Origin of the sequence: Streptomyces sp. NPDC001922, from assembly GCF_042891165.1 — a bacterium.
GTDB lineage: Bacteria > Actinomycetota > Actinomycetes > Streptomycetales > Streptomycetaceae > Streptomyces.
Genome location: NZ_JBIASV010000004.1, coordinates 394,759 through 451,713 on the forward strand (window position 1 = coordinate 394,759; position 56,955 = coordinate 451,713).

Sequence of the window (56,955 nt, forward strand, 5' to 3'; positions counted from 1 at the left end):
AGTGAACATCGCGGACGCCGCCGGGAAGCACCGGAGCATCATCCCCGACGGCAAGCTGTGCAGCGCCGGCCGCGACAAGTACAAGGGGCTCGACCTGCCGCGGGCCGACTGGCCGTCCTCCCGGATATCCGCCGGCAAGCGCACCTTCCATTACAAGGCCACCGCGCCCCACAAGGGTTCGTTCGCGCTCTACCTGACCAGGAGCGGCTACAACCCGAAGAAGCCGCTCAAGTGGTCCGACCTGGAGGCGAAGCCCTTCGCGAAGGTGAGCGACCCCAAGCTGGTGAACGGCGAGTACGTCTTCAGCGGCAAGGTGCCCCAGCGGACCGGACGGCACCTGATCTACAGCGTCTGGCAGCGGTCGGACAGCCCGGAGGCCTTCTACACCTGCTCCGACGTGGTGTTCGGCAAGGGCAGCGGAGTCCGCTCCGCCACCGCGGCGACGGCGAGCGGGCCGAGCGACCGGCAGATCGAGGCCGGCGCCGCCAGGTCCACCGTGGACCACAGCGGCCACGGAGGCGCCGGGCACGGCGGTGACACCGGCCACGGCACCGCGACCGGAACGGACCACGACCACGGCACCCGGCCGGAGAACGGCGCCGAGGACTCCGCATCCGCGCGCAGCGCGGACGCGGCCGGCACCACCGCCACCGGCGAGGGCGCCCCGGCGGGCAACGCCCCCGTGGCGAACGGCGCCATCACCCAGCCGGTCGACGAGGAGCACCTCGCGCAGACCGGTGGGGACAGCAGCACCGCTCCCCTCGCCCTGGGCGGCGCGGCGGTTCTCGCGCTCGGCGCCTCGGTCCTGTTCGCCAACCGCCGCAAGGCCGCACACCGACGCGGCTGATCCGCGCGACCCCGTACCACCGCTCCGGCGCTCCGGGCTGCCGCCCCTCCCCCCCTAGGGGGCGGCAGCACCGTGACGGGGCGGGAAAAGGCCCCCGGCGCACGACGGTTCTCGGAAACCGTCGCGTGCCGGGGGCCGTCGCGCGTGGATCAGCCGAGGACCGCGCGTGGTTCAGCTGAAGACCGACAGGCAGTTCGTCTGCGTGGCGTGGGCCGGGTCGAGGGCGTTGGCGGTCTCGTGGAAGGCGATCCGGTCGAGGAGGCCGATCGCCACATGCTCGGACAGGTCGACGGAACAGAGGTCCTGGAGCACGACGTTGCGCACGTCGGGCCCGGACAGGAAGGCGGACCGGTACGGCGTGACCACTTCGTCGTACTTGGTCGCGATCACCGTGTACCGGACGCCGGGCACCGTGTCACCGCCCTCGTTGAGCCTGGTCAGGAAGTCCGACCCCGCCACCTGGTCGGTGAGGCCGGGGGCCGACCGGCTGATGGCGTCCTTCGCTCCGGGGAACTGGTCCAGGAGCCACGTCAGTCCGTTCAGGGTGGTGCCGTGGTTGTCGGGCGCCAGCCCGATCAGCGCGTTCACCTTCTCCGCGCCGCCGAGGAACTTCAGGTAATGACGCGGCATCATCCCGCCCTGGCTGTGGCCCACCAGATCCGCCTCGGCGGCGCCGGTGGCCGCCAGGACGCGGTCCACATAGGCGGAGAGCTGACGGGCCGACGCCTCGATGGGGCCGAGGCCGTGGAAGAAGGGAACGCCGGGCAGTTGGCCGTAGTCCAGGGAGAAGACGCAGTAACCGCGCTGCACCAGGTAGGGGGCGAGGCCGAGCCAGTTGTCGATGGAGTTGCCGAGCGTGCCGTGCACCAGCACGACCGGACGGGGATGGGCCGCGGACGGCCGGCAGGAGAAGTCGTTCCAGCCGCTGGAGGTGGTACGGGCAGCGGTGGCGTCGTCCGCCGCCGCCGGGGTGGCGGTGAGTGCGGCGGTGAGCAGGAAGGCGGGAAGGAGCTGCAGAGCTCGCTTCCAGGGCAGCTTCATGTGATCTCCTCGCGGGGCGACACGGAGTGGGGTGACCGTGAACCCTGTGATCCGGATCACAAGAAAGCTGTGCTCATGTCAAATTACGGACGAGTAGCAAGTCTGGCCAGTCATGCGGCGGCAAAGAGAATGTCATGCACTCCTCATAATTTGCCTCAGCGGCAGCGCTCCGCCCCACCCGTCGCAGGGCGCGGGGGCAACGGGTATACGAAAGCGGCTGCCGAGCCGCCCACGGCCGGCCCCACAAGCAGGGAGCGGCCCCACGGGCAGCTTCCGCGCCCGCGGCCGGCCCCGCGGGCACAAGGCCGAGGCGACGACGGTCCGGTGCGGAGGTGCCCGGTCACGGGCCCGTGGCTGCACGACGCACAACGGGCCGCAGGAGGCGGAACGTGAGGGCCCACCAGGGAACGTGTGACGGACAACAGCCGGATGCCCTGCCGCGCGCCGGTCGGTTCGCGCCGCCCCGCGCGTTCTACTGTGCAGGGGCCCATCCGATCCGGAACGGGAGAGCCCGTCCGTGCCCCACCACGAGCCCACCCCCGGCCACCGCGAGTCCGTCCCCGGCCGTCATGAGCCCGGTCGCCAGGATCCCGGCCCCGGCAGCCGCGCCGGGGCCGCGCCGTCCGGTACGGCGCCGTCCCATGCCGCGCCGGGCGGGGCGACGCCGGGCGGCGACGCGTCGGCGTTCGCCCTGCTCGCCGAGCGGCACCACCGTGAGCTGCACATCCACTGCTACCGCATGCTCGGCTCGTTCGAGGAGGCCGAGGACCTCGTGCAGGAGACGCTGCTGCGGGCGCGGGGACAGGCGAAGAGCACCGAGGGGGATCCGGCGTCGCGGGAACCGGAGTTCCGGACCCTGCTGTACCGGATCGCGACGGTGGTCTGCCAGGACGCGCTCCGGCACAAGCGGAGGCTGCCGGCGCTGCACTCCATCGCGGACGCGCCCTGGGTTCAGCCCTATCCCGACCGGCTGCTGGACCAGGTCGCGCCCGGCGCGGGCGGACCGGGGCCCGCCGCCGTCACCCGGGAGACGATCGAACTCTCCTTCCTCGCGGCTCTCCAGCTCCTGCCGCCCCGGCAGCGGGCCGCGCTCGTCCTGCGCGATGTGCTCGGACGGCCGGCCGAGGAGACCGCGGCACTGCTCGGTACCACCGCGACGGCGGCCGACAGTGCGCTGCAGCGCGCCCGGGCGACCCTCCGGGAGCACCGGCCGCCGCACCGGGACGCCCCGGGCGCCGCGGTCGGACGCGAGAACGCGGCGGAGGTGAACGCGGAGGCGGAAGCGGAGGCGGAAGCGGAGGCGGAAGCGGAGGCGGAAGCGGAGGCGGAGCTGCTCCGGTGCTACGTCGACGCCCACGAACGGGCCGACACCGCCGCCCTGACGGCGCTGATGCGGGAGGACGTACGGGTCACGACGCTGCCCCGCCCCTGGTCCTACGAGGGCCGGGCAGCGCTCGCCCCGCTCTTCGAGCAGACCTTCGGTCCGCAGGGTCCCGGCGACTGGAAGCTGCTGCCGACCGGGGCCAACCGCTCGCCGGCGGCTGCCGGTTACCTGCGCCCGGAGGGCGAATCCGGCCACCGGGCGTTCAAACTCGACGTACTGCGGGTCGAGGGCGGCGCCATCGCGGAGATCACCACCTTCGACGCCGAACTCTTCCCCGCGTTCGGGCTCGGGCTCACGCTCTGACGGGTCCGCCCGCTGACGGAAGGCGGTGGAGCGTGCCGTACATGAGCGCGAGGTGCTGCCCGCCGGTCACGCGGTGCGGCGGGGCCGGTCCGCCAGGGCCGCCGGCCGGACCGCCCCGGGCCAGCGCATATTGGCGCGGTCGAGGACCGGTTCCAGGAGCCACGCGTTGGCCGCCTGCCGGTCGAAGGTGAGCTGCCGGCCGGAGCGTTCGGGGTCGGTCAGGTCCTCCGCCCGCAGGGAGACCGCCCGGACCCGGGCCCGCTGCAGGCCCAGCGCGTCGTGCAGCGCATAGGCGGTGGCGGCCAGGGCCGGGGTGTGGGCGGTCGGCTCGGGCAGTGCCCGGGTGCGGGTCGTGGTGGAGCGGTCGGCGTAGCGGACGGTGAGGGTGAGCGCGCGGGCCACCCGGCCGTCGGCCCGCATCCGGAAGCCGAGGTCGGCGGCGAGCGCGAGCAGCGCCCGGCGCCTGAGGTCCGCCCCCAGCTCGTCGCGGTCGAAGCGCTGTTCGACACTGACCGAGCGCGTCGGGGAGCCCGCAGGTGCCCCGGCCGCCCCGTGCCCCGGGGCCGAGGAGACGGGGGTGGGATCGATGCCGTGCGCACGGTCGTACACCCGGCGCCCGGCGCTCGCGCCGAGGATGCGCTGGAGGGTGGCCGGCGGGGTGGCGGCGATCCGGCCGATGCTGTCCAGGCCGTACGCGCCGAGGGTGCGGGCGGTGGCCGGGCCGACCCCGTGGAGTGCGGTGACCGGCCGGGGCGCGAGGTAGGCGGCCAGCGCGCCGGGGTCGTCGGGGACGGTACGGATCGCGCCGGCGGGCGCGGGGTCGAGGGCGGCCAGGCGGGCCAGCAGGGGGTTGCCCGCGACCCCGACGGTGCAGTCCACGCCGTGCCGGGCGAGCGCCCGGACCCGCACGAGGCCGGCGATCCCGGCGGCGTCCCGGCCGAAGTAGCGCAGCGCGCCGCGGACGTCGACGAGCGCGGCGTCGGGTGGGAGCGCCTCGATCACGGGGCTGAACTCGGCGAGCAGACCGAGGAGTTCCGCGTACGCCTCCTCGCCGGGGGCCGTCTCCGTCCCCGCGGTCCGGAACCGCACGTACAGCGTCGAAAGCCTGCCCCCGGAAGCCGGGGCCGCGCCCCGGAGAGCCCGGTACGTGTTCCCGGAAGCCGCGGATGTCTTCCGAGGAGTCGCGGATGCCTTCCGAGGAGCCGGGGCTGCCTTCCGAGGAGCCGGGGAAGTCATCGGCCCGCGCTCCCCGGGCTGGAGTGCCACAGTTTGCGGCCGGTGGCGGCCGGGTCGCCCGCGGGGCGGAGATCCGCCCAGGGGTGCATGGCGTAGCCGGTGGACAGGTGGATGCGGCGGCCGTCCCCGGAGTCGGCGGGCGCCCCGGGCTCCGGCTCCGCGCCGGGCCCGCCGTCGGCCCGCTCCCCCGGCCCTCCCGGCTCCCCCGAGTCCTCCGGGGCGCCGGACGTCAGCCGCGCCGCGACCGCGTCCAGACCGCCCTCGCGGCGCAGTTCCGCGAGCTCCGCGAGGTTCCATGCCGCCGAGCCGACCACGCTGAGGCTGCGCGGTCCGCGCCGCTGGACCGTGCCGCGGACGAGGAGCAGCCAGGAGTGGAAGACGGTGTGGGCGCAGGCCGCGTGGCTGTCGTCGAAGAAGGCCAGGTCGACCAGGCCCGTACCGTCGTCGAGGGTGGTGAAGACGACCCTCCGGCCGGAGCGGATCGGCGGGGTCTGGGTGGCGGCCTTGGCACCGGCGACGAGCACCGTCTCGCCGTGCCGGGCGGCGCGCAGCCGCTTGGCCGGAATCACCCCCAACTCCTCCAGAAAGGCGGCGTGGTCGCCCATGAGGTGCCGGGAGGTGTCCATGCCGAGCACGCCCAGTTCGGCGCCGAGGCGTTCGCCCGCGTCGAGGTCGGGCAGTCCGGCCGGTTCCGCGAGGGCGGGCCGGGCGTCCGCGTCCAGCGGGAGCTGTCCGGCGCGGGCGGTGGTGCCGCGCTGGTGCCGGTGGAGTTCGGCGATGTGCAGGAGCAGGTCGCGCCGGTTGTTCCCGAACGCGTCCAGCGCGCCCACCTGGGCGAGCCGTTCGGCGACCGGCCGCCCCGGGCGGGCCCGGTGCCAGAGGTCCTGGAGCGAGGTGTACGGACGGCCGGACGTGATCCGCTCCGTCTCGGCCTCGCTGATGCCGTGCACTTCGGAGAGCGCGAGGCGAATGCCCCACTTTCCACCGGACTCCAGTTCGATTCGATAGTCGGCGGCCGACCGGTTCACCTCCAGGGGCAGGATCGGCACCCCGCGCCGCCGCGCGTCCGCGAGCAGCAGCCGCTTCGGGTACATCCCGGGGTCGTGGGTGAGCAGCCCCGCGTAGAAGGCCGCCGGGTAGTGGGCTTTCAGCCAGGCCGACTGGTAGGTCGGCACGGCGAAGGCCACGGCGTGCGCCTTGCAGAAGCCGTACGAGCCGAACGCCTCGACGATCTCCCAGGTCCGCTCCACCACGTCCGGCGCGTACCCCCGGGCCGCGGCCTCCGCCGCGAACCAGGCCCGCACCCGCCCCTGCCGCTCGGTGTCGGACAGCGCGCGGCGGGCCTCGTCGGCGCGCCCCCGGCCGCAGCCGGTCATGACCGACAGGATCTCGATGATCTGCTCGTGGAAGACGACCACCCCGTAGGTCTCGCGGAGCGCGTCCGCCAGGTCGGGGTGCGGGCACTGCGGCACCCGCCGTCCGTGCCGCGCCTCGATGAAGGGGCGCACCATGTCGGCCGCGACCGGGCCGGGCCGGAAGAGCGAGATGTCGACGACGAGATCGTGGAAGGTGGCGGGCTGAAGCCTCCCGATCAGATCGCGCTGCCCCGGGGACTCGATCTGGAAGCAGCCGAGGGTCTCGGTGGAGCGGATCAGGTCGTAGGTCGCGGGGTCGCCCGGCGGCACCTGCGCGGGGTCGTCCAGATCCGGCCCCCGCCCGGTGGCCCGTGCGATCTCGGCCACCGCGTGCGCCATCGCGGACTGCATCCGCACCCCGAGCACATCCAGTTTGAGCAGCCCCAGGTCCTCGACGTCGTCCTTGTCGAACTGCGCCATCGGGAAACCGTCGCCGCTGGCGACGACGGGGGTGCGGTCGTGCAGCGAGGCGTCGGACAGCAGCACTCCGCAGGGGTGCATGGCGATCCCGCGGGGCAGTCCGTCCAGCGCCTCCACCAGCTCCCACAGCCGTCCGTAGCGCTCCCCCTCCGCGGCGACCGCGCGCAGCTCCGGCAGTTCGGCGAGGGCGGCACGGGCGTCGCGGGCCCGGATGTGCGGGAAAGCCTTGGCGAGCCGGTCGGTCTCGGCCGGGTCCATGCCGAGGGCCGCGCCCACGGCCCGGACGGCGTGCCGCACCCGGTAGGTCTCCGGCATGGCGACGGTGGCGACCCGCTCCGCCCCGAAGCGGTCGAAGATCGCGCGGTAGACGTCGAGGCGCCGGGCGGACTCGACGTCGATGTCGATGTCGGGCAGCACCCGCCGCTCCCGCGACAGGAAGCGCTCCATCAGCAGGTGGTGCTCGACGGGGTCGGCGTGCGCGATGCCGAGGAGGTGGTTGACCAGCGATCCGGCGCCGGAGCCGCGGGCGGCGACGCGGATGCCGAGCGCGCGGGTGTCGTCGACGACCTGGGCGACGGTGAGGAAGTACGAGGCGAAGCCGTGGTGTTCGATGATGGCCAGTTCCTCGTGCAGCCGCTCCCAGCGCCGCCGTTCGCGGTCGTAGCCGCGCAGCACCATCGCGGCGGCGCACCGGCTGCGCAGGACGCGGTCGGCGGTGCGCCGCTCCGCCCCCACCAGGCGCGGCTCGGGGAAGTGCACGGTGCCGATGCCGAGGTCGTCCTCGGGGTCGACGCGGCACGCGGCGGCGGTCCGCCGGGTCTCCTCCAGGAGGCGGTGCGCCGCGTCCCGGCGGAAGCCCGCGGCCTCCGCGATCCGCTCGGCCGCGCGCGCCATGTCCCGTTCGTCCTTGAGCCAGCGTTCGCCGCTGTCGAGCCGGTCCGGCCGGCGCGGGTCGACGGGGACGAGGAGCCGGGCGGCGTCCAGCACGTCGGCGACCGGGCCCTGCCCGGGGTCGGCGTAGCGGACGGCGTTGCTCAGGACGGCCGGTACGCCCTGGTCGGCGGCGAAGCCGACGGTGCGGGCGGCGAGCCGCAGCGACCCCGGCCCGGTGCCCCCGCGCCCGTGGTGCACGGCCTCCAGCCGGAGCGCGTCGCCGTACAGATCCCGCCAGGGGGCGAGCAGCCGCGCGGCCCGGTCGGGGCGGCCCTCGGCGAGGGCCCGGCCGACGTCGGAGCCGGGGCCGAGCAGGACGGTCAGCCCGCTGTCCGCGGACTTCTCCAGGTCGGACCGGTCCAGCAGGGGCTGTCCGGCGTCGCCCGCGTGGGCGGCCGAGACCAGGCGGCACAGTCCGGCCCAGCCGGCGGCGCCGTCCCGGGCGAGGAAGACCGCCCGGGGCGCGGACTCGTCGAGGAAGGCGCCGCCGCGCACCGGGTTCCGCCGCCCCGGGGGCGTACGACCGGGTGCGGGCCCGGCACCGTCCGGCACCGGCCCCCGTACGGCCAGTCCGGCGCCGAACAGCGGCCGCACACCGGCCCGGGCGCACGCCTTGGCGAACCGGACCACGCCGGCGAGGGTGTCCCGGTCCGTCAGCGCGAGGGCGTCCATGCCCCGCTCCGCGGCGCACGCGGCGAGCCGCTCCGGGTGGGTGGCTCCGTACCGCATGGAGAAGCCGGAGACGGTGTGCAGATGCGTGAACCCGGACACCCGCGCCTCCTGCAGCTCGTACACCCCCTGGCTGGAACTTTTCTGTCTCCCCGGCCTCCACCATAGACCAAGCATCGAACATTCGTACGATCGATGTGGACGGCCCGCCGGGCGCCGCCCGGCCGGCCGGTGAACACCGCCCGCCCCCTTGATGAACAGGGCGGGACGGCGCGATCCGCACCCACCGCCCCGCATCCGGCACCCCCGAGCCACCCCGGAGACCGGCCCGATTGCGGACATATGCCCGGGGCGAGTCGAGTCACTTCCCCGGGCGCCCGGCGACACGCCGAGGCCGAACGGCACTTTCCGGCCGAGGTGGCACGACAAGCCAGGAACGTTGCACAGCGTTTGCGCAGGTCAGACGGAAGTTTTTGCTTGAAGCGGGAATTTTCGTCCACATGCCGGACACATCTTCGACGCCTCCACACCCACTCCGACCTGCCCGAATATACATTCGGGCACAGTGTGTTCCAGTGCGGCGACCAGAAGTGACCGCTCGGTGTGCGTTCACCGTTCGCATGAGCAAGACTCCCGTCCGGCATCTGCACCCGCGAACAGAAGGAGCCTGCGAAATGCGCTACACCATTGGGGCGTTGGGGGCGGCCGCCGCCCTGGCCGTCGGCTGCCTGGCGAGCACGACCGCCGTGGCACACGCCGACAGCCAGGGTCAGAGCAGCCTCTACGCACCGTCGGCTCTGGTACTCACCATCGGCAAGGGCGAGGACGCGGCGACCGCGGCCGTGCAGCGGGCCGTCGTGCTGCGCTGCGCCCCCAGGCCCGGCGGGGACCACCCGGCCGCGGCCCAGGCGTGCTCCCAGCTCCGCGCCGTGAACGGCGAGTTCTCCGCGCTGACCCAGCCCCCGGCGCCGGGCACCGTGTGCACCAGGATCTACGACCCGGTCACGGTCACCGCGGACGGGGTCTGGAACGGCCGTCGCGTCTCCTGGTCGCAGACCTTCGCCAACCAGTGCGTGATGGAGGGGATGACCCAGGGGAACGTCTTCGCCTTCTGACCAGGAGGGAGTGATTCCCTGCCCGCCCGGGAGAGCGCATCCTCCCCGCCGGGAGGGAAACCCTCCTGCAGGACCCGGAGAACATCCGGGGGGCCGCTGAGCCGCACCGGTGCTGTGGGGGCGCCGGCCGGCAGCGACCGGGGCCGTGGGGGGCCCGGACGCAACAGCGCAGGCCCCGGGTACGTCGGACGTACCCGGGGCCTGCGGCCCGCAACACCTGCGGGGCGGATCCGCTCGGCGTCAGCCGATCTCGGCGCCGAACTCCTCCAGCGCCTCCGGCACCGGCTGGAAGAACGTGGTGCCACCGGCGGAGCAGTCACCGCTTCCGCCCGAGGTCAGACCGACCGCCGACGAACCGGCGAACAGCGCGCCGCCGCTGTCGCCCGGCTCGGCGCAGACATTGGTCTTGATGAGGCCCTCGACGGTGCCCTCCGAGTAGTTGACGGTCTCGTTGAGGCCGGTCACCTCGCCGCCGTGCACCTGGGTGGTGGAGCCGCTGCGCTTCACCTTCTGACCGACGGTCGCCTCGGCGGCCTTGGTGATCTCCTGAGTGCTGCCGTTGTAGAGGTTCACCGCACTGGGGTGCTCGACGTCGCCCGAGTACTTCACAAGTGCGAAGTCGTTGCCCGGGAACTGCGAGTCCTCCATGGTGCCGATCGCGGCACCGTCGGCCGACCACTCGCTGCCCTTCTTGCCGCAGTGCCCCGCGGTGATGAAGGCGGGCTCGCCGCCGACCGTCACGTTGAAGCCGAGCGAGCAGCGACCGCCGCCGCTGGTGATCGCGTCGCCGCCGGCGACGAAGGGCCGGTACTCACCGGAGGTCCGCTGCAGCGTGACCTTGCTGCCCAGGCTGTCCAGCACCGTGTCGAGCTTGCGGAGCTTGCCGCCCTTGACGGTCCGGTCCGCGGTGACGACGATCTTGTTCTTCCGCGGGTCGACGGACCACGACGTACCGGGAATGGTCGCCTTGTCGGACAGTGTCGTCCGCGCCTCCTTGAGCTCGGCCAGCGTGTGCTGGACGACCTTCGCGACCGCGCCCTTCGCCCGGACCTTGTCCGCGGCGGCCTTGTCCACGACGTTGACCACGAGCTTCCTGGTCTCGGTGTCGTAGTACGCACCCGCGGTGTCGCCCCGCAGATCGGACGAGACGGAGGAGGCCAGCTTCGCGGCGGCCGGCGCCGACAGCAGGTCCGCGGCCCGGGGCGGAGCGGGAGTGGCGGTGGCGCTCTGCAGCGTGAACGCCGCGCCGACGACGGCTGCCGCCGCCGCGCCCGCAATCGCGGTGCGCCGCTTGGTGATCCGTCGGTGCTTCAAGTCAAGACCTCCAGTGGGGGGTTGGGCCTGCCGTGGGGAGCATTCGGCCCGGAGGGTGCACATCACGCACACCTGGCACATACGTACAGATGAGGACGGGACCACCGAAAAGGAGTCGCGTCCATGCCAATTGGCGCGCCGAGTATGCCCAGGTCCCCCACTGACACACAAGGTCGGGTTCCGGTCGTGTGTACGAAGCCACAAGGGCGGCGTCCGCCCGGGGAGGCATTGCGACGCTATGTCCGTCGTGGAGACGACGGACGGCGGCCGCAGCACATCGGCCGACGCACCGCACCGGTCCGACGGCGGACCGCTGCGGGGTGAGAGCTGCGGGGTGAGAGCTGTGGGAAACCGCTACCGGTACCCGGCTGACGGCGACCTCGCGGACCCGCGGACGCACGGAACGGAGGGCGGCACACGGAGAGGAAGCCTGAACGGCCCGCCGAACCGGAACGTGATCAGCGTGCGGAACCCCATGCCCATGCCCATGCCCATGCCCATGCCCATGCCCCCGGATCATCGACCGGACCGCAGGTCACCGGCCGTAACACCCCGTCGCACGCATGACCGGGGCGGACCGTCCGCCCCGGTCAGGACCTCACCGCCTCACACCTGTGGCGTCACCGGACCCCGGCCGCGGGCGGTCCGGCCGCCGAACCGTCGCCGTCGGCACGGGCGTCCGGCCGGCCGCCGGAGCGGGGATCGTCGGCGGCGAGTGCGGCCGCGTCGGCCGGCGAGTCGGACGCCCCGGCGGCCTCCCGCCCGGCTCGGGCCGCCGCCGGAGAAGCCGCCCCGGACTCGGCAGCGGCGGCAGCACCGGCTTCGGCACCGGCAGCTGCGGTCGGCGCGGCAGCAGCCGCCTCCTCGGACGCGGCGCCGGCAGCCGGACCCGTCGCGGCACCGGAAGCGGATCCGGAAGCACCGTCGGGAACCGGGCCGGACGCGGCCACCGGAGTCCGCGGCGCCGTCTCGACCTCCTGCTGCGGGGCGTACGGCCCCTGCTGGGCCCGCTCCAGGAACCTCAGCAGCTCCACGGGGAAGGGCAGCACCAGCGTGGAGTTCTTCTCCGCGGCGACCGCCACCACCGTCTGGAGCAGCCGCAGCTGGAGCGCGGACGGAGTGGCCGCCATCTGCTGCGCCGCCTCCGCCAGCTTCTTCGAGGCCTGCAGCTCGGCGTCCGCGTTGATGACCCGGGCCCGCCGCTCACGGTCGGCCTCCGCCTGCCGGGCCATGGACCGCTTCATGGTCTCGGGGAGCGACACATCCTTGATCTCGACCCGGTCCACGGTCACCCCCCAGCCGAGGGCGGGGCTGTCGATCATCAGCTCCAGGCCCTGGTTGAGCTTCTCCCGGTTGGACAGCAGATCGTCCAGCTCGCTCTTGCCGATGATGGAGCGCAGTGAGGTCTGCGCCATCTGGGACACGGCGAAGCGGTAGTCCTCGACCTGGACGACCGCGTCGGCGGCGTCGACGACCTTGAAGTAGACGACGGCGTCGACCCGCACCGTCACGTTGTCCCGGGTGATGCCTTCCTGTCCCGGCACCGGCATGGTGATGATCTGCATGTTCACCTTGTTCAGCCGGTCCACCAGCGGGACGATCATGGTGAATCCCGGCTCCCGCACCTGTGGCAGCAGCCGCCCGAGCCGGAGGACGACCCCGCGCTCGTACTGCTTGACCACGCGCGCCGCGGCCAGGAGGTATACCGCGACACAGCAGAGTGCCACGACTGCCGCTGTCACGAGCTGCTCGACCATCACGGCCACCCGCCCGTCTGGTTTGTGGGTCATGCCCCTTTTGAGGGCCTCTGCTGTCCACGATAATCCCGCGCCGCGGAACCGTGAGCGGGCGGTGAGCAGCCATCGAGCCCCCGCCCGGAACACCGGGCGGGGGCTCGTCCGTCACCGGCCGCGGACTCTCCGGGGTGGGGGTGGGAGACCGGGCCGGGGACGGCTGGAGGGGATGGTGCGATGGGCGCCGGACGGCGCGGAATCAGTAGACGCTCACGCCGTACGCGCTCAGCGCCTCCGTGACCGGCTGGAAGAAGGTCGTCCCGCCGGAGGTGCAGTCGCCGCTGCCTCCCGAGGTCAGACCCACGGCACGGCTGCCGGAGTAGAGCGGACCACCGCTGTCGCCGGGCTCGGCGCAGACATTGGTGCGGATCATGCCGTAGACGATGTCGCCGCCGCCGTAGTTGACGGTGGCGTTCAGTGCGGTGACGGTGCCGCCGTGGGTACCGGTCGTGCTGCCCCGGCGGGTCACGGACATCCCGACGGTGGCGTCGGCGGCGCTGGTGATGTCCTGGCTGCCGACGGTGCCCGGGTGGCTGATCGAGCTGTTGGTGTAGCGCACCAGGCCGTAGTCGTTGCCGGGGAAGCTGGACCCGGCGGTCGGGCCGATGACCGTGGTGCGGGCCGCGCTGGTGTACCAGTTGCCCGCGCCGTCGGTGCAGTGGCCCGCGGTCAGGAAGTAGTAGGTACTGCCGCTGCGCACATTGAAGCCGAGCGAGCAGCGCCAGCCGTCGGCGTAGATGGCGTCGCCGCCCGAGAGCAGCTTGGTGAACTTGCCGGGGGTGCGCTCGATGCTGATCGCACCGGCGTCCCGGCCGGCCTGGCGCTGGATCTTCGCGATCTCGGCGCTGGAGACGGTGCTGTCCGCGGTGACGACGACCCGGCCGGTCTCCTTGTCGACGTGCCAGGCGGTACCGCCGACATCGGCGGTGAGTACGGCGTCGCTCACCTCGGTGAGCTGGGCCGCGCTGTAGGTGGGGGCGGGGGGTTCGGCGTTGGCGGCGGGGACCGCGAACGCCGAGACGGCAACGAGCCCGGAGGCGACGGCGATCAGCCGTGCGCGTCTCGCGATGCCTGAGTGGGGGGTGATGCGCTTGATCCTCACTTCTTCCTCCAGTGGGGAATCGGGGGTCCGCTTGGGTGGGCAGGCCCGTGAGGCGCAGTCGGAGAGCACTCCGGAGTCATTTTGGACGTGCTCCTGACAAGCGCTGGGGGGAGTATTCGGCCGCCGCGCCCCGGGCCGCAAGAGCGCCTTTCAGCCGTGGTCCGCGCAGGCAGCGGGGCCTCGGCGACCGGTGGCCACCGGGGTCCCGCGGCCCCCGGCCCGCGCGCGGACGGGCCGGTGGGTCAGCAGGCTCCGCTCCCCCGCCGCGACAGCAAAGGGAGCGGTGTTCACAGAGGGCGGGAGGGGGCGCCGCACGGCCCCGGCAACGGGGCACGACGGCGGCCGGGGACGCCCGGCGGCCGAGGCCACCGCGATGGCGGTGGCCGGGAGCAGCCCGGACCGGCGGCAGCGGCGACTCCCGCTGCCACTGATCGCATCGGCGAAGACGATCCACTGCGTCCCATCCGTCTCGGCTGCCGCCCGAAGGGTGTTCTCGGCTCGTCCGGGGCGGAGTCCGGCGTCGCGCCCGGGCCCGGTCCGCTCCTCGAGGGCCGTCGGCGGCGGGCACCCGGGCCGTGCGCCGTCCGCCGTACGGCCGGGCTATGGCGGACGGCGGACGGCGCGGGCCGGAGGGCGGGGCCGCGGGCGCCGCACCGCTGGGTCCTGTCGTCGAACTCCCGTCCGCTCCGCGACGACAGGGGACGACCAGCCACGGGGCGCCGCCGCCGAGGGGCGAACCCGCGAGCGCGGCACGCTCCTCGGTCACCCCGGAGCGCCGGGCGGGCCCACCGGACGGATCTCCGACAGCGGCGGAAGCGCCGGCTGCGGCGGGAGGGGGCACAGCCGGACGGCCGTTGTCCATCCAGCGCGCAGGAGTGTCCGGAATCCGCCCCTCCGATCGGCCGTCCAGCGGCTCCGGCCCACGGATCCGGCCGGTCGGGACGCCACCGGGCAACTCGGGGAGACCGCCCCGTCGTTCCGGCACGCGGCACTCCGCGACGGGGCGGCGCAGCCCGGTGCGGAGGCGATGCCGGGCCGGGCGATGGCGGTCGGGAAGACGTGTGGCGGGGCGCGGCACCGCGGGACGTCCCACGGCCCGACGCTCCGTGACCCGATGCTCCGTGACTCGGCGCTCCATGACCCGATGCTCCGTGACTCGGCGCTCCGCGACCCGGCGCTCCGTGACTCGATGCTCCGTGACCCGGCGCTCCGTGGCCCGGCAGTTACCGGCGCCCCGGGGGCCGTTGCGCCGCTCCGGGCGAGCGCGCGGACCGCGCCGCTGCGCCGGAATCGCGGGCACGGCCGGCGCGGTCGGCGCGGACCGAGCAGTCAGCGCGGCCGGCGCGGCCGGGCCCATGGGGACGGCCGGGAACGCCGGAAGAGGCGCGCGTTCCGGCAACGCCCGCACACCCGGGACCGGCACAGCACACGCGGCACCGCGAGCGGGCCACGCCGCCCGCTGCCGCTGCGCGCTCATGCGGCCCCATGCCATGCCGGGGCGGTCCCATTCCATGCCGGGGTGGAGTCCTTCCGTACGGGCCGACGAAGGCCGAGGTGCTTCCGCAGCGTCGCACCTTCGTACGCGGTCCGGAACGCGCCGCGCTCCTGAAGCAGCGGCTCCACCCGGTCGACCATCTCATCCAGCCGCTCGGGCAGGATCTGTGGTATGCGGACGGAACGTCAGCCGTACCGTGGCTCCCCCAGCGCACTCCGCACGGCCACTCCGCGCGCCCGTCCCGCGACGCCGTCCCGGCCGGACTCCGTCGGACCTGGCGGCGGACTTCCGCAGTCGTCCGCAGGCGTCCGCAGGCGCCGCGCCCGGCCACCGCGGCCGGGGTGCCGGTCACCCGCGGCTCCCGGCGCGGGCATCAGCGCCCGGCGACCGGCGCTCCCCCCACCGCCGCACACCGGCCGGCGGGGTATCCGAGCCCCAGGTGCTCCCGCAGGGTGGAGCCCGGATAGAAGCGGCGGAGCAGGCTGCGGTGCTGGAGGACGGGCACGGTGCCGTCGACGATCAGCCCCAGGTCCCGGCGGGTGTCGGCCGGCCGCAGGTGGAAGCCGTCGGCGGCGCCCGCCGCGTACCAGTCCCCGATGAGGTGGGCGAGCCCCACGGCGTCGGCCGGGGTGCGGAGTTCGACGGGCAGCGAGACGAAGACGGCCGGACGGCCCGGCTCCCGGCCGTGGGCACGAGCGCGGTCGCGCAGTTCCTCCCCGACGGCGCGCGCCGTGTCGGGGTCCTCGGCGCGGACCAGGACGAGGTCCGCATGGCGGGCCGCGGTCTCCCGGCCCGGTCCCGTGGTCGCGTCGACGGCGATCACCGGGCGGCCCTGCGGCGACCGGGGCAGCACCGACGGTCCGCGCACGGCACGGAACGCGCTCGGGGAATCGCCCCGCCGCGGCCCGTCATGGCCGACCACGCGCCCGGCCACCGTGTCCCGCACCTCCGCGCCGTCCTCCCCGCTGTCCCACAGCCGCGCGACGGCCCCGGCCGCGTCGTCCGCCTCGGCCCACAGTGCTGCCTCGGCGGCCGGGCGCGCGCCGGCCGGCCGGTTCGCGGCCCGGGGCGCCGCGACGTCGACGGTCCAGCCCGCACGGCCCCGGCTCGCCCGGTCCAGCGCGGCGAGCGACGCGGCGACCCGGGCGGGCTCGGTGCGCTCCGCGGAGACGGTCGGTACGAGGCCGATCCGCTCGGTGGCGGGGGCGACCCGGGCCAGCACGGCGAGGGCGTCGAGACGGCCGGCGGTTTCTCCGGCGGGGGCGGCGCTGTCGTCGAGCGTGACGAAGTCCAGGGCGCCGCGTTCGGCGAGACGGGCCAACTCCACGTAGATATCGGCCTCTTGGCATCCTGCGGTGTCGAGAGCAACGGCCAGATGGAGCGGTCGGGTCGGTCCGGGCATGGTCATCCTTCGGAAGAGGGGGTGGCAAGAAGAGGTTCAGCGAGGGGACACGGCAGCCGGCACGGACCGGAGGGCGCGCGCGGAGCAGAGTGCGCCCGTGCGCGGGCGGCCCCGTACCGACCGCCGCACACCACCGGCCACCGCGCCGCGCCCGTCGTCGGCGCCCGGTGGATCGCCACCGCGGACGGCAGGACACCGCACCGCGGCAGGACCATCCGGACGGGCACGACAGTCCCCCGGAGGCACGGAGAGCCGCGGCGGCCGACTTCCCTTCCGGACCGCGGAGTCGACCGTCGGCGCGGCGAGCGGAATCACGGCAGGGACAGCGGGCCACGGCCCGGTACCGCCACGGATGCCCGACACCCCTGGAACCGGAGCGGGAACAGGGACCGGGACGGCGAAGGCGTTCGATAACACGGTGTCCGGCGACACGGACATGCAAAGGCTCCGTCGGCTACGGATCGAGCACGGGTGGCGGACGCCCTCACAGCAACAGCCCGACCGCGCCCCTCAGCACGGCCGGGCACCGAGGCTATGCGGTGCGCACGGTCCGCTGTCAAGGTTGTCCGCACTGTGAGCCGTTGCGCCGGGGGCAGTTGACGTCACGTGGGACTGCTGTTCCACTTGGCCCATGCAGGCAGGTCACCGGCTCGTCACGCGACACCACATCGACTTCGGTCGGGTGTGGTCGTCGTCCTGTTCGGACTGACTCCGCGCCCGAGCCCCTCCGCACCTGCCGGGCTTCCGCAGCACCGGACTTCGCACATACCGGCCTTCACCCTGCCGGGCCTTCGCACGTCCGGGGCCGGCCTCGGGGAACATCGGTACAGCGGTTATCGGTGAGAACGATCATGGTTCCGAGGTGGAGGTCTCCCCGTTCGGGTGGGGCTGGGTCTGAAGCCGTTGGCGGAGGTCTGCTTCTTCGGCCGTGAGCGGGTCGTCCAGGCGGCGGATGCGGACTCACCGGGGTCGGGGGATGTCGTCGGCGTCCTGGAGGTCGGCGAAGTCGGCGTGCGCCTGGGCGACAGCTTCGGGGTACGCCTCCTGCTTCTCGTGTTCGGCGAGCGCGCGGTAGATGCTCGCGACGCTGGGGGCCTGGCCCTTGCGTTTGCCGGTGGGGATGATCAGGTCGGGCTGGATCTGCTCGACCGACTCGCCGTTCGCACGGCGCCGCAGCACGGTGTGCAGCATGTCCTCGGTGATGACGGGCGGGCGGCCGCCGTGCTTGCCCTTGCGGGCCGCCGCATCCAGCCCTTCGAGGGTCGACTCCCGGATGTTCTCCCGCTCGGTCTCCGCCATCGCGGCGAAGAACGCGAACAGCAGACGGCCCGGCCCGCTCGGGTCGTACATCCCGGGCAGGGGCCCGGCGAGCATCTCCAGGACTAGGCCGTGGGCGGTGAGGTGGTCGGCGAGCGCGGTGAGTTCGGCGGCGTCGCGGCCCAGGCGCTTCATCTCGTACACGGTGAAGATGACCCGGCAGTGCGGGGCATGGGCTTTGATCTGACGGGCCAGCTCGAGCGCGGCCTCGAACTGCGGGCGGACGCGTACCCGGGTGCTGATCTTCTCGGAGAACACCTTGCCGCGTGGGACGCCGTGCTTGGCGAGGGCATCGAGCTGCGACTGGAGTTCCTGGGTGAGCGTCGAGCACCGCGCGTACCCGATGCGGATGTCGGCGGTCGGAGTGTCCGGCGCGAGGGCGAGCGGGACCAGGGTGCCGGGGCGCCACGGCTGGCCGGGACCGCGGTCGGCGGGGGTGGGTACGCGCAGGAGCTTGGCGAGCCGGGGCACCTTGGTGAAGCGGCCGGTGTGGTACGTGCCGGCGACCGCGCCGGAGCGCGAGCGGCACGGCGATCCGGGGTCGGCCTTGCATCGTGGGCAGGGGTGCCGCTCGACGTCGTAGGCGTCGCTCGGGGAAGCCTCTTGAGGGACCGTCATGCCCCCCGCTGCTGTCACAAACGATTCTCAGAAGTGCCCCGAACCCACCTTTGGGTGAAAACGGGTTCTGCGAACCGAACTGGCGTTTCTCGATCTCCGCGCGGCTCTTTTTGATCTTGCTCGGGCAAAGGGTCGATTGTGAGAGGCGCGCGCTGCGCAAGCGCGCCTCTTGCCAGTTCGGCCGCCGCCCGTGGCTGTCTGCCTTGCTGTCCTGCCTGGTCGGGTCAGCGAAGGCGGCCGGCTTCGACTTGGTGCAGGTGGATGAGGATGTCGTAGGACCGGTTGAGAGCGGTGCCCGGGTCGTCGGTCGACCAGTACAGGCCGTAGGAGCGGGTGGGGCGAGCAGTGTCGAGCCAGGTTCGGGCCGCCGCGGGCGCGGTGCGCAGGTCGATGCTGAAGTCGCGGTAGCGGACCTTGTCGAGGGTGTTCTCGTTGTGGCCTTCCGGGGCGGGAGTGACGGTGTAGGTCTTGGGCTGCTGCGCGGTGTAGTCGGGCAGCGCGTTGATGGTGCCCTCGTTGAAGGTCAGGCCGATGTTGACGTAGTCGTCGCCGAGCTGGCGGCGCAGGAACGCGCCGGTGGGCTCGGGGAACTCGGCCGGGTTGTCGCTGGTGTAGGCGATGTGGCCGTTGTTCGAGGCGAGCAGGATCCTGCCGCCTCGGTGGCGCAGCCACCAGGTGGTGTTGGCGGCCATGGCCTGGTCGCGGTAGCGCATCCGCTCGGAGAACTGCTCGTCGGGGAATGCGTAGCCGGTGAAGCTCTGGGCGATGGCGGTGGCGTTCTGCACCGCCCAGGCGTACGCCTCCCGGCTGTGCCTGTCGGCGCCGTGCGGGCGGCCCCGGTCGCGCAGCAGCGCGAGGGCGGAGGCGGCCCCGTCGGCGTCGGCCTTCCGCTCGGTCGCGCTCTTGGCGTAGAGCTGGTGGGCCATCCACGGACCGGCCTCTGTGTCGGCTTCCGGGCGCAGGGAGTCGTACGAAGCCGCGGTGTCGCGGGTCAGGTCCGGGCGGTACTTGGTGAGGTACGCCGAGACCTGATCGAAGGCGGTCTTGCCCGGGAAGCCGAGGTCGTTGCCGACGAAGTGCAGCTGCGGCCGGTCGGGGTGGGCGACGTTGTAGCGACGCATCCAGTGGATCAGGTCGAGGTACTCCTGGGTGTTCCAGAAGACGTACTGGCCCTGGAACTCGTCCCGCATGATCTGGTCGGGGTCGCCGACGCCGCGGGTGACATAGGCGTCCAAGCGCAGTCCGGTGCTCCAACTCGCCTCCAGGGCGAAGGTGGTGAAGCCCTTGGCGGCTACGAGGTGGCGGAAGACGCGCTGCTTGAGGGTGAAGAACTCGTGGCCGCTGTGGCTGGCCTCACCCAGGCCCACGATGCGGGCGCCGCCGACCATGCGAGCGAGGGCGTCCAGGTCGCTGAGGGGGTGCGCGCTGCGGTTCAGGGCGTCCACCGGGCCCGCGGCCGGTGAGGTCTCTGCCGCGGCGGCGCTGGCGCTGAGGGTTCCTGCGGTGAGGGCGGCGGCGGTGGCCAGGCCGAGCAGGCGGCGTCGACTGACGGGGCGGGCGCGGCTCATGGCATCTCCCTTGGCTGGTGGATTCGGCACGACTGTAGAACAGATTTGCGCGAACGCACAAGACGATCGTCTTAGGCTCACGCCTAAGACGATCGATCTAATCATCGGGTAGGGTTCCTGGCATGGGAAATCGCGAGGATCTGCTGGCGGGAGCCAGGCGCTGCCTGGAAGAGAAGGGCTGGGCCCGCACCACGGTGCGCGACATCGCGTCCGCCGCAGGTGGCGTCAGCATGGCCGCCATCGGCTACCACTTCGGCTCCCGTGAGGCGCTGTTGAACGCCGCTCTCATCGAGGCGATCGACGAGTGGGGCACACGGATCGGCCGCACGCTGGCCTCTTTCGGGGAAACCGGGAGCAGCCCGGCCGGGCGCTACGAGGCGATGTGGACCGCGATCATCAAGTCCTTCCAGGACGACCGGACCCTGTGGCTGGCGACGATCGAGGCCCTCCTGCAGGCCGAGCACTCCGAGGATCTGCGCCACTACCTGGCCGGCGGTCAAGCCCAGGGCCGCCGGGGCCTGGCCGCCCTGCTGCTCAGCGCGCCCGAGGACGAGATCGACGACGCTGCCGCCCGCTCCCTGGGCGCCGCGCAGATGGCCCTGTTCACGGGCCTGATGACGCAGTGGCTCACCGACCCCGAGCAGGCCCCCGGCGCGTCCGAGATCGTCACTGGCCTGCAGGCTCTCACCGGCATCGTCAACTCGGACACATAGGAGAGACGTCCCGTCCGACGTGTGACACCCCGCGCTTGAACCCGAAGTATTTCGGCGACGGCGCCGCGTTGATGGTGCGCACGGACACGACGAACCGCAGCCCGTCGACCGAGGCGAGCAGGCCCTCACCCCAGAACTGCACGATCGGCACCTGCGACTGCGCCTCGATCAGCTTCCCGTTCGCCGCGGCGATGGTGTCCGCGCGCAGGTAGTACTGATCGACGTGGACGAGGCGGGCCCGGGTGAGCGCCTCGTAGCTTGGGTTCACGACCGGCGTCAGGCCGATGTTGCACGCCTCCGAGACGAGCAGCGCGATCACCGAGGTGATCAGGTCCTTCATGCGGGTGGTGCCGTCGCCCAGGTGCACGAAGGCGTCGAGGAAGCCGGTCCAGGAGTGGACCTCGAACAGCAGGTCCGGCAGGTCGATCTTCGGGAGCATCTTCTCGACCCGCTTGCGCAGCCAGGTCAGGGACTTCGGTTCGCCGAGCGCGCCGAGCTTGTCCACGTTCAGCTTCACCCGGCCGTTGTCCTGCACCTCGATGCTGATCTTCGCGGCCTGCCCTGCCTCTTCGAGGCGTTCGGCCAGCTGCTTCCATCCCGCGTCCAGAGCGCGCACCAGCTCCGTCAGGTGCTCCTCGACGGGCATGTCTAAGCTCAGCCCGGCCAGCACGTCTTCCTGGACGGCCTCCCACTCCGTGCCGTCCAGGAGCCTCGCGCGCGGGTCGGACCAGCGGTGCGACGGGGAGGCGAAGATGTCCCGGCGTATCAGGGCTCGGTGCAGCTGCTCCAGCACGCACACCACGTACGCGTCCCTATCCACCGCACCCTGCGGCAGCTCGGGGTTGGCGTACACCGCCTTGCGCCAGGCCGGCGGCACGAGTTTGTCGTCGATTTCGCGCGGCAGCAGCGGCTTCACGCTCACCTTCCGCCGGGCCAGCGCGGGGAGCCCTCTGACTCCGGTGAGGATCCGTTTGCCGCCCGTCGCCGCGCTCAGCGCCTTCGACTCACCCAGCAGCGACAGGAACGGCTTCACAGTGTTGTACCGGGTCGCGAGCGCGCTGCGCATGGCGGTCTCGGCCGAGTCCTCGTCCTGCGGCACCAGCGACACGATCGTCGCGGCCGCGTTCAATACGGCGGCCCGGGGGGGCGACTTCTTCCACCGCCGTCCACAGCGCGGCCACATCCACGTCCGTGCCCTGCTCCTCAACCAGCTCCAGCTCCTCGAACAACACCTTCGCCGCCCGCGCGAGGGTGCGCGACGCCTTCTCCAGCTGCGGCAGCGTCGAGAGCCGTTCCTTGTCCGTGGCCCGCTTCGCCGTGCTGATCAGCCGGGTGGCCATGAGCACCTGGAACAGATCCAGGGCCTCGTCGATCGCCTTCGCCTCCAGGTGCCGCATCACCGCGGTGAGCATTGCCGTACGCTTCGGCTCCGCCGCCCGTTCCAGCAACGGCGCCTTCGACCCGAGCGCGTACCTCGCCAGCGCCGCCAGCCGGTTCGGCGGGATCTGCGACAGCTTCAGGCGGCCGAGCTGGAACGCGGAGATCTCATCCACCCGCTCCAGCGCGCGGGCGAACGCGGTGCCCGTCGTCCGCGTCGGCGGCCGGCGCAGCCGCTCCAGCTCCGAAACGCGCCTGCCCTCCGGCGTCTTCAGCGTCGCGACCAGGTCCCCGGGCAGTGCCGGGTCCGCGCGGTGGGCGGCCTTGGCGACCGTGGCGTGCAGCGCTTCTCCGCGACCAGGCGAGCCTCGGAAACCTGCCGGGCCAGCACCGACACCCCAGGCAGCAACACCCGGTGACGGCGCAGCCAGCCCACGGCCTGGTTGAACAGCGTCATCGGTCCCTCCGCGTGCGTCCACGCCCGCCCGTGCAGGAACGTACGGAACCGCCGCGACCACGCGGCGTCTTCGTACGGGTGGTAGCCGTAGGCGTCCCGGATCTCCCACGCGTGGTCGTACAGGGTCTGCCGCCGCTCGGTGTAACGCTTTACCATCGACGCGTCCTCGATGCCGAGCTGAGCGGCCAGGTGCTCGACTACCGGCCACGGCACGTCGAGCGGGTCCTCCAGGAAGAGGCCCACGTACCGCACCGTGCACATTTGCAGGGCGAACCCGAGTTGGTGGTGCGTCGTACGCCGCAGCGCGATCAGATCGCGGTCGACATCGTCCAGGAAGAAGAACCGCTCCAGCTCGGGGCAGGTCGGCTCCTCGGCGAACTTCCCGTACGCCTCGGTCTGCTCATCAGTCAAAAACTCCACCGGCACGGCCGGACCGTAGCCACCGCCCGCCCGCGTCCGACGGCCTTTCGCCGAACCCCGGCGACACCGCCGGGCAGTGTGCTAGCCGACCGTGATCGTTCTCACCGATAACGGCTGTACCGATGTTCCCCGAGGCCGGGGGCCTCGCCCGTACCGGAAGCGGCTCCGCGCAGCGCCTCCCGACTCCGCCCTCACACAGCCGGCGCCGGCCACCACGGCGGGCGCCACCCACGGCCCCCGCCGTGTCCCCTCCGTGGCACCCCCTCGCCCCGGCCGGCGCGCCCAAAGGCCCGCCGGCTCACCGGCTCAGCGCACGGCCACCGATCCCGGCCGCGTCGCCGGTCGAGTCCACGCCCGCACGCACCCGGCGCCGGAACACCCGCACCGGGTACGGGTGCGGGATCGCCCCGCGTCCTGGGAACACACGGGCCGGCGCCCGACGTTCAGCCCTCGCAACACCCGCAGCACTCACAGCATTCGCAGGAGTCACCACAACAGCTGCATCCGTCAACGCAGGAGCAGCCCTCACAACAGTCGCAGCAGTCGCAGAACTTGTGGCACCAGCCCTCGCGCCTCCGCCCGTTCCACGGGTCCTCGTACGGGTCCCGGCAGCACACCTGACAGGTGCAGAAGAGCCCGGTCCACACGGCGCACCCGGCGATCAGCCCGCGCCCCCGGCGGGGCGGCTCGGGCGGCGCGCCTCCCGGACCGCCGTGGCCGGGACCGTACGGCTCCGTGATCCACGGCGAGGGCTGCGGCGGCTCGCCGTGCGGGTGGGAGCCCTGCGGCGCTCCGTGCTGCGCGTGGGAACAGGAGCTGCCGAAGGCCCGGTCGACCGACTGCCGCAGTTCGTGGGCGAGAAGGACATGAGCGAGCCGGCCCGCGCCGTCCCCCGCGAAGGTCACGTCCCGCAGCGCCAGCCGCACCCCGTGCAGGGCGTCGTCGCAGAGCCGCCGCACCTGCGCAAGGTCGGTACCGGTGGCGGTGATCGGGTTCCAGGCGCCGGTCGCGGCGTCGTCCGCCAGGTCCTCCACCGCGTCCAGCAGATGGGCCAGCCGGCCGAAGAGCCGGCCCGCCTCCTCCAGGGGCGCGATGTTGCCGGGCCGTCCGGCGAGTACGGCCGTATGGCCGAAGGCCGCCGCCGTCGCCGTCTCGGTGGGTTCGGTGATCCGCAGCAGCGGGGTCCCCGCGCCCGCGGAGGCCTCGATCCCGGCCTGCCGGTCCACCGCGTCGAGCAGTACGGCCGTGTCGAAGCCCAGGCCGGCTCCGGTGCGGGCGCCGGCCCGGTCCCAGGTCGCGGCCACCTTCCGGGCCGCGAGGGCCACCGGGCGGCGCCGCAGCATCCCGTCCCCGTCGGCTATGTGGTCGCGCATCTTCGCGGAGGCCAGTACAAGGGAGACGGTGGCCGCCAGCCGCGCCCCCTCCCCCTGCGCGACCGAGGCGGTGCGCATCCCGCGCAGCGGACACGGTCCCGCGGTGCGCCGCCAGGCGCCGGACCGCTCCGACTGTGCCTCGGCGAGCACCGAGACGATCAGGCCGTCGTAGTTGGTGGCGATCCTCGCGAACTGGCCCTGCGCGCCACGCAACGCCAGGCAGAGTCCGCAGAGATGGGCCATCCACTGCGTCCGCAACCCCTCGGAGAGACGGTGGCGGCACGGCCTGACTATTCCGAACAAGACTCCCCCTGTACATACGTTTTGCAGCTGAGGGCATGTTAGCGATCGTGCCGATCACCCAGACGCCCCCCACGTCACCCGTCCGGGCGGGTGGTTTTCCACCAGCGCCCCGTCAGCTGCCCTGCGCAGGCGGAACCCTGATTCCTCACCACCCGTTGTGCACCAGTACCGTCACGAAACCCCTGCGCGGGGTCTATTCGCTTGGCGCAACATCCGCATCATGGACGACCATGGAGGGGCGGACAGCAGAGACCGCGTGCAAGGGAGGAGGCGTTCATGGGATCGGTGCGCAAGGCGAGTGCCTGGCTGGGCCTCGTCGATGACAACGATGACGACCGCTACTACGACGACGACTACGCGGAGGGGCCGGAGCCCGTCGACGCCTGGGTGACCGACCCGCGGGTGCAGGTGGCCGACGAGGCGGCGCAGGAGCAGGGCACCCGGATCGCGACGGTGACTCCCGACAGCTTCCGGGACGCGCGGGCGATCGGCGAGCTGTTCCGGGACGGCGTGCCCGTCATCGTCAACCTGACCGGCATGGAGCCGTCGGACGCCAAGCGGGTGGTGGACTTCGCGGCCGGACTGACCTTCGGGCTGCGCGGATCCATCGAGCGGGTCGCCACCCGGGTCTTCCTGCTCACTCCGGCCGACTACCAGGTGGTGAGCGGCGACGCCGGGCGCAGGAGCGACGGCTTCTTCAACCAGAGCTGACAGCTTCGACCAGAGCTGACAGCTTCGACCGGAGCTGACCGCCGGGGCCGCTCACCGCCGTCGCGCCCCCGGCCATCGCCCGACGGCTGCCGCTTCACCGGCCGTGGAAGCGGCAGCATCGGCACAAGCCGTGGCCTCTGGTCCCCGCTAGTCCCCGCGAAAGGCGTCCAGTCCGGTCAGGGCCTTGCCCAGCACCAGTTGGTGCATTTCCACGGTGCCCTCGTAGGTGAGCACCGATTCGAGATTGGTGGCGTGCCGCATCACCGGGTATTCCAGCGAAATCCCGTTGGCGCCCAGGACGGTCCGGGCCGTACGGCAGATCTCGATCGCCTCGCGCACGTTGTTGAGCTTGCCGAAGCTGACCTGTTCCGGCCGCAGCTTCCCGGCGTCCATCCGCCGCCCCAGATGGTGGGCCAGCAGAATACCCTTGTGCAGTTCCACCGCCATGTCGGCGAGTTTGGCCTGGGTCAGCTGGAAGCCGCCGATCGGCCGGCCGAACTGCTCGCGGGTCTTCGCGTAGTCGACCGCCGCCTCGAAGCAGCTGCGCGCCGCGCCCATCGCGCCCCAGACGATGCCGTACCGGGCGTGGCTGAGGCAGCTGAGCGGCCCGCGGAGTCCGGTGACCGAGGGCAGCACGGCGTCGGCGGGCAGCCGGACCTCGTCGAGGACGAGTTCGCTGGTGACCGAGGCGCGCAGGGACCACTTGTGCTTGATCTCGGGGGCGGAGAAGCCGGGGGCGTCGGTCGGTACGGCGAATCCGCGGATGCCGTCCTCGGTCTGTGCCCAGACCACGGCGACGCCCGCCACCGAGCCATTGGTGATCCACATCTTGCGGCCGGTGAGCACCCAGTCCGAGCCGTCGCGCCTGGCGTGGGTGCGCAGGGCGGCCGGGTCGGATCCGACGTCGGGCTCGGTCAGTCCGAAGCACCCGATGATCTCGCCGGCGGCCATGCCGGGCAGCCAGCGCTGCTTCTGCTCCTCGGAGCCGTAGCGGTGGATGGCGTACATGGCCAGCGAGCCCTGCACGGAGACCAGGGAGCGGATGCCCGAGTCTGCCGCCTCCAGTTCGAGGCAGGCGAGGCCGTACTGCACGGCGCTCGCGCCCGCGCAGCCGTAGCCGTCGAGGGACATGCCGAGGGCGCCGACGGAGCCGAGCTCCCGGGCGAGTTCACGGATATCGGGCAGTTCGCCGCGCTCGTACCAGTCGGCGATCTCCGGCAGCACCCGCCGGGCCGCCCACTGCCGTACGGTCCCGCGGACGGCGAGGTCCTCCTCGCCGAGCAGGTCGTCGATCCCGAGCGGGTCATCGGGGTCGAACGGTGGCAGGGTGCGGCTTGCGGACATCGGTCGGCCTCCGGCTCGGTAGGGCGCCGCCACCGGCTCGCGCCGGGCGCTGTGATCATCCCGTTCGGCCCTGACGCTACGGCGCGGTAACCCCCGTCGTCCACCCCTGGCAGGGGCCTTCCCCCACCGGGCGTCACCCGGCTCGCCCCTCCTGGGCCGGACGTAGCGGCCGGCCCCTGCGGGTGAGGCGTCGGGGGCCGACGGGTCCGGCCGCGCGCCGGTGCCCACCCGGGAGGACGGGCCGTCCGGTCCGCCTGGTCAGCCCGAGTGGTTCAGCCCGTTTGGTCGGCGCCGACCCGGGTGCGACCGCGGTTCTGCTGGCCGGGCAGCCCGTCCACGGCACGGCCGGACCCGGTGGCCCCGGGGCGCTCCGCCGCCGGGCCGTCGGTGTCCTCCGGGCCGTCGCCGTACTCCTCCATGGACCGGGGCAGGCGCAGCGCGGCGCAGGCGCCGAGCAGCAGCAGGACGCCGCTCACCACGAGCGTGACGTGCAGGCCGTGGACGAAGGCCTGGCGGGCGGCGGCGCGCAGGGCGGTGCCCGCGGGGCCGCCGAGCCGGTCGGCCACCTCGTACGCCTCGCCGAGCGAGTGCCCCGCGGCCCGCCCGGCCCCGTCAGGCACACCGGTCACGGCGGACACTCCCGGCGCGTAGGCCGCGTTCATGACGCTGCCGAGCAGGGCGATGCCGATACCGGCGCCGAGTTGGTAGGAGGTCTCGCCGATGGCGGCGGCGCCGCCCGCGTCGGCGGCGGGAGCCTCGCTCAGCATCGACTCGTAGGCGCCGAAGAGGGTGGTCTCCAGGCCGAAGCCGAGGAGGATCAGGGCGACGGTCAGCAGCCAGGGCCGGTCGTCCGCTCCCATGAGGGTCAGCGAGAACACGGCGGCGGCGGTGAGCGCGAAGCCCGCGGAGACCATGGCGCGCGGACCGAAGCGCTGGAGCATCCGGGAGCCGAGGAGCCCGGCGGCCATGGCGGCGACGGTCAGCGGGACCATGCGCAGCCCGGTCTCCAGCGGGGAGAACCCGAGGACCAGCTGGAGGTACTGGGTGGCGATGAGCTCCAGGCCGACCAGTGCCAGCATGCCGACGACGATGCAGCCCACGGACGTGCCGAAGGCGGGGCGGGCGAACATCCGCAGGTCCACCAGCGGGTGCTCGCGGCGGCGCTGCCGGCGGACGAAGAGGATGAGCAGCAGGGCTCCGGCGAGCAGCGGAATCAGGGTCAGCGGGTGCAGGACGGCTTCGCCGCCGCCGGCCCGCTTCACCCCCAGCACCACGCCGAACAGGCCGAACGCCGCCATCAGCGCGCCCAGTACGTCCCAGGGGCCGTTGCGGTCGCCGGTGGACTCGGGCAGCAGCCAGCGGCCGACCGGCAGGCAGACGACCATCAGCGGGATGTTGATGAGGAAGACCGAGCCCCACCAGAAGTGCTCCAGCAGGAAGCCTCCGAGCAGCGGTCCGATCGCGGCGCCCACCGCGGCGACGGCGCTCCAGATGCCGATGGCCAGGGCCCGTTCGCGCCGGTCGGGGAAGACCTGCCGGAGGATCGACAGCGTCGCCGGCATGATCATCGCGCCGCCGATGCCCAGCAGGGCGCGGGCGGCGATCAGCACCTGCGCGCTGTCCGCGGCGGCGGCCACGGCGGAGGCGACGCCGAAGAGGCCGTAGCCGAGGAGGAGGACCCGTCTGCGGCCGACCCGGTCGCCGAGGGTGCCGAAGAGGATGAGCAGGGAGGCGGCGACCAGCGGATAGGCGTCGACGATCCAGAGGAGTTCGATGGAGCCCGGCCGCAGGTCCTCGCTGAGCGCGGGGACCGCGACGTGCAGCACGGTCGCGTCGAGGGCGACGAGCAGCAGGCTGACGCAGAGGACGACGAGCACGGCCCAGCGGTTGGCCCCGTGGTCGCTCGTGCCGCGTCGATGCCGAGGAACGTCCGCCGCCCGTTTGTCGCGGGCCGTGGTCGTTCCGGACATGTACGCACCTCCCAGTATTCCGCTCGGTCGGCGGGCCCCGGACGGGACTGCGGCCCGGCGGGCCCGGCTTCGAACGCGAGTGAATCGTCAGGGTACGCGAGTCGCGGCGCCGGGACGGGGCCCCGGCCCACCTCGGCCACCGGGGGCGCGTGGTATCCGTCACGACCCTCCCGAGTCGCCGGTGACTCCGGGGTGACCGATAGTCGACAGGGCGTGACGGGAGCGGGCACCCTCCGGAACGCGGACGGCCGGCCGGACCCGGCACACCTTTCCCGGTCCGGGAACCGCCAGGTCATAACCTTGATCAACGATCACTCCCGAACCTTCCGGAACTTCCGGTTCCGGCCGTTCCGCAACGGTGCGGACAATTCACGGCCACATCGGGGTAAACACACTCGCCTTGCGGGCCGGAGAGCCGGAAAAATGGCCTCGAGGAATTCATCCGGCCTGCGCTCGGGCTTTGCGGAGACGCACTGAATTCGTGTCTCGGTGAGGTCCGGGCCACATCACATCGTCATCACGAACCCTCTGGTTCGAGCCAGGGGCACCGCTCACCCCCTGTAACGTCGATTGGGTGCGTACCAACCAAATCTTCGCCCGACTGGAGCAGGAGCCGGAGCGACCCAGCAACCGCGATGTGCCGCGGATGAGCCGGACACGCACGGTGCTGTTCGGCTCGGCCGTGTGGTTCTACGTGGCCATCGTCGCGGCCGTTTTCGTGAGCGACCACCTCGTCCGGCTGGACTGGCAGGTCATGCTCTTCCGGCCCTACAAGCAGTGGCCGGAGCTGCACGCCTTCCTCGACTACTTCGTGGTGCTGGGCCAGCGCGGCCCGACCGCCGTGCTGGTCGCCGCGTGGCTGGGCTGGAGATCCTGGAGACAACGCACGCTGCGACCGCTCCTCGCGCTCGGTGTCGCCCTGCTCCTGCTCAACATCACCGTCGGCGCGGTGAAGTACGGCCTCGGGCGGCTCGGCCCGCACTACGCCACGACCGTCGGCTCCGCGGAGATGTGGTCCGGCGGCGACATATTCCCCTCCGGGCACACCGCGAACGCCGTGGTGACCTGGGGCATCCTGGCCTATCTGGCGACCACCCCGCGGGCCCGGCGGGTGCTGTCGGTCGTCGCCGCCGTCTTCGCGCTCGGCGTGGGCGCCACCACCGTGTACCTCGGTACGCACTGGGTCAGCGATGTGCTCCTGGGCTGGGCCGCGGGCCTGGTCGTGCTGCTGGCCCTGCCCTGGTTCGAGCCGGCCATCGCCACCGTCGAGGCGTGGATCTTCGAGCTCCGCGCCCGGTACCGCGCGACCGGCAGCCTGGCACCGCGGCCGCTGCCGCCGGTGGGCGCCCGCACCTCTCCCCTGGTCACGACGCGCGCCTCGGCGCCGGAGAAGGTGCCGCACGGCCTGGAGCCGGTCATCGTGAGCAGCGGACACGGCTCCGGCGGCCAGAGCGCCCGGAGCGCGGAGAACCGGCCGCACCACCCCGCCCGCCCGCACACCAGCCGCTCCGAGCGCAGCCCGGTCAGCCCGACCGGCAGCCGCAGGCCACCGCACGCCGACCGGGCGCCGCGGACCGCCCCCCTGGGCCCGGCGACCGGGCGCGGACGGGCGGGCGGCTGACCCCACGCACCTCCGAGCTGCGGGGACGGTACGCACCCCGGCTCCCCGCACCGCACGGCCCCGGCGCTCTGCTCAGCGCCGGGGCCGTCGTCGTGCGTCGGGAGAGCTCGCCGTGATGTCCGGGTCGTCGTGACGGGCCGGGCCGGCGGTTCCGTCGGCTCCCGGCTGCGTCCTTCCCCGGCCCGGCCGGGCCGCTCCGCGCGCCACCCGGCACCGGTTCCGTCTCCGTAGCGGCGGTACCGGGCCCGGTGCCGCCGTACCGGCCCGGCGCCGCCCCCGTGCCGGTCAGCCCTTCCAGCAGCGGACGACCGCGCCGTCCCGGACCGCCAGATTGAGGCGCCCCGTCAGGTACTCCATGGTGATGATCGCGTCCGGCGGGAGGGTGCGGACGGTGGTCCAGCCGCGTTGCCGGGCGCGCTCCTCGGCAGCGGAAGCGTCAAGTCCGACATAGGCCTCGAAGTCGTCGTCCGTCGGCTCGGGTGGGGTCGATGCGTCGCTCATGGTGGCCACCGTAGGCGCCCCCGCAGACGTGACGGAAGGCACGTCCGAGCGACCGGCGGATCCGCGAGTCGTCACGCTTGTGTCACAAGCTGTCGCGTCGACTTCATCACCTCAGCGTCACCCGTACGTGCCCTCCTGGGGGCTCGGGAACTCCGGCCATTCGTCGCCGAATTACGTTTCTGACGCCTTGTCCAATAGCTATCGAAAAACCCGGGAAAACGGCTGACACGGTTCCCGGAAAAGGCCGTTCGAGCTCGCCTGAAACTCGATGTTTGCCGCACGGCAAACGTGGTACCCGATGCAGCGAGGCAACGATGGCTGACACTTCGAAAAACTCAGAGAAGAGTGCGGCGGACGGCCGTCCCCCGGCGTTGGACGTCCTCCGGAGAGCCGGGGCGCAGCTCGCCGAGCTGACCGGCCTCCGGGCAGAGGCGGTGACCCGGCTCGAACACACCGAGAAGGGCTGGATCGTGGAAGTGGAGATCCTCGAGCTGGCCCGGGTGCCGGACACGATGAGCCTGATGGCGTCCTACGAGATCACGACGGACCCGGAGGGCACTCTCACCGGCTACCGCCGACTGAGCCGTTACGAACGCGGCCGTTCCGACCGGAGATGACTCCGGGTCGGGGCCGGAGCCGGCTCCGCCGCACACCCATGCAGAAGCGAGAGAGGAAGGTTCGACATGTCCGTTGTCCCGGCGCAGCAGACCGGGGGTTCAGGCGGCTCCAGCGGCCTGTACGACGTCCTGGAACTGGTCCTCGACCGCGGGTTGGTGATCGACGCGTTCGTGCGGGTCTCACTGATCGGCATCGAGATACTCAAGATCGACATACGCATCGTGGTCGCGAGCGTCGACACGTACCTGCGGTTCGCCGAGGCCTGCAACCGGCTCGACCTGGAGTCGGGCCCGAAGAAGAACCCCGGACTGCCGGACCTCGTCGGTGAGATCACCGAGTCCGGGGCGAAGGGCAAGTCCAAGGGCGCGCTCTCCGGCGCCGCCGAGACGCTCTCCGAGGCGTTCAAGCAGGGCCAGTCGGAGGCGGACGGTGACAAGGAGCCGGCGCGACGGCCCCGGCGCACGACGTCCCGCCGTAAGGAGGAGTCGGAGTGAGCACCTACGTCTACGGCATCGTCCTCGCCGCGCACCCGGGTCTGCCCGAGGGGCTGGCCGGTATCGGCGACCCGCCGAACCCGGTCCGCACCGTGCGGGAGGGCGACCTGGCCGCGGTGGTCAGCGACGCTCCCGCCGAGCTGCGGCCCAAGCGCCGTGACCTGCTGGCGCACCAGCACGTCCTGACCGAGGCGGGCACCTCGGGCGCCGTGCTCCCCCTGCGGTTCGGCAGCCTGTCGGACGACGACGCCGCCGTGCGCGCCGCGCTCGCCGGTCAGGCGGAGCACTACCGGGAGCAGCTCGGCCGGCTCGACGGCCGGGTCGAGTACAACGTGAAGGCCGTGCACCACGAGGAGGCCGTGCTCCGCCTGGTGGTGCACGAGAACAGCGAGGTGCGCGCGCTCACCGAGGCCAACCGGGCGGCGGGCGGCGGTTCGTACCAGGACAAGCTGCGGCTCGGCGAGCTGGTGGCGAACGGCGTCAAGACGCGGGAGGTGCACGACGCCAAGGCCGTGGAGGCGGCGCTGGCGCCGCATGCCGAGCAGCACAGCCACGGTCCGGAGACCTCCGGCTGGCTGGTGAATCTCTCCTTCCTGCTGGACCGCGCCGAGTCGGCGGCGTTCCTCAATGCCGTGGAGGAGTTCCGGCAGGCCAATCCGCAGCTCGACGTGCAGGCGACCGGACCGCTCCCGCCGTACAGCTTCGTCTCCACGGAGCGGGCGACCGCGTAATGGGCCTCCTCGGCGAGATCCTCCTGCTGCCCGCAGCACCCGTCCGCGGTGCGGGCTGGGTGCTGCGGCAGGTGGTGGCGGAAGCGGAACGGCAGTACTACGACCCGGCGGCCGTTCAGCGGGAGCTGAGCAGCCTGGCCGAGCAGCTCGATCAAGGGCTGATCGACGAAGCCGAGTTCGACCGGCGCGAGGACGAGCTGCTGGACCGTCTCGAGGTCGCACAGCAGCGCCGCGCGGCGGCTCCGGGGAGCGGAGTCGTGCCCCCCGCGAACGAGGGAAGGACCCCATGACGAACCGACTGGCAGTGGCACTGGCCGTGACCGCGGGCTATGTGCTCGGACGCACGAAGAAGGCCAAACTGGCCATCGGCGTCGGCAGCATGGTCCTGGGCAAGCGGCTCAACCTCTCCCCGCAGCAGCTCGTGGGGACGCTCACCGAACAGCTCAGGGCGAACCCGCAGCTGGCCGAGGTCCGCGACCAACTGCGCACGGATCTGCAAGGGGTGGGGAAGGCCGCGACGAGCGCCCTGGTCACCCGCCAGCTCAACTCGCTCGCGGACCACCTGCACGGCAGGACCCTCGACGTCCGGGACCGGATCGACACGGGCAAGCTCACCGGCGGCCTGGTGGACGACGACGAGGACACGGCGGACGACAAGCCCGCCGACGACGCGTACGAGGCACGCGGCGGCGACCGCGCCGGGAAGGACGCCTCCGGGGGCTCGGAGGACCCGGAGGCGCCGCGGCGCCGGCGTCCCGCGAAGAAGACCGAGAGGACCGGCGGGAAGAGCGGGACCGGGTCGGACGGGAGCAGGCCGGACGGGAGCGGTTCCCGGAAGACCGCGGCGAAGAAGGCCCCCTCCGGGAAGGCCCCGGCGAAGAAGACCGCCGGGTCGGCCGCGAGGAAGGCGGGGCCGGCCGCGAAGAAGACCGCGGGCACCGCCCGGCGGGCGACCGGCCGGCGCACCGGAGGTGGCGACCGTGACTGACGGACCGAAGGGCACGAGCAACCCCGTCTCCACCCTCAAGGACAGCGTGGTGGGCAACCCCGCCACCGACCGGCTCAAGGAGGAGGCCGCGGCGTTCGCGGCCGCCCAGGCCCAGCGGCTGTTGATATCCGCCGGCCGGAAGCTGGGCGGGGCGACCACGAAGCTCAACGACATCGCCGAGGGCAACAGCCCCGGGCTGTTCCACCTGGCCAAGGAGGGCGGCAAGAAGTTCGCCGAGGGCAAGGGCCCGGTGCGGTCGGCCGTGGAGATCGGCGCGGCGAACCTCAAGGACACCCTCAAGGACAAGGTCAAGGACGCCTTCCAGGGCCTGGGCGGCGGCAAGCGCAAGGGCGGCGGGGGCAAGGGCCGGTTCGTCACCATCGTCGAGGACATCGACGTCGGCGTGCCCGTCCGCGAGGCGTACAACCAGTGGACGCAGTTCCAGGAGTTCAGCACCTTCGCCAAGGGCGTGCAGGGGGTGGAGTCCGCCGACGACACGACGTCCAACTGGCGCGCCAAGATCTTCTGGTCCAGCCGCAGTTGGAAGGCGAACACCACCGAGCAGATCCGGGACCGGCGCATCGCCTGGACCTCGGAGGGCGCCAAGGGCAGCACCAAGGGCGTCGTCACCTTCCACCCGCTGGGCGAGAACCTCACCACGGTGCTGCTGGTCATCGAGTACTACCCCAAGGGGCTGTTCGAGAAGACCGGGAACATCTGGCGCGCCCAGGGCCGTCGCGCCCGGCTCGACCTCAAGCACTTCCGCCGCTTCCTGATGATGCGCGGCGAGGCCACCGGCGAGTGGCGCGGCGAGATCCGGGACGGCGAGGTCGTGCTCAGCCACGAGGACGCCCTGGCCGAGGAGGAGCGCGCGGAGGAGGAACGCGGGGAGGAGCCCGCCGACGCCGGGCACGGACACGGCGCCGAGGACGGCGCCGCCGGGGACGACGGGCCCGGGGACGAGGAGTTCGACGACGGAGCCGAGGACCACGAGGACTCCGAGGAGGCCGGCGCCGAGTACGACGATCCGGAAGGCGAGGACGACGAGGACGACGACGGCGAGCCGTACGACGAGGACGGGCACGACGCCGACGACGAGGCGCCGGAGGACGAGGAGCTCCCCGAGGACGAGTACGAGGCCGACGACGACAACGACGGCGCGTACGAGACCGAGGACGCCCACGAGGACGACGGCGACTACGACGACGAGTACCAGGACGACGATGTGGCCGAGGAGGAGCCGGAGCGCGTCCGCGCCTCCCGCTGACCTCCCGCCGCGGCGGACGAGAAGAGGACCGCGGGAATGACGGGAACCCTGCCCGAGCCGTACGGCTCCTCCGGCAGCAGCGCCAACCTGGCGGACATCCTGGAACGGGTGCTCGACAAGGGCGTCGTGATCGCCGGAGACATCAAGATCAACCTGCTCGACATCGAGCTGCTCACCATCAAACTGCGGCTCATCGTGGCCTCGGTCGACAAGGCCAAGGAGATGGGCATCGACTGGTGGGAGCACGACCCGGCGCTGTCCTCGGGCAGCCGCAGCCGGGAACTCGCCGCGGAGAACCAGGAACTCCGCGACCGGATCGCCGCCCTGGAGCAGCGGGATCCGGAGCGGCAGAAGCCAGAGCTGCCGGATGCGTCCGAACAGCGGAAGAAGCCGGACCGGCGGGAGGAGAGCTCATGACCGCGCTGCTGCAGTACGTCTATGCGGTGACCCGCTCCGCGGACTGCCGGCTGCCCGAGGACCTGCGCGGCATCGGCGGGGCGCCGGTGGCCGTGGTCGAGGAGGACGGGCTCGCGGCGGCGGTGACCGCGGTGCCCGCCGCCGACTTCGAGGAGGCGCCGCTGCGCGCGCGCCTGGAGGACCTCGAGTGGCTGGAACGGACCGCCCGCGCGCATCAGCACGTGGTGGACGCGGTCGCCGCGACCGGCTGCGCCTTGCCGCTGCGGCTGGCCACGGTTTACCGCGACGAGCGGGGCGTACGGCAGCTGCTCACCTCCGGACGGGAGCGCTTCGGGTCGGCGTTCGCCCTGCTGGAAGGGCGGGACGAGTGGGGCGTGAAGATCTACACGGACAGCGGCCCGGCCGCCCCCGCGAACGGTTCCGCCGCCCCGGCGGGCACCCGTGCGCGTCCCGCCTCCGGGCGCGACTACCTGCGGCAACGACAGCAGCAGCGCAAGGCGCAGGAGAGCACCCGGCAGCAGGCCGACGACCGCGCGCGGGAGGCCCACGAGGCGCTCGCCCGACTCGCCGAGCGCTCCCGGCTGCACCGCCCACAGGACTCCCGGCTCTCCGGGGCGAGCGGGCAGAACGTGCTCAACGGCGCCTATCTCGTGGACCGGGAGGAGGCGGCGGCGTTCCGTTCGCTGGTGAGCGAACTGGCCGGCCGGGCCGCCGGGCTGCGGATCGAGCTGACCGGGCCCTGGGCGCCGTACTCGTTCACCTCGGCCGACTCCGACGCGTACGCCGGCACCGGCACCGGCCCGGCGAACAGCAGCGGCCCGACGAACGGCGCCGGTAGCGGTCGTGCCGCCGGGGCGGAAGGGATGGCCCGATGACCATCGAACCGTCCCCGACCCCGACCCCGTCCCCGATCCCGGAGCCGATGGCGGAGCGGCAGATCGCGCTGGTGGACCTGCTCGACCGGCTGCTCGCGGGCGGAGTCGTCCTCGCCGGTGACCTGACGCTGCGGATCGCCGACGTCGATCTGGTCCGGATCGATCTGCACGCACTCATCAGCTCGGTGAACGAGAACGTGCCGTCGCCGTGGGACACCGGAGAGGGGTGACGGCGGCGTGGAACGTCCGCACAACCGGCTGGAACTGGACCGGGACACCGTCGAGCGCGATCTGATGCGCCTGGTGCTGACCCTGATCGAGCTGCTGCGCCAGCTCATGGAACGTCAGGCACTGCGCCGGGTCGACCAGGGGGACCTGACGGAGGACCAGGAGGAGCGGATCGGGCTGACCCTGATGCTGCTCGCCGAGAAGATGGAGGAGCTGCGGGACCAGTTCGGGCTGGAACCGGAGGACCTCAACATCGACCTCGGCCCCCTGGGGCCGCTCCTCCCCCGCGACTGACCGGTGCGGGCCGGGAACCGGTGAACCGGCCCGGCCCGCACCGAGGCCCCGGATGCCGTGCCGCAGGGCAGGGCCGGCCCGGTGGCTCCCGCCCGGTGGACCGGCGTTCCGCTGCGGCGTGCTGCCGGGCGAACCAGGCGAAGGGGGCATAACGTTCCCGTGGAGCGACGGCCGGAGGGCCCGCGCCACGACGGGTGAAGGGGCGTTGATGAGCAGCCGGACCGAGGAGGCGAGCGTCGGCCCCGCACCGGTGCGGACCCCCGGACAGATCGCCGTCGACTGGCTGACCACCACCGACCACAAGAAGATCGGCCACCTCTACCTGATCACGTCGTTCGCCTTCTTCCTGGTGGGCGGCGTGCTGGCGCTGCTGATGCGCGCCGAGCTGGCCCGTCCCGGCCTGCAGATCGTCTCCAGCGAGCAGTTCAACCAGGCGTTCACCCTGCACGGCACGATCATGCTGCTGCTCTTCGCCACCCCGACGTTCGCCGGTTTCGCCAACGAGATCATGCCGCTGCAGATCGGCTCCCCCGATGTGGCCTTCCCCCGGCTGAACATGCTGTCGTACTGGCTGTTCCTGTTCGGCGGACTGATGGTGCTGGGCAGCCTGCTGACGCCGGACGGGGCCGCCGACTTCGGCTGGACGGCCTATGCCCCGCTGAACGGCTCCGCCCGGACGCCCGGCATCGGAGCCGACCTCTGGGTCATGGGACTGGCGCTGGCCGGGTTCGGCACGATCCTGGGGTCGGTCAACTTCATCACCACCATCATCTGCATGCGCGCCCCCGGCCTGACGATGTTCCGGATGTCGATCTTCACCTGGAACACCCTCTTCACCTCGATCCTGGTGCTGATGGCGTTCCCGGTGCTGGCGGCCGCGCTGCTCTGCCTGGAGGCGGACCGCCGCTTCGGGGCGGTGATCTTCCAGCCGGAGAACGGCGGTGCGCTGCTGTGGCAGCACCTCTTCTGGTTCTTCGGCCACCCGGAGGTCTACATCATCGCGCTGCCCTTCTTCGGCATCATCACCGAGATCCTCCCGGTGTTCTCCCGCAAGCCGATCTTCGGGTACGTGACGCTCGTCGCCGCCACCATGGCCATCACCGGTCTCTCGGTGGTGGTGTGGGCGCATCACATGTTCGCGACGGGCGCGGTGCTGCTGCCCTTCTTCTCGCTGCTGTCCTTCCTCATCGCGGTCCCGACCGGCGTCAAGTTCTTCAACTGGTCCGGCACGATGATCCGCGGCTCGCTGTCGTTCGAGACGCCGATGCTGTGGGCGGTCGGCTTCCTGGTGACCTTTCTGTTCGGCGGGCTCACCGGCGTCCTCCTGGCCTCCCCGCCGCTCGACTTCCACGTCACCGACAGCTACTTCGTGGTCGCGCACTTCCACTACACGGTCTTCGGCACGGTGGCCTTCGCGACGTTCGCCGGCTTCTACTTCTGGTGGCCGAAGTTCACCGGCAGGATGCTCGACGAACGGCTCGGGAAGATGCACTTCTGGACGCTGTTCATCGGCTTCCAGACGACCTTCCTGGTCCAGCACTGGCTGGGCGCCGAGGGGATGCCGCGGCGGTACTCCGACTACCTGGCGGCCGACGGCTTCACGGCCCTCAACACCGTCTCGACGATCGGGGCGTTCCTGCTCGGCCTGTCCACCCTGCCGTTCCTCCTCAACGTCTGGCAGACCTCGCGCGAGGGCCGGCCGGTGACGGTGGACGACCCGTGGGGGTACGGCAGGTCGCTGGAGTGGGCGACCGCCTGTCCGCCGCCGCGCCACAACTTCGTGACGCTGCCGCGGATCCGCTCGGAGTCGCCCGCGTTCGATCTGCACCACCCCGAGGTGGCCGAACTGGAGGAGTCCCCGCCGGGCCGGGAGCGCGCGGTGGCCGAGTGGGAGGAGTAGGACCGGCGGGCCACGGAGCGGACCGGCCCCGGCGCGGTCCGGGACGATTGGCTCGCGGCCCGGTGGGTTTCCGCCCTCGGCGCCCGCGGTCCGGGGGCCGGCGCTCGGGGCCCGGTGGGTCCCGGCGCCCGCGGTCCCGGAGCCGGGACCGGGACGGGCCCGGGGCAGCGGTGCATGCCGCCCCGGACGAGGATCACGCAGCGGCGGAGCCGTCCACGGGGCCGATCCGTACGGACAGGTTGTTGTCCGCCGTGTAGTACGGGCCCACTTCGGCCGGGCCGTGCGGGGCGGTCACCGGCTGCGCCGGGTAGGTGAAGATGTGCTTCTTGTCCGGCACGTCGTCGAGGATCCGGGCGATCCGCACCGGCTCGGCGCCGGCGGTGGGGCGCAGCCACAGGTCCCAGCGGTCGGCGCCGCCCTCCCAGGCCTCCGACAGCTCCTTGAAGGGAAGCGTGAAGGCGAGGTGCCGGTCGCCGTCCCCGCCGCGGACGGCGCTCTCCGCGCACGCGTCCGCCGTCCGCACCAGGGAGGGGTCCCGGCGGCAGCGGGCCTCGGCGGTGGCGTCCCGGCCCGCGGTCACGCCGTACAGCCGCACCTGGACGGTCAGCGCCCCGTCCGAGAGCAGGATCTCCCCGGCCTCGGCGTGCGGGGTCCGGTGCCAGCTGCGGACGGAGAGGTTGCCGTGCTTGGTCGCGTACGGGACGCGGACGGCCACCGAGGGCCGGTCCGGGTCGGGGCGCCGGTCGACGAGGGAGCGCAGGTCCAGGATGCCGGGGGCCAGCCGCTCCGGTTCGCCGCCGCCGAGGGCCACGGAGGCGTCCCAGCGCCCCTCGGGCAGCGGAACGGTGCTGGGCAGCACGGCCCGCAGCCGGCTGGCGTTGGCATGGACCAGGGGCAGCCGCACCTCGTCGGCGGCACCGTCGCCGCCGCGCCGCCGCAGGACCAGCGCGGCGTCCCAGCCGTCCGGGGCCGGCGGGCCCGCGGGCGCGGCGATGTCGAAGGTGAGACCGCCCGCGGAGTCCGCGATGCAGTCGGCGTCGGGGGTACCCGTGCCGAGGGTCACGGGAAGGACGGTCACGGCGATGGGCTCCTTCTCGGTACGGAACTGGGTCTCTGCCGACCGGTCGGCGGGGGTGGGGGCGGGCGGTCCGGAGGCGGCGGTCATGCGGGGCTGCCTCTCCGCAGGGCGCCCCGGCTCGCGTCCCGGACGGCGTACGCGCCGCCGAGCAGCGCACCCTGGGTGCGGTGCAGGGAGCCGCGCAGCCGGGTCCGGGCGCTGCCGCGGCCGCACTTGGCGACCAGGTCGCCGAAGAGCGACTCGTAGCGGCCGGCGACCCGGGAGGGGTCGAAGCGCGCCGAGCCGCGCAGGGCGGCGTGGCCCATGCGCTGCCGCTGCTCGTCGTCGTTGATGAGCTTGAGCAGTGCCGCGGCGACGGCGTCGGCGTTCCGCGGCGGCACCAGCAGCCCGTCGACCCCGTTGTCGATGATCTCGCCGGGCCCGTGCGGGCAGTCCGTGGAGACCACCGGCAGCCCGCAGCGCATCGCCTCCACGATGGTCATCCCGAAGGATTCGAGGCTCGAGGTGACCGCGGCGATCGACCCCTTGGCCCACTCGGGCTCGATGGGGTTGGCCGGGCCCATGAGGAACACGTGGTTGTAGAGGCCGAGCTCGTCGATCAGGGCACGCAGCTTGTCCTTCTCGGCCCCGCCGCCGTAGATCCGCAGCCGCCAGTCGGGGCGTTCGGCGGCGACGGTGGCGAAGGCGCGGATGAGCAGGTCGTAGCGCTTGACCTTGGCGAGGCGCCCGGCGGCCACGACCCACTTGTGGGTGCCGTCGGCCGGTTCGACGGCCGGCGCGGGCACGCTGTTGGGCACCGCCTCGATCCGGACCCCGGGCAGCCGCATCCGCCCGCGGTAAGCGGTGGCGTCGGCCTCGGTGACGGTGGTGACGGCGTCGAGCCGCGGGTACAGGCCGCGCAACTCCTTGCGCAGGGCCTCCGAGTGGCTGTCGAGCGTCAGGTGCTCCTGGCCGACGCGGACCGGGCCGCGGCGGGCCTGCCGGGCGATGTGCACATTGATGCCGGGCCGGGTGCCGACGAGCACATCGGCGTCGACCGTCCGCAGATGACGGGCGATGCGCTCGTCGGTGAGCTCGCTGTACTGCTGGTAGCGGCCTTCCGCCTGCGGGAAGACCCTCGCCGGTCGCCGGTGCTCGGGGCAGCCGCCCTCGTAGCCGTCGGTGTCCTTGCGGATGTCGACGAGATGGCTGAGCCGTACCTTCGCCCCCGGGTCGAACACCGGCTCGTCACGGTGCCGGAAGACCGAGACGATCTCCACGTCGTGCTGTTCCGAGAGTGTCTGTGCCAGGTTGAACGTTGTACGGATGGTTCCGCCGATGCCGTACGCATTATGAATCAGGAATGAGATGTGCATCCGTCCCCGTATCCCACGCTTCCCTGCGGACAGCCCGTCTCGTCCGCCTACCGATTGGTAAGACCGCACCTTCCGGCTACGGGTTGGTCTCTATCACCGTCTCGTTCCAGAAGTGATGCGATATCGGTAGTGAACGTCGGGAACCTATTCGATTCCGCCCGCATCAGGGCTTGTACGGAAGCTGTGGAACCGTGAAGCAGTTGTCGGTCATTTCACCACCCTGAGTGGTCCAGCCACCGGCGCCACCCCGGGCGTCGTCACTCCAACGAGCGACGGACAGACAGGCCCGCCGGGTCTTCGGGGGCTCGGCCGACGGCGTGAACGACACCGGCAGCAGCAGCCCGCGCGCCGTGTACGGCTCGTCGCGCGTCATGAAGCGCTCGACGCAGGCGCGGGTGAGCCGGTCCCCGCAGGACCGGGCGGCGTCGGTGAACCACATGGCGGCGGCCCATCCCTCCAGTTGCCATTGCGACAGGGTGTCCCCGCCGGGTTGTCCGCGCATTCCGTCACGAAACATGCGAACAGCGGATTGGCCGGTGTCGTCGTAGTTGCGGCTGGATCCTGTCGCCCAGAGGGCGTTGCGGCAGGCCGGCGCGTCCCGGTAGTCCTCCGGCACGGCATCGGACCAGTTCTGCACGTTGGTCACCTTGGCGGTGACCTCGACACCGGCCCGGTCCATCGCCTGGCAGAGCCGGGAGTTGCCGTGGGTGTCCATGGCGTCGAAGACGAGATCGGCTCCGGCGGCGCGCAGGTCGGCCGCTACCGCCGGGAAGTTGGGGAGCGCGAAGTCGACCTCCTCGGGGACCACCCGGTAGCCCTCGGCCTTCAGCCCGCGCATGACGAGGCGGGCGTAGGCGGCCGACGCCGCCTGGTTGTAGAACACGACGGCGGCGGTGCGGGCACCCTGTTCCCGCTTGAAGTAGCGGTAGACCTCGGTGCCGCCGTAGAGGGTGCCGCCCCACCCCGGCTCGCCGCCCTTGCGGGGTGCCTGGCTGCCGTAGATGCCGTAGAGGTGCGGGTAGGTGTCGTAGGCGGCGCCGATGGGCTGGCCGCCGATGTCGGGGACGCCGGCCCGGCTGACCCGGGGGGCGCCGGCGTAGTCCAGCGCGGTGGTGGCCACCAGGGCGAAGACCTTGTCCTCGTCGATCAGCCGGTGCACACAGTCGTTGTTGCCGACGCCGCTGCCGCCGTCGTCGCAGGGGACGACCTGGACGGGACGGCCGCCGAGCCCCCCGTGCGCGTTGAGCGAGCGGAAGTAGGCCCGCGCGCCGTCCCGGGGGCCGGTGAAGGCGGCGCCGCCGACCGGGCTGGTGGCGCTGGTGATGATGCCGACCTTGACCGGCGCCCGGCCGGCGGGCTCCCGGGACAACGACTCCCCCGGCGTCCCGCGGTCGCGGAAGTCGCTCTCCGGCAGCCGGCTGCCGCAGGCCGCCGTGAAGGCCAGCAGCACCGCCAGCAGACCCGCCGGCAGCACCGCGAGAAGCACTGCCCACCGGCTCCGGTCAGCAGCCGGGCGCCTTGATGTCATTGCCGCTCATCGCCACCAGGGCGCAGAGCGTCTTCACCGAGACCTTCCACACCTGCCCCTGCTCGACGGAGCTGCCGGAGGCGTTCGGCAGCGCGGTGCGGCCCTGCAGGGTGAGGCTGTAGGTGACGTCCGCCGCGGTGGCCGAGGTGAAGCTGACCTTCGTGACCTGCGCCGCCACCTGCCGGCCGCGCTGATCGCCGCTGAAGGCCTGGAGCAGCGGCCGCAGATCCTCGCCGTTCTGCAGCAGCTTCGCCTTCTCGTCGACCGAGGTGGCCGGGTCGAAGAACTTCTCCCAGTTCTGCCTGATCTGCTTCTCGGCTCCCTGGGGGTCGCTCGGCCCGGTGGTCCTCGGGGCGGTGCTGGTCGTCGGGGAGGAATCGCCGTAGCCCCCGCCGCCGTTCCCGCAGCCGACCGCCACGCCGCCCAGGAAGAGGACCCCGGCCGCCGTCCACGCCGCCGCCCGCGCATGTCCGTCGAGCACCATCCGGCTCACCACCAGGTGTCGTCGACCCCTGTCTGTCCGATGCTTTCAGAGTGTGACCCAACGGGGCATAGTGCAACTCATCAGGCAATTCACACCGCCGGTTACCGAGCTGGCGGGTTCGGCCCGGGCCATCGGGCGCTGCGCTCCGGGCCCCTGTGCGCGGGCGCGCGCCCGGAGCGCTGGGCCGGGGCGCCGCCCGGCGCCTCGTGCCTCGTGCCGTAGCCGATGCCCGAGCCCGAAGTTCAGCCACCGGGGACCTCAAGGGGGCCGGATGCGGACCTCACGACAGCGCGGCCGGGCGAGGACCGCGCTGCACTGGGCGGGCTGGCCGGTGCTGGCCGGCGGGGCGGTGCTGTGCGCGGTGGGCTGGTACGGGGTGTCCGGGGAGCGGTTCGCCGAGCGGCAGATTCCGTATCTGGCCTCGTGCACGGTGCCCGGCGCGGCGCTGATCGTGGCAGGCGCGGTCCTGCTGGCCCGGGGCGAACAGGGCCTCGCGGCGGAGCGGGTGGAGGAGCTGTACCGGCTGCTCGTCGCGTCCGAGGAGGCCGGGGGTACGGACACCCGGGGCAAGGACGGGAACGGGACCACGGCCGGCGGCGTCCGGGAGGACGGGCCGGCGGCGTCCGTGCGGGAGGCATCCGGCCCGGCGACAGCGGAGCTGCTCGCGGTGCCGGGCGGCACGCTGGTGCACCGGCCGGACTGTCCACTGGTCGCGGGCAAACCGCAGGCCCTCCCCATCACCGCCACCGCGGCGAGGGAGGACGCCGGGACGACTCCCTGTCCGGTGTGCGAGCCGGAGCTCGCCGTCGGGGGTCCGGGGCCGGAGTCGGCTTCGGCGACGGATGCGGAGGGAAGCCCGGGCGGCACGGAGCCGGAGGGGAGACCGGGGACCGAACCGGGGCCGGCCCCCGGTGAGCCCCGCCGGGGCACCGGCTCCGGTCCGCCGGCCGGCCCGCCGGGAGAGGCCTGACCGTGGGGTCGCTCAGCTACGAGCTCACCCTCGCCGGGATCGCCGTCGGCAGCGCCGCCGCCCTGACCGGCATCGGGCTCATCGTCACCTACCGGGCCACCGGGGTGCTCAACCTCGCGCAGGGCGCGGTCGCCATGGTCACCGCGTACGCGATGCGGCAGTTCGCCGTCGTGTGGCACTGGCCGCTCGCCGTGGCCGCCGCCGTGAGCCTGCTGGTCGTCGCGCCCGTGCTGGGGCTGCTGACCGACCTCGCCGTCTTCCGTCCGCTCGCCCGCTCCCGCGACCTCGGCACCGCCGGCCCCGCCCCGACGCTCGTCGCCTCGCTCGGGGTGTTCGTGCTGCTGGTCGGCGGTGCCACCCTGCTGTGGGGCACGGGTGCCCAGGCGGACGCCCCCGACCTGCTGCCCGCCGACCCGTGGGTACAGCTCGGCACCGCGGTCCTGCTGGCCGCGGCGGTCGGCGCGGTGACCCGCTGGACCCGGTTCGGCAGGGAGCTGCGGGCCGTTGTCGACAACCGGCGGCTCGCGGTCCTCGGCGGCGTCGACGCGGACCGCGTGGCCTCCGCGGGCTGGGCCTTCGGCGCGTTCACCGCGGGGCTGACCGGGGTGCTGCTCGCCCCGTACGTCCGGCTCGACCCGTACGGGCTGCCGCTCCTCGTCATGGAGGTGATGGCGGTGGCCGTCGCCGCGGGGATGCGGAGCCTGCCGGTGGCCGTGGGGGTGGCGCTCGGCATCGGGGTGGCGCAGAGCCAGTTGACCCAGGTGCACCCGGAGGGCTGGACGGCGCCGTTGCTCCAGGCGGTGGGGGCCAATCTGTTCGTCGTCGCGCTGCTGATCGCGGCGCTCGCGGTGCCCGGGATCGGCGGGGCCGTGGGGCAGGGCGGTCCGGAGGACACCGGAGGCGGAGGGCCGTTCCGCCGGGCTCCGGTGGCCCGGCTCACGGGGCGGCACGCCACCACTGCCTGGCTGGTCTGCGGGGTGCTCCTGCTGCTGCCGCTGGGGTTCGCGGGCCGGGACCTGCAGACGGCGATGCAGGTGCCGGGGCTGGCCGTCGTGCTGCTGTCGCTGGTCGTCGTCACCGGGACGGGCGGTCAGATCTCCCTCGGACAGGCCGCCTACGCCGGTCTGGGCGCGCTGTTCACCGCGCTGCTCGCCGCCGGGCGCTTCCCCGGGCTGCCGCTGCTGCCCGAACTGCCCGCCCTGGCGGTGGCCGTCCTCCTGGTGGCCCCGCTCGGACTGCTCACCGGGTGGCCCGCCATCCGCCGACGCGGCCTGGCCCTCGCCCTGGTGACCCTCGCCATCGGCGTGGCGGTCAGCCGCTTCGTCTTCGCGCAGCCGTACGCCACAGCCGGGCTGAGCCTCGGCAGACCGGCCGGCTTCAGCAGCGACCGCGCGTACTACCTGCTGGAACTCGTGCTGCTCGGCGGGGCCCTGGCCGCCGTCGCGGCGCTGCGCCGGGGCCGGGCGGGGCGGGCGCTGGCCGCGATGCGCGACCACGAGCCCGGGGCGGCGGCCGCCGGCGTCCCGGTTCCCGAGCTGAAGCTGGCGGCGTTCGTCGCCGGTGCGGCGCTGGCGGCCCTCGGCGGCGGGATGCTGGGCATGGGGGCGGAGGCGTTCGACCCGGCCTCGTACGACCCGGTGCGCAGCCTGCTCTGGTTCGCGGCCGTGGTGGTGCTCGGCGCGGACAGTCTGCTGGGCGCGATGGCCGCGGCGGTGCTGCTGGTGGGGCTCGACGCCGGAGCGCGGGGCGGGGTCGCGGCCGCGGCCGTCGGGCTGCTCGCGGTCCTGCTGGTCCGCTTCCCGGACGGGCTGCCGGGCGCGGTCCGCTCCACGGCCGCGCGGCTGTTCCACGGCCGGGGCCCGGCGGTGCTGACCCCGCTGGGCGAGCGCGTCGCGGCCCGCCTGCGGGCGGCCGCCCCGGTGCCGGCGACGCCGACAGCGGGGGCCGGCGCCGGCCGCCCGCGGCCCCGCGGTCCCCGCCCGTGGTCCGACGGCTCGCTCCTCCCCCACCGGCCCGGACCGGAGGAACCCGGCCCGCCGCCGGGTCCCGCACCCGGCACCGGATCGGGCACCGGACCGGGCATCACCCCGCGGCGGCCTCGGAGCGGCACCACCGCGGGCCCCCGCCCGGGGCGGCTCACGGCCCGCGGCATCCGCGTGACATATGGCGGATTCACCGCGCTCGACGGCGTCGACCTCACCGTCGCCCCGGGCCGGGTGACGGCGCTCATCGGGCCCAACGGCGCCGGGAAGAGCACCCTGTTCCACTGCCTCTGCGGCACCCTGCGACCCCAGTCGGGGCTGGTGCTGCTCGACGGGCGGGACATCACCCGGCGCCCCGGTCACACCCGCACCCGGCTCGGGGTGGCCCGGACCTTCCAGCAACTCGCCGTCTTCCCCGCCCTCACCGTCCTGGAGAACGTCCGGATCGGCGCGGAGCAGGGCCGGGTGCGCGACCCCGCGGCCGTCGAACCGGCGCTGCGACTGCTCGGCCTGGACGGTCCGGTGCGCGACCGGCCGGCGGCCGGGCTGTCCACCGGCACCCTGCGCCGGGTCGAACTGGCCCGCGCCCTCGCCGGCGGCCCGCGGACCCTGCTCCTCGACGAGCCCGCGGCAGGTCTCGACACCGCCGAAGTCGCCGCGCTGGCCCGGGTGCTGCGGGCGCTGGCCGCCGACGGGACGGCGCTGCTGATCGTCGAGCACGATCTCGACCTGGTGGGGGGTCTCGCCGACACGGTGTACGCCATGGCGGCGGGCCGCATCGTCGCCGCCGGACCGGCGGCCCGGGTCCTCGCGGAGGCCGCACCGTGAACGGAGCAGCCACCAGGAACGGCGCGGCAGCGTGAACGGCGCGGCACCATGAAGGGCTCCGCACCATGACCGAGACCCCACCGCGAACGGACCCGGCGCCCGCGCCCGGACGGCCACGCCCCGACGGCGGGCGCAGCAGGAACGGGGCCGCCCCGTGAGCGTCGACATCGCGCTGTACGGCGCGCGCGTGCGCTACGGCCCGCTGGAGGCCCTGCACGGCGTCGACCTGGCGGTTCCCGCGGCCCGGCTGACCGTGCTCCTCGGCCGCAACGGCGCCGGACGCACCACGGTGCTGCGGGCCCTGGCCGGTACCGTCGCGCTCGCCGCGGGCCGGGTGGAGTGGCGCGGCACCGACGTCACCCGGCTGTCGGCGCACGAACGCGCCCGGCGCGGACTGCTGCTGGTGCCCGACCGGCGCGCCGTGTTCGGCTCCCTCACCGTGGCGGAGAATCTGGCGCTCGTCCTGCCGCCGGGCGCGGACCCGGGCCGCGCCCGGGAGACGTATCCGGCGCTGGCGCCGCTCCTCGGGCGCCGGGCGGGCACCCTGTCCGGCGGTGAGCAGCGGATGCTCGCCGTCGCCCGCGCGCTGCACTCCCCGGCCCGGCTGCTGCTCCTGGACGAGCCCACCCAGGGCATGTCCCCCGCGGCCACGGCCCGGACCTGCGCGCTCCTCGGGGAGGCGACGGCCGCGGGGCGGACCGTCGTGGTGGCCGAACAGTCCCTTCCGCCCGCGCTGCGCGCCGTGACCGGGGTGCTGTACGAGCTGCGCCGCGGCGGGGTGGTCTTCGCGGGCGAGCCCGCGGAGTGGCCGGAAGCGTGGAGCGCCACCGGCCGGCCGTCCGGTCCCTAACCGAGCCCGGCCCGCCGGGAACAGCTCGGCCAGGCACTCCAGCCCCGGTCCCGCACCACGGACTCGGCGACCTTGATCTGCTCGGAGCGGGTGGCGAGGTCGGCGCGCGGGGCGTACGCCCGGCCGCCGTGCGCCTCCCAGGTCTGCCGGCCGAACTGGAGCCCGCCGTAGTAGCCGTTGCCGGTGTTGGCGTCCCAGCGTCCGCTGCTCTCGCACTGCGCCAGCCGGTCCCAGGCCACCGCGGGCGGACCGGTGCGGCTGCGGGGCGGGGCGGACTCGGCCCGGGCGGCCTGCGGCAGCGGCCCCAGGAGCGCGGCGAGCGTGACGACCAGCGGTGCGACACCACGGATGTGCGACATGTCACACGCTACGCACGCCCGGACGCCGGGCCCGTGGAGCCGCGCCGGGCCGGCGGTGCGGGACCGACCCGGTCGGACCATCGGGCGGAGGGGCGATCCGGGGGCGGTCCGCCCTGATTCGCCGTCCCCGCGTGCGTGACCCGGGCGGCAGATCACCCGTTGTCCTCTTATGAGCCGGGAGCTCCTCCCGGCGACCACCACCGAACATCGAGGAGCCCCCCGTGCCGCGCATGCTCGACGTCAGCGATGACGTACGTGCCGAGATCGGCGACGAAGAAGCCGATCGGCTGATCGCGGGCGAGAACGCCCCGGGCAGCTACGACTGCACCTCCTGCCGGACTCCCGGCGACACCGAGCAGGAGCGCACCAGCACGGTGCTGTTCGTCGGTGACGAGACGGCGGTGCTCGCCTTCGCCCACGCCGGCTGCATTCCCTCGCAGGTCGTCCCGGTCTCGGAGGACCAGTTGCAGGGCGCGGTGCGCAGCATCACCGGTGCGGGGGAGCCGGCCGACCACCACGCGCACGGGTACCCGGCGCACGCCGCGCCGTCCCACGCCGCCCAGGCCCCCGCGGCCCATGCGTACCCCCCGCCGTCCCATGCCGCTCCCGCCCACGCCGCTCCGGCCCACGCCGCTCCGGCCCATGCCGCCCCGGCTCCGGCGTACGCCGTTCCGGAGGACCTCCAGGCGGCCCCGCGGCAGGCGGTGATCGGGGTGACCAGCGGACTGATCCTGATCGACGACAGCCTGTACCCGGCGCTGGTGGTGGAGCCGACCACGCCGATCGCCCGCCCCGGCAGCGACGGCCCCGGCGACGACTTCCTGCCGCTCCTCATCGAGCAGGGCTTCATGCCGGTCACGGACGTCGAGCAGATCCCCGAGGTCCTGCCCGGCTGGTCCGTGCTGTTCGCCATGGGGCAGCTGCACGCGATCCTGCAGCCGTCGGCGAACGGCGGACGGCCGACGGCGTGGTGGCAGGCCCACCAGCCGCTGACCGTGACCGACGGCTGGCGGACGGCGGTCAACCGGCTGTCCCGGGTCCTGCTCTTCGCCGCGCCGGTGGGCTCCATCGGCCAGCAGCCCCGCGAGGACCTGATGCGCGACGCCCTGGACCGGGCCGCTGCGGGCGGCGCGCTCGTCTCCGCGGTCATGCCGCTGGCGGGCACATGACCCGGCCCCCCTCGGGCGGTCCGGGGAGTGATGCGGAGTCCGCTCCGCAGGCCGCCGTCCGGCGGACCGGCTGGGGCACCGGCGCGCACTCGGTGCCGCGCACCGGCGGTTTCGCCGCTGCCCCGCATCCGTCCGGCCCCGAGGTCGTTGGCAGCTACGTGCACTCATACGACCCCACCCCACGGCCCCCGTACCAGCACCACATCCCGGGTATGCGTCCGCCGCACGAGACGTCGGCACAGCAGTCGCCGACGCCGATCTACGACGCGCTGTACGCGGAGTACCGCCGGCAGTTCCGCGCGCTGCCCGGTGACCGCACGGGCGAGGAGGACCTGGGGTTCGCGCCGTTCAACACCGGGGGCCGGCGCCCGCCCCAGCACCGTGCGCCCCAGCACCGTGCGCCGGAGCAGCGCGGTTCGTGGGACCGGGTCCGGACCTGGGATCCGCAACGGCAGAACCGCCCGGGGTTCCCCCCTGCGCTGCCGCCGGGGCAGCGCGACAACCGGAGGCACGGGCTGTAGCAGGCCCGGCCCCGGCCGTCGGGCGTCGCGGCCCGGACCGCTCCCCGCGCGGTACCGGCCGTCCCGGCGGCACGGGGTGCGGCCGGCCGCCCAGGACGTGCGCTCCGCGGCCTACTTCTTCCGGCCGCGCTTCTCGCGGACCCGCACCGAGATGTGGATCGGGGTGCCCTCGAAGCCGAACTCCTCGCGCAGCCGCCGCTCGATGAAGCGCCGGTACCCGTGCTCCAGGAAGCCCGAGGCGAAGAGGACGAACCGGGGCGGCTTGGTCCCGGCCTGGGTGCCGAAGAGGATGCGGGGCTGCTTGCCGCCGCGGATCGGGTGCGGGTGGGAGGCGACGATCTCGCCGAGGAAGGCGTTGAGCCGGCCGGTGGGGATCCGGGTCTCCCAGCCGGCCAGGGCGGTCTCGATCGCCGGGACGAGCTTCTCCATGTGCCGCCCGGTGCGCGCCGAGACGTTGACCCGCGGCGCCCACTGGATCTGGACGAACTCGGTCTCGATCTCGCGCTCGAGGTAGTAGCGGCGCTCCTCGTCGAGGGTGTCCCACTTGTTGTACGCGATGACCAGCGCACGGCCCGCCTCGACGGCCATGGTGATGATCCGCTGGTCCTGGACGCTGATGGTCTCGCTCGCGTCGATGAGGACGACCGCGACCTCGGCCTTCTCGACCGCGGCGGCGGTGCGCAGCGAGGCGTAGTAGTCGGCGCCCTCCTGGAGGTGGACGCGGCGGCGGATACCGGCGGTGTCGACGAACTTCCAGGTCACGCCGCCGAGTTCGATCAGCTCGTCGACCGGGTCGCGGGTGGTGCCGGCCAGCTCGTCGACGACCACGCGGTCCTCCCGCGCGACCTTGTTGAGCAGCGAGGACTTGCCGACGTTGGGGCGGCCGATGAGGGCGATCCGGCGGGGGCCGCCGACGCCCGCGCCGAAGGTCTGGGCGGGCGCCTCGGGAAGCGCGTCGAGGGCGGCGTCGAGCATGTCGCCGGTGCCGCGGCCGTGCAGCGCGGAGACCGGGTAGGGCTCGCCGAGTCCGAGGGACCAGAGCATCGCGGCGTCGGCCTCGGCGTTGGGGCCGTCGACCTTGTTGGCGCAGAGCACCACGGGCTTGCCCGCCCGGCGCAGCAGCTTGACGACGGCCTCGTCGGTGTCGGTGGCGCCGACCGTGGAGTCCACCACGAAGACCACCGCGTCGGCGGCCTCGATGGCGAACTCGGCCTGGGCGGCAACGGACGCGTCGATGCCGAGCACGTCCTGCTCCCAGCCGCCGGTGTCGACGACCTTGAAGCGGCGGCCCGCCCACTCGGCCTCGTAGGTGACCCGGTCACGGGTGACGCCGGGGCGGTCCTCGACGACCGCCTCACGGCGGCCGATGATCCGGTTCACCAGGGTCGACTTGCCGACATTGGGGCGGCCGACGACGGCGAGGACGGGCAGCGGGCCGTGGCCCGCGGCGGCGAGTTCGCTCTCGACCTCGTCCGGGTCGAAGCCCTCCTGCGCGGCGAGCTCCATGAACTCCGCGTACTCGGCGTCGCCAAGCTCACCGTGCTCGTCGCCGGCGGGGGTCTGGTCGTTCATGAAGTCTGTTTCCTCGTCGTCCATCGTCCGGGCGGACCGGTCCGGTCCGTCCTCAAGTCTCGTCTAACGCCCGGTGGAAAGCCTGGCGTTTTTCAGGTGGGCGGTCAGCCGCTCCTGAATGCGCACGGTCGCCTCGTCGAGGGCCTTGCGCGTCCGCCTGCCGGTGCCGTCCCCGGCCTGGAACGCGTCACCGAAGACCACGTCCACCCGGCTGCGCAGCGGCGGCAGCCCCGGTATGAGCCGGCCGCGCCGGTCGGTGCTGCCGAGCACGGCCACCGGCACGATCGGTGCGCCGGAGCGCACCGCGAAGTAGGCGAGCCCGGCGCGCAGCGACGCGAAGTCGCCCTCGCCCCGGGTGCCCTCCGGGAAGATGCCCAGCACGCCGCCCCGCTCCAGCACACCCAGCGCGTGGGTGATGGCGGTGCGGTCGGCGGTCGTCCGGTCCACCTCGATCTGCCCGATGCCGCGCAGGAACGGATCGAGCGGGCCGGTGAACGCCTCCTTCTTGATCAGGAAGTGCACCGGCCGGGGCGCGGTGCCCATCAGCATCGGGCCGTCGATGTTGTGGGCGTGGTTGACCGCGAGGATCACCGGGCCCGTGGCGGGGACCCGCCAGGCACCGAGTACCCGCGGCTTCCACAGCCCGTACATCAGGCCGATGCCGATGCGGCGGCCGACCGCCGCGCCCCCGTGACCGGGGGCCCCCGCCCCGGCGGACGGGGAAACGGTGTCCTTGCGGGTCACGCGGTCCGCTTCTCCTCGACGAGCGTCACGACGCACTCGATGACCTGCTCGAGCGTGAGCTCGGTGGTGTCGACCTCGACCGCGTCGTCCGCCTTGGCCAGCGGCGAGGTCTTCCGGCCGGAGTCGGCCGCGTCCCGCTTGACCAGGGCCTCACGGGTGCTCGCCAGGTCGGTGGCGTCCTTGCCCTTGAGCTCGCCGCTGCGGCGGGCGGCACGGGCCTCGGGCGAGGCGGTGAGGAAGATCTTGAGGTCGGCGTCGGGGAGGACGGTGGTGCCGATGTCCCGGCCCTCGACGACGATGCCCCGCTCCGCGGCGGCCGCGGTGCTCCGCTGCAGCTCGGTGAGGCGGGCGCGGACCTCGGGCACCGCGCTGACGGCGCTGACCGCCCCGGTGACCTCCTGGGTGCGGATCGGGCCGGCGGCGTCCGCGCCGTCCACCGCGATGGTGGGGGCGGCCGGGTCGGTACCGGAGACGATCACGGGCTTCTCGGAGGCGGTCGCGACGGCGGCGGCGTCATGAATGTCGACGCCGTTGCTCAGCATCCACCAGGTGATCGCCCGGTACTGGGCGCCGGTGTCGAGGTAGCTCAGGCCGAGCTTGGCCGCGACGGCCTTCGACGTGCTCGACTTGCCCGTGCCGGAGGGGCCGTCGATGGCGACAATCACTGTTGCCGGTGCGGTCCGGGCGGCGGTTTCCACGGTGACGAACACCTTCCTCGTGCACGGGGCTGGATCAGCTGGGGAGCACCTGCCGGCGGTCGCCGGGGGCAGGTGGCCTTCGGACAAGGTTACTGGCTGGCGGCAGCGGCCCGTACCCGGCGTGGTACCGGCGGCCGGGAGCCCGCGGGCCCGCCGGCGAGCGCCGGGCCCGTTCACGGCGGGCCCGGCGGCGGAGCCTACTGCCGGAGCGACCACCCCTGCTCGCGCAGGGTGGCGGTGAGCGCCGGCACCGCGGAGGGCTCGACCATCAGCTGGATCAGACCGGCCTGCTGGCCGGTGGCGTGCTCGATCCGGACGTCCTCGATGTTGACCCCGGCCCGGCCGGCGTCGGCGAAGATCCGGGCCAGCTCGCCCGGCTGGTCGCCGATGAGCACGGTGACGACCTCGTACACGGCCGGGGCGGCGCCGTGCTTGCCCGGCACCCGCTCGCGGCCGGCGTTGCCGCGGCGCAGCACGTCCTCGATGCCGGCGGCGCCCTCGCGCCGCTTGCTCTCGTCGGCCGCCTGGAGGGCGCGCAGCGCCTGCACCGTCTCGTCCAGGTCCGCGGCGACCGCGGCGAGCACGTCGGCGACCGGTCCGGGGTTGGCGGACAGGATGTCGATCCACATCGCCGGGTCGGAGGCCGCGATCCGGGTCACGTCCCGGATGCCCTGGCCACACAGCCGCACCGCGGTCTCGTCGGCGCCCTGGAGGCGGGCGGCGACCATGCTGGAGAGCAGCTGCGGGGTATGGGAGACGAGGGCGACGGCGCGGTCGTGCGCGTCGGCGTCCATGACCACGGGGACGGCCCGGCAGAGGGCGACCAGCTCCAGGGCGAGGTTGAGCACCTCGGTGTCGGTGTCCCGGGTGGGCGTGAGCACCCAGGGCCGGCCCTCGAAGAGGTCGGCGGTGGCGGCGAGCGGCCCGGAGCGCTCCCGGCCGGCCATGGGGTGGGTGCCCAGGTACAGGCGCAGGTCGCCGCCGAGGGACTCCAGCTCGCGGCGCGGCCCGCCCTTGACGCTGGCGACGTCCAGGTAGCCCCGGGCGACCCCGCGGCGCTGCGCGTCGGCGATGGTCGCGGCGATGTGCGCCGGGGGCACGGCGACGATCGCCAGGTCGACGGGGCCGTCGGGCTCCGTGTCGGTGCCGGCGCCGAGCGCGGCGGCGGTACGGGCCTGGGACGGGTCGTGGTCCACGAGGTGGACGTGGACGCCACGGCCGGACAGGGCCAGGGCGGCGGAGGTGCCGATCAGGCCGGTGCCGATGACGACGGCGGTTCTCACTGGGCGATGTCCTTGCGGAGGGCGGCTGCGGCGCCGAGGTAGACGTGGGAGATCTGCGCTTTGGCGAGGCCGGTCTCGACGTGCGCCAGGAGGCGGACGACCCGGGGCATGGCGCCCTCGACGTCCAGTTCCCGGGCGCAGATCAGCGGCACGTCGACGATACCGATCCCGCGGGCGGCGGCGGCCGGGAAGTCGCTGTGCAGGTCGGGGGTGGCGGTGAACCAGATGCTGATCAGGTCCTCGGAGGTCAGGCCGTTGCGCTCCAGGACGGCCGTGAGGAGCTCACCGACCTGTTCGTGCATGTGGGCGGACTCGTCCCGCTCCAGCTGGACCGCCCCCCGGACCGCTCGTACCGCCACGTCCCCTGCTCCTCCGCGCTCGCGCCTGCCGGTTGCTCGGATCACCAGCCTAGTGCCGCGGCGGTGACCGCCCCCCGAGACGCCGGGCCGGTCTCCCGCTCCGAGGCTCGGCCCGATGGACATTCCGGGCAGGCGAGAGCGGGAGACGGCATCCGGTCGGGTAGAACGTTGCGCATGATCTTCCATGTGGTGCCGCTGGACGACTGGCTCGCCGTGCCGGACCGCCCGTACGCCCCTCCGACGCTCGGCGAGGAGGGGTTCATCCACTGCTCCCCCGACGAGGCCACCTCGCTCGCCGTCGCGGACGCCTTCTTCCGGGAGGCCGTCGGCCCGCTGATGGTGCTGCTGATCGACGAGCAGCTGCTGGACGCCCCGGTCCGCTGGGAGCCCGCCACCTTCCCGCCGCCGCCGGGCAGCGGGCCGGGCGTGCTCTTCCCGCACGTGTACGGCCACATCAACCGGACCGCGGTGGCCGGGATGCTGGAGGTCCGGCGGGACGCGGAGGGCCGGGCGACCGGCCTCGCCCTCTGGTCATGACCATGCCCTGACACAATGGGCGGATGCCGCACTCCTCCCCGGCCCCGGAGGTCCTGGTCCGCGACCACACCGTCTACTCCTGTGTGATGGGGTCGCGCGCCTTCGGGCTCGCCACCGAGGGGAGCGACACCGACCGGCGCGGGGTGTTCGTCGCGCCGACGCCCCACTTCTGGGGGTTCGAGAAGCCTCCGGAGCACGTGGACGGTCCGGCGGAGGAGCAGTTCTCCTGGGAGCTGGAGCGGTTCTGCACGCTGGCCCTGCGGGCGAACCCGGGGATCCTGGAGTGCCTGCACTCGCCCCTCGTCGAGCACATCGACGCCACCGGGCGCGAGCTCGTCGCCCTGCGCGGGGCCCTTCTCTCGGCCCAGGTCCACCGGACGTTCGTCCGCTACGCCGACGGCCAGCGCCGGAAGCTGGAGGCGGACCTCCGGCGGCACGGGGCGCCCCGCTGGAAGCACGCCATGCATCTGCTGCGGCTGCTGGCGAGCTGCCGCGATCTGCTCACCACGGGGGAACTGGTCCTGGACGTCGGCGACGAACGGGAGCGGCTGCTGGCGGTCAAGCGCGGCGAGGTGCCCTGGCCGGAGGTCGAGCGGCGGATGCGGCGGCTGGGCGAGGAGGCCGACGCCGCGGCGGCCCGGACCCCGCTGCCGCCCGAGCCCGACCGTGGCCGGGTGGAGGACTTCCTGATCCGGGTGCGCCGCGCTTCGGCCGGCGCCGCCCTTCCGGCGGTCCCCGCCCCGTCCGCTCCGGCCGCCCCGCCCGCAGCGGTCACCGGCGCCGCCGCGGCTCCCGTCCCGGCCCCCTCAGCCCCGGCCCCCTCAGCCCCGGTCGAGTCAGCCCCGGTCGAGTCAGCCCCGGTCGAGCCGGGCCCGCACCACCAGGTCGTGGACGGCCGGGTGGACGGTGGGCGCGTCGGCTAGCCGGGAGGCGGCCTGCGCCTCGTCCAGCACGGCGTGCAGCGCCTCGACGTCCGCCTCGGCGCCGCGGGCCGCATCACCGGCGGCGCCGTGCTCGGCCTCCGCCTTCGCCGCGATGAGCTCACCGAGCCGGGCGGGCGCCTCCGGCACCCCGTCCGCGAGCGTCGGCAGGTGGGCCACGATCTCGCCGCTGCGCATCAGATGGATGCCGGTGAGCAGCGCCCGGAAGGTGTAGAGCAGCGGTTTGAGCTCTCCGGTCCGCCCGAAGAGCCGCCACTGCGTGCCGGCGAACCCCCGGTAGTGGTGGGCGTGATGACGGGTCACGGCCCCGGGCGCGAGGGCGGCGAGTTCGGCGTGCACCGGGGAGGTGCGCACCACCAGCGGCGACAACAGCTGTTCCAGCACGTAGCCGTTGCGGCGCAGCATCAGCCGGGCGAACTTCCGCAGGTCGTGGGTGACCAGATCCAGCTCGGTGCCGTCCCGCACGGCCATCCGCGAACGGGTCTCCTCGGCCTCCTCCAGGCCGATGAGGTCACGGACCGGCAGGAGGTGCGCGCCGCGCAGGTCGACGTCGGAGTCGCGGGAGGGAAAGCCGTAGAGATGGGCGCCCGAGACGGTCGCGAAGACCAGGTGGTGGCCCTGCTCGGCGAGGAGCGGGCCGAGCGCCGCGGTGGAGACTCCGGCCGCCGCCAGCCGGGCGGTGCCGTCCGGCTGCGGGCCCGTCGCGTCCGACGGGCCGCCGGGTCCTGAGGCGTCCGTCATCGTCATGCCTCCCAGGCCGCACCGAGGGCCAGCAGGTCACCGCGGTACTCGATGCGCTCGGCCCACTCCCGGGGCCAGGCGTCCGCCCCCAGGCGGGCCCCCGCGAAGGCGCCCGCCAGGCAGGCGATCGAGTCGGAGTCGCCGGCGGTGCAGGCGGCCCGGCGCAGCGCGGTGAGCGGCTCGTCGGGGAAGAGCAGGAAGCACAGCAGGCCGGTGGCGAGGGCCTCCTCGGCGATCCAGCCCGCCCCGGTGGCGTCGCAGGGGTCGGCCTCCGGGTCGGGGTGCCGCAGCGCCCCGTCCAGCCGGTCGAGGACGGCGAGGCACTCGTCCCAGCCGCGGGAGATGAAAGCCACGGCCGACGGCGCCTGGGCGTGCTGCCAGA

At 73.4% G+C, this 56,955-nt stretch carries 47 protein-coding genes and 3 pseudogenes (2 of these 50 cut by a window edge); 24 read left to right on the forward strand and 26 right to left on the reverse strand.

Annotation, left to right across the window (positions count from 1 at the left end; translation table 11 throughout):
* Nucleotides 1-847, forward strand: the 3' portion of a protein-coding gene (locus tag ACFYYR_RS09530; RefSeq protein WP_388849054.1) for a lytic polysaccharide monooxygenase. 221 nt of this gene lie to the left of the window's left edge; the window shows 847 of its 1,068 coding nt (coding positions 222-1,068); its start codon lies beyond the left edge, outside the window; the stop codon is at nucleotides 845-847.
* A 171-nt stretch (nucleotides 848-1,018) separates the two neighbouring features.
* Here the strand turns inward: ACFYYR_RS09530 and ACFYYR_RS09535 are convergent, their stop codons facing one another.
* Complete coding sequence (locus tag ACFYYR_RS09535) at nucleotides 1,019-1,888, reverse strand: esterase/lipase family protein (protein WP_388849057.1); 870 nt, start codon at nucleotides 1,886-1,888, stop codon at nucleotides 1,019-1,021.
* A 517-nt stretch (nucleotides 1,889-2,405) separates the two neighbouring features.
* Here ACFYYR_RS09535 and ACFYYR_RS09540 point away from each other — a divergent pair.
* Nucleotides 2,406-3,575: an RNA polymerase subunit sigma-70 gene (locus tag ACFYYR_RS09540; RefSeq protein WP_388849060.1), complete on the forward strand. Its 1,170-nt coding sequence runs from the start codon at nucleotides 2,406-2,408 to the stop codon at nucleotides 3,573-3,575.
* Nucleotides 3,576-3,641: 66 nt separating this feature from the next.
* Here the strand turns inward: ACFYYR_RS09540 and ACFYYR_RS09545 are convergent, their stop codons facing one another.
* Nucleotides 3,642-4,664: a hypothetical protein gene (locus tag ACFYYR_RS09545; RefSeq protein WP_388849063.1), complete on the reverse strand. Its 1,023-nt coding sequence runs from the start codon at nucleotides 4,662-4,664 to the stop codon at nucleotides 3,642-3,644.
* A 143-nt stretch (nucleotides 4,665-4,807) separates the two neighbouring features.
* Nucleotides 4,808-8,350 (reverse strand): DNA polymerase III subunit alpha, encoded by a 3,543-nt coding sequence (locus tag ACFYYR_RS09550; protein WP_388849066.1) that lies wholly within the window; start codon nucleotides 8,348-8,350, stop codon nucleotides 4,808-4,810.
* Between the two features lie 572 nt (nucleotides 8,351-8,922).
* On the opposite strand from ACFYYR_RS09550, the gene ACFYYR_RS09555 reads away from it, so the two are divergent.
* Nucleotides 8,923-9,363 (forward strand): subtilase-type protease inhibitor, encoded by a 441-nt coding sequence (locus ACFYYR_RS09555; protein WP_388849069.1) that lies wholly within the window; start codon nucleotides 8,923-8,925, stop codon nucleotides 9,361-9,363.
* 240 nt (nucleotides 9,364-9,603) lie between these two features.
* Here ACFYYR_RS09555 and ACFYYR_RS09560 read toward each other — a convergent pair whose 3' ends face one another.
* The 6 genes from ACFYYR_RS09560 to ACFYYR_RS09585 all read right to left on the reverse strand — a co-directional run bounded on the left by ACFYYR_RS09560 (nucleotide 9,604) and on the right by ACFYYR_RS09585 (nucleotide 19,972).
* Nucleotides 9,604-10,677: a S1 family peptidase gene (locus tag ACFYYR_RS09560; protein ID WP_388849073.1), complete on the reverse strand. Its 1,074-nt coding sequence runs from the start codon at nucleotides 10,675-10,677 to the stop codon at nucleotides 9,604-9,606.
* Between the two features lie 620 nt (nucleotides 10,678-11,297).
* On the reverse strand, nucleotides 11,298-12,434 hold the full coding sequence (locus ACFYYR_RS09565) for a slipin family protein (RefSeq protein ID WP_388849315.1): 1,137 nt from the start codon (nucleotides 12,432-12,434) through the stop codon (nucleotides 11,298-11,300).
* Between the two features lie 235 nt (nucleotides 12,435-12,669).
* Nucleotides 12,670-13,572 (reverse strand): S1 family peptidase, encoded by a 903-nt coding sequence (locus ACFYYR_RS09570; protein ID WP_388849076.1) that lies wholly within the window; start codon nucleotides 13,570-13,572, stop codon nucleotides 12,670-12,672.
* 1,868 nt (nucleotides 13,573-15,440) lie between these two features.
* Nucleotides 15,441-16,469, reverse strand: coding sequence for an LLM class flavin-dependent oxidoreductase (locus tag ACFYYR_RS09575; protein ID WP_388849078.1), 1,029 nt, complete (start codon nucleotides 16,467-16,469; stop codon nucleotides 15,441-15,443).
* Nucleotides 16,470-17,429: 960 nt separating this feature from the next.
* Complete coding sequence (locus ACFYYR_RS09580) at nucleotides 17,430-18,404, reverse strand: recombinase family protein (protein ID WP_388849081.1); 975 nt, start codon at nucleotides 18,402-18,404, stop codon at nucleotides 17,430-17,432.
* A 224-nt stretch (nucleotides 18,405-18,628) separates the two neighbouring features.
* Nucleotides 18,629-19,972, reverse strand: a complete 1,344-nt coding sequence (locus ACFYYR_RS09585; protein ID WP_388849084.1) for an erythromycin esterase family protein — start codon at nucleotides 19,970-19,972, stop codon at nucleotides 18,629-18,631.
* A gap of 122 nt (nucleotides 19,973-20,094) precedes the next feature.
* Between ACFYYR_RS09585 and ACFYYR_RS09590 the strand changes: the two genes are divergently transcribed.
* A complete protein-coding gene (locus ACFYYR_RS09590; RefSeq protein WP_388849087.1) occupies nucleotides 20,095-20,685 on the forward strand; it encodes a TetR/AcrR family transcriptional regulator in 591 nt (196 codons plus the stop codon).
* 22 nt (nucleotides 20,686-20,707) lie between these two features.
* Here ACFYYR_RS09590 and ACFYYR_RS09595 read toward each other — a convergent pair.
* Nucleotides 20,708-22,945, reverse strand: a pseudogene (locus ACFYYR_RS09595) (Tn3 family transposase); the annotation flags it as partial.
* Nucleotides 22,946-23,382: 437 nt separating this feature from the next.
* Nucleotides 23,383-24,615, reverse strand: coding sequence for a DUF5685 family protein (locus ACFYYR_RS09600; RefSeq protein WP_388849090.1), 1,233 nt, complete (start codon nucleotides 24,613-24,615; stop codon nucleotides 23,383-23,385).
* A 276-nt stretch (nucleotides 24,616-24,891) separates the two neighbouring features.
* Between ACFYYR_RS09600 and ACFYYR_RS09605 the strand changes: the two genes are divergently transcribed.
* A complete protein-coding gene (locus ACFYYR_RS09605) occupies nucleotides 24,892-25,326 on the forward strand; it encodes a cell division protein SepF (protein ID WP_388849093.1) in 435 nt (144 codons plus the stop codon).
* A 147-nt stretch (nucleotides 25,327-25,473) separates the two neighbouring features.
* Here the strand turns inward: ACFYYR_RS09605 and ACFYYR_RS09610 are convergent, their stop codons facing one another.
* Nucleotides 25,474-26,670: an acyl-CoA dehydrogenase family protein gene (locus ACFYYR_RS09610; RefSeq protein WP_388849096.1), complete on the reverse strand. Its 1,197-nt coding sequence runs from the start codon at nucleotides 26,668-26,670 to the stop codon at nucleotides 25,474-25,476.
* Nucleotides 26,671-26,942: 272 nt separating this feature from the next.
* Nucleotides 26,943-28,640 carry an MFS transporter gene (locus tag ACFYYR_RS09615; protein WP_388849099.1) on the reverse strand — a complete coding sequence of 566 codons (1,698 nt, stop codon included), beginning with the start codon at nucleotides 28,638-28,640 and terminating at the stop codon, nucleotides 26,943-26,945.
* A 574-nt stretch (nucleotides 28,641-29,214) separates the two neighbouring features.
* Here ACFYYR_RS09615 and ACFYYR_RS09620 point away from each other — a divergent pair.
* Nucleotides 29,215-30,261: a phosphatase PAP2 family protein gene (locus ACFYYR_RS09620; protein ID WP_388849102.1), complete on the forward strand. Its 1,047-nt coding sequence runs from the start codon at nucleotides 29,215-29,217 to the stop codon at nucleotides 30,259-30,261.
* A gap of 285 nt (nucleotides 30,262-30,546) precedes the next feature.
* On the opposite strand, the gene ACFYYR_RS09625 is transcribed toward ACFYYR_RS09620, so the two are convergent.
* On the reverse strand, nucleotides 30,547-30,762 hold the full coding sequence (locus tag ACFYYR_RS09625; RefSeq protein ID WP_388849105.1) for an I78 family peptidase inhibitor: 216 nt from the start codon (nucleotides 30,760-30,762) through the stop codon (nucleotides 30,547-30,549).
* A 314-nt stretch (nucleotides 30,763-31,076) separates the two neighbouring features.
* Here ACFYYR_RS09625 and ACFYYR_RS09630 point away from each other — a divergent pair, with 314 nt between their 5' ends.
* From ACFYYR_RS09630 to ctaD, 11 genes are all read left to right on the forward strand, one after another.
* A complete protein-coding gene (locus ACFYYR_RS09630; protein ID WP_388849108.1) occupies nucleotides 31,077-31,379 on the forward strand; it encodes a gas vesicle protein in 303 nt (100 codons plus the stop codon).
* A 66-nt stretch (nucleotides 31,380-31,445) separates the two neighbouring features.
* Entirely contained in the window at nucleotides 31,446-31,874 is a 429-nt protein-coding gene (locus ACFYYR_RS09635; RefSeq protein ID WP_388849111.1) for a gas vesicle structural protein GvpA, read from the forward strand.
* Nucleotides 31,871-32,605 (forward strand): GvpL/GvpF family gas vesicle protein, encoded by a 735-nt coding sequence (locus ACFYYR_RS09640; protein ID WP_388849114.1) that lies wholly within the window; start codon nucleotides 31,871-31,873, stop codon nucleotides 32,603-32,605. Before ACFYYR_RS09635 ends, ACFYYR_RS09640 begins: the two co-directional genes overlap by 4 nt.
* Entirely contained in the window at nucleotides 32,605-32,895 is a 291-nt protein-coding gene (locus ACFYYR_RS09645) for a gas vesicle protein GvpG (protein ID WP_388849117.1), read from the forward strand. Before ACFYYR_RS09640 ends, ACFYYR_RS09645 begins: the two co-directional genes overlap by 1 nt.
* The gene (locus ACFYYR_RS09650) at nucleotides 32,892-33,593 is read left to right on the forward strand and encodes a DNA primase (protein WP_388849119.1); all 702 of its coding nucleotides are present in this window, start codon (nucleotides 32,892-32,894) and stop codon (nucleotides 33,591-33,593) included. The genes ACFYYR_RS09645 and ACFYYR_RS09650 overlap by 4 nt, the downstream gene beginning before the upstream one ends.
* A complete protein-coding gene (locus ACFYYR_RS09655) occupies nucleotides 33,586-34,860 on the forward strand; it encodes an SRPBCC family protein (protein ID WP_388849122.1) in 1,275 nt (424 codons plus the stop codon). The genes ACFYYR_RS09650 and ACFYYR_RS09655 overlap by 8 nt, the downstream gene beginning before the upstream one ends.
* 36 nt (nucleotides 34,861-34,896) lie before the next feature.
* A complete protein-coding gene (locus tag ACFYYR_RS09660) occupies nucleotides 34,897-35,277 on the forward strand; it encodes a gas vesicle protein (protein ID WP_388849125.1) in 381 nt (126 codons plus the stop codon).
* On the forward strand, nucleotides 35,274-36,152 hold the full coding sequence (locus tag ACFYYR_RS09665) for a GvpL/GvpF family gas vesicle protein (protein ID WP_388849128.1): 879 nt from the start codon (nucleotides 35,274-35,276) through the stop codon (nucleotides 36,150-36,152). The genes ACFYYR_RS09660 and ACFYYR_RS09665 overlap by 4 nt, the downstream gene beginning before the upstream one ends.
* On the forward strand, nucleotides 36,149-36,382 hold the full coding sequence (locus ACFYYR_RS09670; RefSeq protein WP_388849131.1) for a gas vesicle protein: 234 nt from the start codon (nucleotides 36,149-36,151) through the stop codon (nucleotides 36,380-36,382). The genes ACFYYR_RS09665 and ACFYYR_RS09670 overlap by 4 nt, the downstream gene beginning before the upstream one ends.
* Before the next feature lie 7 nt (nucleotides 36,383-36,389).
* Nucleotides 36,390-36,674 (forward strand): gas vesicle protein K, encoded by a 285-nt coding sequence (locus tag ACFYYR_RS09675; protein WP_351507438.1) that lies wholly within the window; start codon nucleotides 36,390-36,392, stop codon nucleotides 36,672-36,674.
* 208 nt (nucleotides 36,675-36,882) lie between these two features.
* Nucleotides 36,883-38,574 carry a cytochrome c oxidase subunit I gene (ctaD, locus tag ACFYYR_RS09680; protein WP_388849134.1) on the forward strand — a complete coding sequence of 564 codons (1,692 nt, stop codon included), beginning with the start codon at nucleotides 36,883-36,885 and terminating at the stop codon, nucleotides 38,572-38,574.
* A gap of 193 nt (nucleotides 38,575-38,767) precedes the next feature.
* On the opposite strand, the gene ACFYYR_RS09685 is transcribed toward ctaD, so the two are convergent.
* The 4 genes from ACFYYR_RS09685 to ACFYYR_RS09700 form a co-directional block, all read right to left on the reverse strand.
* The gene (locus tag ACFYYR_RS09685; RefSeq protein WP_388849136.1) at nucleotides 38,768-39,739 is read right to left on the reverse strand and encodes a hypothetical protein; all 972 of its coding nucleotides are present in this window, start codon (nucleotides 39,737-39,739) and stop codon (nucleotides 38,768-38,770) included.
* Entirely contained in the window at nucleotides 39,736-41,007 is a 1,272-nt protein-coding gene (locus ACFYYR_RS09690) for a glycosyltransferase family 4 protein (protein ID WP_388849139.1), read from the reverse strand. Before ACFYYR_RS09690 ends, ACFYYR_RS09685 begins: the two co-directional genes overlap by 4 nt.
* Nucleotides 41,008-41,170: 163 nt before the next feature.
* Nucleotides 41,171-42,493, reverse strand: a complete 1,323-nt coding sequence (locus tag ACFYYR_RS09695; RefSeq protein WP_388849142.1) for an ABC transporter substrate-binding protein — start codon at nucleotides 42,491-42,493, stop codon at nucleotides 41,171-41,173.
* A 16-nt stretch (nucleotides 42,494-42,509) separates the two neighbouring features.
* Entirely contained in the window at nucleotides 42,510-43,019 is a 510-nt protein-coding gene (locus ACFYYR_RS09700; RefSeq protein ID WP_388849145.1) for a hypothetical protein, read from the reverse strand.
* Nucleotides 43,020-43,290: 271 nt separating this feature from the next.
* Here ACFYYR_RS09700 and ACFYYR_RS09705 point away from each other — a divergent pair.
* The 3 genes and pseudogenes from ACFYYR_RS09705 to ACFYYR_RS09715 all read left to right on the forward strand — a co-directional run.
* Nucleotides 43,291-43,842 (forward strand): annotated as a pseudogene (locus tag ACFYYR_RS09705) (hypothetical protein); the annotation flags it as partial.
* 149 nt (nucleotides 43,843-43,991) lie between these two features.
* Nucleotides 43,992-46,799 (forward strand): ATP-binding cassette domain-containing protein, encoded by a 2,808-nt coding sequence (locus ACFYYR_RS09710; protein ID WP_388849148.1) that lies wholly within the window; start codon nucleotides 43,992-43,994, stop codon nucleotides 46,797-46,799.
* A gap of 154 nt (nucleotides 46,800-46,953) precedes the next feature.
* Nucleotides 46,954-47,649 carry an ABC transporter ATP-binding protein gene (locus ACFYYR_RS09715; protein WP_388849151.1) on the forward strand — a complete coding sequence of 232 codons (696 nt, stop codon included), beginning with the start codon at nucleotides 46,954-46,956 and terminating at the stop codon, nucleotides 47,647-47,649.
* On the opposite strand, the gene ACFYYR_RS09720 is transcribed toward ACFYYR_RS09715, so the two are convergent.
* Nucleotides 47,646-48,008, reverse strand: coding sequence for a transglycosylase family protein (locus tag ACFYYR_RS09720; protein ID WP_388849154.1), 363 nt, complete (start codon nucleotides 48,006-48,008; stop codon nucleotides 47,646-47,648). The genes ACFYYR_RS09715 and ACFYYR_RS09720 overlap by 4 nt on opposite strands.
* Nucleotides 48,009-48,229: 221 nt before the next feature.
* On the opposite strand from ACFYYR_RS09720, the gene ACFYYR_RS09725 reads away from it, so the two are divergent.
* A complete protein-coding gene (locus ACFYYR_RS09725) occupies nucleotides 48,230-49,177 on the forward strand; it encodes a hypothetical protein (protein ID WP_388849157.1) in 948 nt (315 codons plus the stop codon).
* Nucleotides 49,174-49,698 carry a hypothetical protein gene (locus ACFYYR_RS09730; protein ID WP_388849160.1) on the forward strand — a complete coding sequence of 175 codons (525 nt, stop codon included), beginning with the start codon at nucleotides 49,174-49,176 and terminating at the stop codon, nucleotides 49,696-49,698. Before ACFYYR_RS09725 ends, ACFYYR_RS09730 begins: the two co-directional genes overlap by 4 nt.
* Nucleotides 49,699-49,809: 111 nt before the next feature.
* Here the strand turns inward: ACFYYR_RS09730 and der are convergent, their stop codons facing one another.
* From der to aroH, 5 genes are all read right to left on the reverse strand, one after another.
* A complete protein-coding gene (gene der / locus ACFYYR_RS09735) occupies nucleotides 49,810-51,270 on the reverse strand; it encodes a ribosome biogenesis GTPase Der (RefSeq protein ID WP_388849163.1) in 1,461 nt (486 codons plus the stop codon).
* A 63-nt stretch (nucleotides 51,271-51,333) separates the two neighbouring features.
* A complete protein-coding gene (locus ACFYYR_RS09740; RefSeq protein WP_388849166.1) occupies nucleotides 51,334-52,050 on the reverse strand; it encodes a lysophospholipid acyltransferase family protein in 717 nt (238 codons plus the stop codon).
* Nucleotides 52,011-52,712, reverse strand: a complete 702-nt coding sequence (gene cmk / locus ACFYYR_RS09745; protein WP_388849169.1) for a (d)CMP kinase — start codon at nucleotides 52,710-52,712, stop codon at nucleotides 52,011-52,013. Before cmk ends, ACFYYR_RS09740 begins: the two co-directional genes overlap by 40 nt.
* A 197-nt stretch (nucleotides 52,713-52,909) precedes the next feature.
* Nucleotides 52,910-53,995, reverse strand: coding sequence for a prephenate dehydrogenase (locus ACFYYR_RS09750; protein ID WP_388849172.1), 1,086 nt, complete (start codon nucleotides 53,993-53,995; stop codon nucleotides 52,910-52,912).
* Nucleotides 53,992-54,354: a chorismate mutase gene (gene aroH / locus ACFYYR_RS09755; protein WP_351507422.1), complete on the reverse strand. Its 363-nt coding sequence runs from the start codon at nucleotides 54,352-54,354 to the stop codon at nucleotides 53,992-53,994. Before aroH ends, ACFYYR_RS09750 begins: the two co-directional genes overlap by 4 nt.
* A gap of 174 nt (nucleotides 54,355-54,528) precedes the next feature.
* Here aroH and ACFYYR_RS09760 point away from each other — a divergent pair, with 174 nt between their 5' ends.
* Together ACFYYR_RS09760 and ACFYYR_RS09765 are read left to right on the forward strand one after the other, a co-directional pair.
* Nucleotides 54,529-54,891, forward strand: coding sequence for a DUF952 domain-containing protein (locus ACFYYR_RS09760; RefSeq protein ID WP_388849175.1), 363 nt, complete (start codon nucleotides 54,529-54,531; stop codon nucleotides 54,889-54,891).
* A gap of 23 nt (nucleotides 54,892-54,914) precedes the next feature.
* Nucleotides 54,915-55,613 (forward strand): annotated as a pseudogene (locus ACFYYR_RS09765) (DNA polymerase beta superfamily protein); the annotation flags it as partial.
* Between the two features lie 129 nt (nucleotides 55,614-55,742).
* Here ACFYYR_RS09765 and ACFYYR_RS09770 read toward each other — a convergent pair.
* Nucleotides 55,743-56,573 (reverse strand): DNA polymerase beta superfamily protein, encoded by an 831-nt coding sequence (locus ACFYYR_RS09770; RefSeq protein ID WP_388849178.1) that lies wholly within the window; start codon nucleotides 56,571-56,573, stop codon nucleotides 55,743-55,745.
* Nucleotides 56,574-56,575: 2 nt separating this feature from the next.
* On the reverse strand, nucleotides 56,576-56,955 hold the final stretch of the coding sequence (locus tag ACFYYR_RS09775; protein WP_388849181.1) for an ADP-ribosylglycohydrolase family protein. The gene runs 649 nt beyond the window's last position; only the last 380 of its 1,029 coding nucleotides appear in the window; its start codon lies off the right edge, out of view; the stop codon is at nucleotides 56,576-56,578.

Excerpts from the sequence above, each read along its gene's own strand:
- ACFYYR_RS09660 (WP_388849125.1), top strand. The coding sequence starts at position 34,897 with ATGACGGGAACCCTGCCCGAGCCGTACGGCTCCTCCGGCAGCAGCGCC.
- ACFYYR_RS09610 (WP_388849096.1), bottom strand. The coding sequence starts at position 26,670 with ATGTCCGCAAGCCGCACCCTGCCACCGTTCGACCCCGATGACCCGCTC.
- ACFYYR_RS09700 (WP_388849145.1), bottom strand. The coding sequence starts at position 43,019 with ATGGTGCTCGACGGACATGCGCGGGCGGCGGCGTGGACGGCGGCCGGG.
- ACFYYR_RS09590 (WP_388849087.1), top strand. The coding sequence starts at position 20,095 with ATGGGAAATCGCGAGGATCTGCTGGCGGGAGCCAGGCGCTGCCTGGAA.
- ACFYYR_RS09605 (WP_388849093.1), top strand. The coding sequence starts at position 24,892 with ATGGGATCGGTGCGCAAGGCGAGTGCCTGGCTGGGCCTCGTCGATGAC.
- ACFYYR_RS09585 (WP_388849084.1), bottom strand. The coding sequence starts at position 19,972 with ATGAGCCGCGCCCGCCCCGTCAGTCGACGCCGCCTGCTCGGCCTGGCC.
- ACFYYR_RS09760 (WP_388849175.1), top strand. The coding sequence starts at position 54,529 with ATGATCTTCCATGTGGTGCCGCTGGACGACTGGCTCGCCGTGCCGGAC.
- ACFYYR_RS09565 (WP_388849315.1), bottom strand. The coding sequence starts at position 12,434 with ATGGTCGAGCAGCTCGTGACAGCGGCAGTCGTGGCACTCTGCTGTGTC.
- ACFYYR_RS09635 (WP_388849111.1), top strand. The coding sequence starts at position 31,446 with ATGTCCGTTGTCCCGGCGCAGCAGACCGGGGGTTCAGGCGGCTCCAGC.
- ACFYYR_RS09685 (WP_388849136.1), bottom strand. The coding sequence starts at position 39,739 with ATGACCGCCGCCTCCGGACCGCCCGCCCCCACCCCCGCCGACCGGTCG.
- ACFYYR_RS09575 (WP_388849078.1), bottom strand. The coding sequence starts at position 16,469 with ATGCCCGGACCGACCCGACCGCTCCATCTGGCCGTTGCTCTCGACACC.
- ACFYYR_RS09615 (WP_388849099.1), bottom strand. The coding sequence starts at position 28,640 with ATGTCCGGAACGACCACGGCCCGCGACAAACGGGCGGCGGACGTTCCT.
- ACFYYR_RS09730 (WP_388849160.1), top strand. The coding sequence starts at position 49,174 with ATGACCCGGCCCCCCTCGGGCGGTCCGGGGAGTGATGCGGAGTCCGCT.
- ACFYYR_RS09625 (WP_388849105.1), bottom strand. The coding sequence starts at position 30,762 with ATGAGCGACGCATCGACCCCACCCGAGCCGACGGACGACGACTTCGAG.
- ACFYYR_RS09650 (WP_388849119.1), top strand. The coding sequence starts at position 32,892 with ATGACGAACCGACTGGCAGTGGCACTGGCCGTGACCGCGGGCTATGTG.
- ACFYYR_RS09670 (WP_388849131.1), top strand. The coding sequence starts at position 36,149 with ATGACCATCGAACCGTCCCCGACCCCGACCCCGTCCCCGATCCCGGAG.
- ACFYYR_RS09630 (WP_388849108.1), top strand. The coding sequence starts at position 31,077 with ATGGCTGACACTTCGAAAAACTCAGAGAAGAGTGCGGCGGACGGCCGT.
- ACFYYR_RS09770 (WP_388849178.1), bottom strand. The coding sequence starts at position 56,573 with ATGACGGACGCCTCAGGACCCGGCGGCCCGTCGGACGCGACGGGCCCG.
- ACFYYR_RS09580 (WP_388849081.1), bottom strand. The coding sequence starts at position 18,404 with ATGACGGTCCCTCAAGAGGCTTCCCCGAGCGACGCCTACGACGTCGAG.
- ACFYYR_RS09665 (WP_388849128.1), top strand. The coding sequence starts at position 35,274 with ATGACCGCGCTGCTGCAGTACGTCTATGCGGTGACCCGCTCCGCGGAC.
- ACFYYR_RS09645 (WP_388849117.1), top strand. The coding sequence starts at position 32,605 with ATGGGCCTCCTCGGCGAGATCCTCCTGCTGCCCGCAGCACCCGTCCGC.
- der (WP_388849163.1), bottom strand. The coding sequence starts at position 51,270 with ATGAACGACCAGACCCCCGCCGGCGACGAGCACGGTGAGCTTGGCGAC.
- ACFYYR_RS09690 (WP_388849139.1), bottom strand. The coding sequence starts at position 41,007 with ATGCACATCTCATTCCTGATTCATAATGCGTACGGCATCGGCGGAACC.
- ACFYYR_RS09720 (WP_388849154.1), bottom strand. The coding sequence starts at position 48,008 with ATGTCGCACATCCGTGGTGTCGCACCGCTGGTCGTCACGCTCGCCGCG.
- ACFYYR_RS09555 (WP_388849069.1), top strand. The coding sequence starts at position 8,923 with ATGCGCTACACCATTGGGGCGTTGGGGGCGGCCGCCGCCCTGGCCGTC.
- ACFYYR_RS09535 (WP_388849057.1), bottom strand. The coding sequence starts at position 1,888 with ATGAAGCTGCCCTGGAAGCGAGCTCTGCAGCTCCTTCCCGCCTTCCTG.
- ctaD (WP_388849134.1), top strand. The coding sequence starts at position 36,883 with ATGAGCAGCCGGACCGAGGAGGCGAGCGTCGGCCCCGCACCGGTGCGG.